The organism is Pseudocitrobacter sp. 2023LY-00077 (genome assembly GCF_055796175.1).
The window spans coordinates 1-56091 of sequence record NZ_JBSPEI010000018.1 but is presented as its reverse complement, the minus strand read 5'-3'; the positions used below and the strand labels follow the sequence as shown (position 1 = coordinate 56091).

Annotated in this window: 55 protein-coding genes, 3 tRNA genes and 2 pseudogenes (1 of these 60 only partly in view); 36 read left to right on the top strand and 24 right to left on the bottom strand. The window is 54.7% G+C overall.

Annotated features, from left to right (window positions below; genetic code table 11):
* From prfC to ACWWFX_RS20370, 4 genes are all read right to left on the bottom strand, one after another.
* Nucleotides 1-86, bottom strand: the start of a protein-coding gene (gene prfC / locus ACWWFX_RS20385) for a peptide chain release factor 3 (RefSeq protein ID WP_276221847.1). It extends 1504 nt beyond the left edge of the window; 86 of the gene's 1590 nt are visible here — the first part of the coding sequence; the start codon lies at nt 84-86; its stop codon lies off the left edge, out of view.
* Nucleotides 87-177: 91 nt separating this feature from the next.
* Entirely contained in the window at nt 178-855 is a 678-nt protein-coding gene (gene yjjG / locus ACWWFX_RS20380; RefSeq protein WP_231825464.1) for a pyrimidine 5'-nucleotidase, read from the bottom strand.
* Between the two features lie 18 nt (nt 856-873).
* Nucleotides 874-1320 carry a ribosomal protein S18-alanine N-acetyltransferase gene (rimI, locus tag ACWWFX_RS20375; protein WP_456147081.1) on the bottom strand — a complete coding sequence of 149 codons (447 nt, stop codon included), beginning with the start codon at nt 1318-1320 and terminating at the stop codon, nt 874-876.
* Entirely contained in the window at nt 1289-1702 is a 414-nt protein-coding gene (locus ACWWFX_RS20370; protein ID WP_456147080.1) for a DNA polymerase III subunit psi, read from the bottom strand. The genes rimI and ACWWFX_RS20370 overlap by 32 nt, the downstream gene beginning before the upstream one ends.
* Nucleotides 1703-1823: 121 nt before the next feature.
* Between ACWWFX_RS20370 and rsmC the strand changes: the two genes are divergently transcribed.
* The 4 genes from rsmC to ACWWFX_RS20350 all read left to right on the top strand — a co-directional run bounded on the left by rsmC (nt 1824) and on the right by ACWWFX_RS20350 (nt 3390).
* Nucleotides 1824-2855: a 16S rRNA (guanine(1207)-N(2))-methyltransferase RsmC gene (gene rsmC, locus ACWWFX_RS20365; protein WP_276221841.1), complete on the top strand. Its 1032-nt coding sequence runs from the start codon at nt 1824-1826 to the stop codon at nt 2853-2855.
* Between the two features lie 214 nt (nt 2856-3069).
* Nucleotides 3070-3156, top strand: a tRNA-Leu gene (locus ACWWFX_RS20360).
* 30 nt (nt 3157-3186) lie between these two features.
* Nucleotides 3187-3273, top strand: a tRNA-Leu gene (locus ACWWFX_RS20355).
* A 30-nt stretch (nt 3274-3303) separates the two neighbouring features.
* Nucleotides 3304-3390, top strand: a tRNA-Leu gene (locus ACWWFX_RS20350).
* 41 nt (nt 3391-3431) lie between these two features.
* Here ACWWFX_RS20350 and ACWWFX_RS20345 read toward each other — a convergent pair.
* On the bottom strand, nt 3432-3662 hold the full coding sequence (locus ACWWFX_RS20345) for a DUF1435 domain-containing protein (RefSeq protein ID WP_276221839.1): 231 nt from the start codon (nt 3660-3662) through the stop codon (nt 3432-3434).
* A gap of 248 nt (nt 3663-3910) precedes the next feature.
* Here ACWWFX_RS20345 and ACWWFX_RS20340 point away from each other — a divergent pair, with 248 nt between their 5' ends.
* A complete protein-coding gene (locus ACWWFX_RS20340; RefSeq protein ID WP_276221836.1) occupies nt 3911-4975 on the top strand; it encodes a GGDEF domain-containing protein in 1065 nt (354 codons plus the stop codon).
* Between the two features lie 102 nt (nt 4976-5077).
* Complete coding sequence (gene fhuF / locus ACWWFX_RS20335) at nt 5078-5866, top strand: siderophore-iron reductase FhuF (protein WP_473224637.1); 789 nt, start codon at nt 5078-5080, stop codon at nt 5864-5866.
* Between the two features lie 110 nt (nt 5867-5976).
* On the opposite strand, the gene ACWWFX_RS20330 is transcribed toward fhuF, so the two are convergent.
* Nucleotides 5977-7320 carry a PTS sugar transporter subunit IIC gene (locus tag ACWWFX_RS20330; RefSeq protein ID WP_231825470.1) on the bottom strand — a complete coding sequence of 448 codons (1344 nt, stop codon included), beginning with the start codon at nt 7318-7320 and terminating at the stop codon, nt 5977-5979.
* A 291-nt stretch (nt 7321-7611) separates the two neighbouring features.
* On the opposite strand from ACWWFX_RS20330, the gene ACWWFX_RS20325 reads away from it, so the two are divergent.
* A complete protein-coding gene (locus ACWWFX_RS20325) occupies nt 7612-8070 on the top strand; it encodes a YbaK/EbsC family protein (RefSeq protein ID WP_276221830.1) in 459 nt (152 codons plus the stop codon).
* A gap of 41 nt (nt 8071-8111) precedes the next feature.
* Here the strand turns inward: ACWWFX_RS20325 and bglJ are convergent, their stop codons facing one another.
* The 3 genes from bglJ to pobA form a co-directional block, all read right to left on the bottom strand.
* Entirely contained in the window at nt 8112-8792 is a 681-nt protein-coding gene (gene bglJ, locus ACWWFX_RS20320) for a DNA-binding transcriptional activator BglJ (protein WP_473224636.1), read from the bottom strand.
* On the bottom strand, nt 8756-9475 hold the full coding sequence (locus tag ACWWFX_RS20315; RefSeq protein ID WP_276221826.1) for a helix-turn-helix transcriptional regulator: 720 nt from the start codon (nt 9473-9475) through the stop codon (nt 8756-8758). The genes bglJ and ACWWFX_RS20315 overlap by 37 nt, the downstream gene beginning before the upstream one ends.
* 354 nt (nt 9476-9829) lie before the next feature.
* Nucleotides 9830-11020 carry a 4-hydroxybenzoate 3-monooxygenase gene (gene pobA, locus ACWWFX_RS20310; RefSeq protein WP_456147074.1) on the bottom strand — a complete coding sequence of 397 codons (1191 nt, stop codon included), beginning with the start codon at nt 11018-11020 and terminating at the stop codon, nt 9830-9832.
* Between the two features lie 277 nt (nt 11021-11297).
* Here pobA and ACWWFX_RS20305 point away from each other — a divergent pair, with 277 nt between their 5' ends.
* From ACWWFX_RS20305 to opgB, 6 genes are all read left to right on the top strand, one after another.
* Nucleotides 11298-12080, top strand: coding sequence for a threonine/serine exporter family protein (locus tag ACWWFX_RS20305; protein ID WP_456147073.1), 783 nt, complete (start codon nt 11298-11300; stop codon nt 12078-12080).
* Nucleotides 12071-12544 (top strand): threonine/serine exporter, encoded by a 474-nt coding sequence (locus ACWWFX_RS20300; RefSeq protein ID WP_276221821.1) that lies wholly within the window; start codon nt 12071-12073, stop codon nt 12542-12544. Before ACWWFX_RS20305 ends, ACWWFX_RS20300 begins: the two co-directional genes overlap by 10 nt.
* A gap of 124 nt (nt 12545-12668) precedes the next feature.
* Entirely contained in the window at nt 12669-13208 is a 540-nt protein-coding gene (gene dnaT, locus ACWWFX_RS20295) for a primosomal protein DnaT (RefSeq protein WP_015966045.1), read from the top strand.
* A gap of 2 nt (nt 13209-13210) precedes the next feature.
* On the top strand, nt 13211-13948 hold the full coding sequence (gene dnaC, locus ACWWFX_RS20290; protein ID WP_276221818.1) for a DNA replication protein DnaC: 738 nt from the start codon (nt 13211-13213) through the stop codon (nt 13946-13948).
* 71 nt (nt 13949-14019) lie between these two features.
* Nucleotides 14020-14511, top strand: coding sequence for a YjjA family protein (locus tag ACWWFX_RS20285; protein WP_276221817.1), 492 nt, complete (start codon nt 14020-14022; stop codon nt 14509-14511).
* A 233-nt stretch (nt 14512-14744) separates the two neighbouring features.
* Complete coding sequence (gene opgB / locus ACWWFX_RS20280; RefSeq protein ID WP_473224635.1) at nt 14745-17036, top strand: phosphatidylglycerol--membrane-oligosaccharide glycerophosphotransferase; 2292 nt, start codon at nt 14745-14747, stop codon at nt 17034-17036.
* 15 nt (nt 17037-17051) lie between these two features.
* Here opgB and tsr read toward each other — a convergent pair whose 3' ends face one another.
* Both tsr and ACWWFX_RS20270 read right to left on the bottom strand, forming a co-directional pair.
* The gene (tsr, locus tag ACWWFX_RS20275; RefSeq protein ID WP_473224634.1) at nt 17052-18713 is read right to left on the bottom strand and encodes a methyl-accepting chemotaxis protein; all 1662 of its coding nucleotides are present in this window, start codon (nt 18711-18713) and stop codon (nt 17052-17054) included.
* Nucleotides 18714-18870: 157 nt separating this feature from the next.
* Entirely contained in the window at nt 18871-19881 is a 1011-nt protein-coding gene (locus ACWWFX_RS20270; protein WP_473224633.1) for an Ldh family oxidoreductase, read from the bottom strand.
* 272 nt (nt 19882-20153) lie between these two features.
* Between ACWWFX_RS20270 and ACWWFX_RS20265 the strand changes: the two genes are divergently transcribed.
* The 3 genes from ACWWFX_RS20265 to ACWWFX_RS20255 all read left to right on the top strand — a co-directional run bounded on the left by ACWWFX_RS20265 (nt 20154) and on the right by ACWWFX_RS20255 (nt 22057).
* A complete protein-coding gene (locus ACWWFX_RS20265; protein ID WP_473224632.1) occupies nt 20154-20708 on the top strand; it encodes a helix-turn-helix transcriptional regulator in 555 nt (184 codons plus the stop codon).
* Between the two features lie 119 nt (nt 20709-20827).
* The gene (locus ACWWFX_RS20260) at nt 20828-21574 is read left to right on the top strand and encodes a winged helix-turn-helix domain-containing protein (protein ID WP_276221805.1); all 747 of its coding nucleotides are present in this window, start codon (nt 20828-20830) and stop codon (nt 21572-21574) included.
* A gap of 3 nt (nt 21575-21577) precedes the next feature.
* Nucleotides 21578-22057, top strand: a complete 480-nt coding sequence (locus ACWWFX_RS20255; protein ID WP_276221803.1) for a FidL-like protein — start codon at nt 21578-21580, stop codon at nt 22055-22057.
* Here the strand turns inward: ACWWFX_RS20255 and hpaR are convergent.
* A complete protein-coding gene (hpaR, locus tag ACWWFX_RS20250) occupies nt 22054-22500 on the bottom strand; it encodes a homoprotocatechuate degradation operon regulator HpaR (RefSeq protein WP_231825482.1) in 447 nt (148 codons plus the stop codon). The genes ACWWFX_RS20255 and hpaR overlap by 4 nt on opposite strands.
* Before the next feature lie 282 nt (nt 22501-22782).
* Between hpaR and hpaG the strand changes: the two genes are divergently transcribed.
* From hpaG to yjiA, 13 genes are all read left to right on the top strand, one after another.
* A complete protein-coding gene (hpaG, locus tag ACWWFX_RS20245) occupies nt 22783-24072 on the top strand; it encodes a 4-hydroxyphenylacetate degradation bifunctional isomerase/decarboxylase (RefSeq protein ID WP_473224631.1) in 1290 nt (429 codons plus the stop codon).
* Nucleotides 24069-25535, top strand: coding sequence for a 5-carboxymethyl-2-hydroxymuconate semialdehyde dehydrogenase (hpaE, locus tag ACWWFX_RS20240; protein WP_473224630.1), 1467 nt, complete (start codon nt 24069-24071; stop codon nt 25533-25535). The genes hpaG and hpaE overlap by 4 nt, the downstream gene beginning before the upstream one ends.
* A gap of 1 nt (nt 25536) precedes the next feature.
* A complete protein-coding gene (gene hpaD / locus ACWWFX_RS20235; RefSeq protein ID WP_276221796.1) occupies nt 25537-26388 on the top strand; it encodes a 3,4-dihydroxyphenylacetate 2,3-dioxygenase in 852 nt (283 codons plus the stop codon).
* A 9-nt stretch (nt 26389-26397) separates the two neighbouring features.
* Nucleotides 26398-26778 carry a 5-carboxymethyl-2-hydroxymuconate Delta-isomerase gene (locus tag ACWWFX_RS20230; protein ID WP_001119861.1) on the top strand — a complete coding sequence of 127 codons (381 nt, stop codon included), beginning with the start codon at nt 26398-26400 and terminating at the stop codon, nt 26776-26778.
* 107 nt (nt 26779-26885) lie between these two features.
* Nucleotides 26886-27689 carry a 2-oxo-hept-4-ene-1,7-dioate hydratase gene (hpaH, locus tag ACWWFX_RS20225; protein ID WP_276221792.1) on the top strand — a complete coding sequence of 268 codons (804 nt, stop codon included), beginning with the start codon at nt 26886-26888 and terminating at the stop codon, nt 27687-27689.
* Nucleotides 27690-27699: 10 nt separating this feature from the next.
* Nucleotides 27700-28488, top strand: a complete 789-nt coding sequence (hpaI, locus tag ACWWFX_RS20220; RefSeq protein WP_473224629.1) for a 4-hydroxy-2-oxoheptanedioate aldolase — start codon at nt 27700-27702, stop codon at nt 28486-28488.
* A 124-nt stretch (nt 28489-28612) separates the two neighbouring features.
* On the top strand, nt 28613-29980 hold the full coding sequence (gene hpaX, locus ACWWFX_RS20215) for a 4-hydroxyphenylacetate permease (RefSeq protein ID WP_276221788.1): 1368 nt from the start codon (nt 28613-28615) through the stop codon (nt 29978-29980).
* 9 nt (nt 29981-29989) lie between these two features.
* A complete protein-coding gene (gene hpaA / locus ACWWFX_RS20210) occupies nt 29990-30880 on the top strand; it encodes a 4-hydroxyphenylacetate catabolism regulatory protein HpaA (RefSeq protein ID WP_108475421.1) in 891 nt (296 codons plus the stop codon).
* A 292-nt stretch (nt 30881-31172) separates the two neighbouring features.
* Nucleotides 31173-32735, top strand: a complete 1563-nt coding sequence (gene hpaB, locus ACWWFX_RS20205; protein ID WP_473224628.1) for a 4-hydroxyphenylacetate 3-monooxygenase, oxygenase component — start codon at nt 31173-31175, stop codon at nt 32733-32735.
* A 17-nt stretch (nt 32736-32752) separates the two neighbouring features.
* A complete protein-coding gene (locus tag ACWWFX_RS20200) occupies nt 32753-33265 on the top strand; it encodes a 4-hydroxyphenylacetate 3-monooxygenase reductase subunit (RefSeq protein ID WP_473224627.1) in 513 nt (170 codons plus the stop codon).
* 336 nt (nt 33266-33601) lie between these two features.
* Nucleotides 33602-35752 (top strand): carbon starvation CstA family protein, encoded by a 2151-nt coding sequence (locus ACWWFX_RS20195; protein ID WP_015966065.1) that lies wholly within the window; start codon nt 33602-33604, stop codon nt 35750-35752.
* A gap of 108 nt (nt 35753-35860) precedes the next feature.
* Nucleotides 35861-36064, top strand: coding sequence for a YbdD/YjiX family protein (locus ACWWFX_RS20190; RefSeq protein WP_015966066.1), 204 nt, complete (start codon nt 35861-35863; stop codon nt 36062-36064).
* 11 nt (nt 36065-36075) lie between these two features.
* Nucleotides 36076-37032 (top strand): GTPase, encoded by a 957-nt coding sequence (gene yjiA / locus ACWWFX_RS20185; protein WP_276220540.1) that lies wholly within the window; start codon nt 36076-36078, stop codon nt 37030-37032.
* Between the two features lie 57 nt (nt 37033-37089).
* Here yjiA and ACWWFX_RS20180 read toward each other — a convergent pair whose 3' ends face one another.
* Complete coding sequence (locus ACWWFX_RS20180) at nt 37090-38460, bottom strand: NAD-dependent succinate-semialdehyde dehydrogenase (RefSeq protein WP_473224626.1); 1371 nt, start codon at nt 38458-38460, stop codon at nt 37090-37092.
* A 169-nt stretch (nt 38461-38629) separates the two neighbouring features.
* Nucleotides 38630-39223 (bottom strand): annotated as a pseudogene (locus tag ACWWFX_RS20175) (Rpn family recombination-promoting nuclease/putative transposase); the annotation flags it as partial.
* A gap of 117 nt (nt 39224-39340) precedes the next feature.
* Between ACWWFX_RS20175 and ACWWFX_RS20170 the strand changes: the two are divergent.
* Entirely contained in the window at nt 39341-40618 is a 1278-nt protein-coding gene (locus ACWWFX_RS20170) for a DUF445 domain-containing protein (protein ID WP_473224659.1), read from the top strand.
* Between the two features lie 129 nt (nt 40619-40747).
* On the opposite strand, the gene bglB is transcribed toward ACWWFX_RS20170, so the two are convergent.
* From bglB to ACWWFX_RS20135, 7 genes are all read right to left on the bottom strand, one after another.
* Entirely contained in the window at nt 40748-41821 is a 1074-nt protein-coding gene (gene bglB / locus ACWWFX_RS20165) for a beta-galactosidase BglB (RefSeq protein ID WP_276220765.1), read from the bottom strand.
* The gene (locus ACWWFX_RS20160) at nt 41821-42981 is read right to left on the bottom strand and encodes a hypothetical protein (RefSeq protein WP_473224625.1); all 1161 of its coding nucleotides are present in this window, start codon (nt 42979-42981) and stop codon (nt 41821-41823) included. The genes bglB and ACWWFX_RS20160 overlap by 1 nt, the downstream gene beginning before the upstream one ends.
* A 231-nt stretch (nt 42982-43212) precedes the next feature.
* A complete protein-coding gene (locus ACWWFX_RS20155) occupies nt 43213-44883 on the bottom strand; it encodes a hypothetical protein (RefSeq protein ID WP_473224624.1) in 1671 nt (556 codons plus the stop codon).
* Nucleotides 44884-44957: 74 nt separating this feature from the next.
* Nucleotides 44958-46019 (bottom strand): DUF2955 domain-containing protein, encoded by a 1062-nt coding sequence (locus ACWWFX_RS20150; RefSeq protein WP_015966082.1) that lies wholly within the window; start codon nt 46017-46019, stop codon nt 44958-44960.
* Nucleotides 46009-47076 (bottom strand): HlyD family secretion protein, encoded by a 1068-nt coding sequence (locus ACWWFX_RS20145; protein WP_149462945.1) that lies wholly within the window; start codon nt 47074-47076, stop codon nt 46009-46011. The genes ACWWFX_RS20150 and ACWWFX_RS20145 overlap by 11 nt, the downstream gene beginning before the upstream one ends.
* A gap of 4 nt (nt 47077-47080) precedes the next feature.
* A complete protein-coding gene (locus ACWWFX_RS20140) occupies nt 47081-47548 on the bottom strand; it encodes a MarR family winged helix-turn-helix transcriptional regulator (protein ID WP_015966084.1) in 468 nt (155 codons plus the stop codon).
* A 246-nt stretch (nt 47549-47794) separates the two neighbouring features.
* Nucleotides 47795-47959: a DUF1127 domain-containing protein gene (locus tag ACWWFX_RS20135; RefSeq protein ID WP_113858164.1), complete on the bottom strand. Its 165-nt coding sequence runs from the start codon at nt 47957-47959 to the stop codon at nt 47795-47797.
* A 177-nt stretch (nt 47960-48136) separates the two neighbouring features.
* On the opposite strand from ACWWFX_RS20135, the gene ACWWFX_RS20130 reads away from it, so the two are divergent.
* Nucleotides 48137-49564 (top strand): aminotransferase-like domain-containing protein, encoded by a 1428-nt coding sequence (locus tag ACWWFX_RS20130; protein WP_276220554.1) that lies wholly within the window; start codon nt 48137-48139, stop codon nt 49562-49564.
* On the opposite strand, the gene ACWWFX_RS20125 is transcribed toward ACWWFX_RS20130, so the two are convergent.
* Entirely contained in the window at nt 49546-49905 is a 360-nt protein-coding gene (locus ACWWFX_RS20125; RefSeq protein WP_113858162.1) for a YebF family protein, read from the bottom strand. The genes ACWWFX_RS20130 and ACWWFX_RS20125 overlap by 19 nt on opposite strands.
* Nucleotides 49906-50262: 357 nt before the next feature.
* Here ACWWFX_RS20125 and trpS point away from each other — a divergent pair, with 357 nt between their 5' ends.
* Nucleotides 50263-51267, top strand: coding sequence for a tryptophan--tRNA ligase (gene trpS / locus ACWWFX_RS20120; RefSeq protein ID WP_473224623.1), 1005 nt, complete (start codon nt 50263-50265; stop codon nt 51265-51267).
* Nucleotides 51268-51324: 57 nt separating this feature from the next.
* Nucleotides 51325-52263: an HNH endonuclease gene (locus ACWWFX_RS20115; protein ID WP_473224622.1), complete on the top strand. Its 939-nt coding sequence runs from the start codon at nt 51325-51327 to the stop codon at nt 52261-52263.
* 59 nt (nt 52264-52322) lie between these two features.
* Here the strand turns inward: ACWWFX_RS20115 and ACWWFX_RS20110 are convergent, their stop codons facing one another.
* Complete coding sequence (locus tag ACWWFX_RS20110; RefSeq protein WP_473224621.1) at nt 52323-53318, bottom strand: hypothetical protein; 996 nt, start codon at nt 53316-53318, stop codon at nt 52323-52325.
* A 420-nt stretch (nt 53319-53738) separates the two neighbouring features.
* Between ACWWFX_RS20110 and ACWWFX_RS20105 the strand changes: the two genes are divergently transcribed.
* Entirely contained in the window at nt 53739-54050 is a 312-nt protein-coding gene (locus tag ACWWFX_RS20105) for a YagK/YfjJ domain-containing protein (RefSeq protein ID WP_473224620.1), read from the top strand.
* Here ACWWFX_RS20105 and ACWWFX_RS20100 read toward each other — a convergent pair.
* Nucleotides 54043-55163 (bottom strand): IS3 family transposase gene (locus tag ACWWFX_RS20100; protein WP_473224619.1). Its coding sequence is split into 2 segments (ribosomal slippage): nt 54043-54905 and nt 54905-55163, totalling 1122 coding nucleotides; the frame shifts between segments, so codons are not numbered across the junction. The genes ACWWFX_RS20105 and ACWWFX_RS20100 overlap by 8 nt on opposite strands.
* Nucleotides 55164-55244: 81 nt before the next feature.
* On the opposite strand from ACWWFX_RS20100, the pseudogene ACWWFX_RS20095 reads away from it, so the two are divergent.
* Nucleotides 55245-55445 (top strand): annotated as a pseudogene (locus ACWWFX_RS20095) (integrase); the annotation flags it as partial.
* 260 nt (nt 55446-55705) lie between these two features.
* Entirely contained in the window at nt 55706-56002 is a 297-nt protein-coding gene (locus tag ACWWFX_RS20090) for a hypothetical protein (RefSeq protein ID WP_473224618.1), read from the top strand.
* The last annotated feature ends 89 nt before the right edge of the window (nt 56003-56091 follow it).

Genomic DNA, 56091 nt, shown 5'->3' with positions numbered 1-56091 from the left:
ATCGTCGTTTTACCGGCATCCGGGTGGGAAATAATGGCAAAAGTGCGGCGCTTCGCCACCTCTTGCAAATAAGGGGACAACGTCATAATGGGATCTTCTTTCCAGGCGCAGCAAAGCGCTGCGCACGTTAAATACGAAAAATTGCGGCTATTTTACCCATCAAAGGGGGACAGGCAATCACTGTTTACACAGGAGTAACTCCAGTTCGCTTAATGACGAAACGGTATAGTCGGGTTTGATGCCTTCCGGCAGCGGCTGCTGGTGCGCATTCAGCCAGCAGGTAGACCATCCCGCGTTCATGCCACCGAGGATATCCGACGCCGCGGTATCACCGACCATTAAGATGCGCGAAGGGTCCGGGTTACCGGCTAATTCCCGCGCGTGGTCGAAAATACGGCGGTCAGGTTTAGCGACGCCGACTTCTTCTGAAATAATCAGTAAATCAAAGTGATCGCGAAAACCGGTGCGCTCAAGGCGGATCTGCTGCAACGACGTGAAACCGTTGGTGATGATCCCCATTTTCACTTTGCCTTTCAGCGCGTTGATAAGCGAGGCCGCACCCGGCAGCGGCGCGCAAATTTCCGCCATCGCATTCATAAACGCGTCGTTCAGCTCTTCCGGCGGTACGCTAAGCTGCTCACCCCAGCCAACAAAACGCTGGCGCTGAAGCTGCAACGAGGTGATTGCCCCGTTCTGGTAATCCACCCACAACGGTTTGTTTACGGCCTGGTAGTCCTGAAAATCTTCGGCGGTAAAGGTCACGCTATAGTCGAGAAACATCCGCTGTAAGCCGCTGAAAGAATCAAACGTAAACAACGTTTCGTCGGCGTCAAAGAAAATCCAGTCCCACTTCATCGTATCACCTTGTTTTACTTACATACTGAGCGGCAAAGCCATTACAATCGCATCTTCATGCCCGTCAACTGTCGGGTAGTAATTGCGGCGGATTGTCGCTTCGTTAAAACCTAAACTCTCGTAGAGCGCAATGGCGGGCGCGTTCGAGGCGCGCACTTCCAGCCATAGCGTGGCAACGCCCCGCTTCTCGACGTCGTCAATCACGTGTTCCAGTAACTCACGCCCCAGCCCGCGACGTTGATAAGCGGGATCGACCGCAATATTGAAGAGCGTCGCTTCGTCCAGCACCACCTGCGTGATGGCGAAGGCAGCCAGTTCATCGCCAACGGTTAACTTCAGATTCAGGTAACGTTCGCCCTGGTTGCTGGCGAAGGTTTTTTCGCTCCACGGAAAGGCGTGGGCGCGTTTTTCAATCTGCCAGGCTGCGGGTAAATCAGTCGTGCTGAGGGTAGAAATCGTGTTCATGTGCGCAAATTTGTTGCCAAAGCGCGGCGCGTGCTGGCGCGCTGGCTTTTAATTCATTAAAGGCAGGCGTTGAGACCTGAGCCCCTTCCAGCGAGACGGGCTCATCGTTGCCAAGACGCCAGCAGTTGCAGCGTTTTCCCTGCGGCAGCATCGCCACTTTTTCAGGCGTGAGTTGCAGGACGCGGTCTGGCGTAAGCTGCAACGCGCGCAGTACATCCATAATCAGCGGTTCCGTCAGCAACGGCAGATCATCGGCGACCATCACCAGTTGGATATGCTCCGGTAGCGAAATCGCAATCTCCCCCTGCAACGCCGCCGGGCGCCTAAGTGACCACTGGGTGATGCCCAACTGTTGTAATTGCCAGTCTCGCCGGGATGTCATGTGAAACGCTCCTGTCTATCAAGGGCGCAAATATAGCAAACTCAGCGAAAGTGCGCCAATTACGCGCTCGTGCGCAAACAACAGTGTATAATCGCCGCCACGTTTAACGAAGGAGCTTTTCATGTCTGCTTTTACCCCGGCAAGTGAAGTCTTGCTGCGCCACAGTGATGATTTCGAACAAAGCCGTATTCTGTTTGCCGGAGATTTGCAGGATGACCTGCCTGCCCGCCTCGACACGGCATTCAGCCGCGCCCATACCCAGCAGTTCCACCACTGGCAGGTATTGAGCCAGCAAATGGGCGAAAATGTGCGCTACAGTCTGGTGGCTGAAGCGGCAGACGTCGCCGACTGCGACACGTTTATTTATTACTGGCCGAAGAACAAGCCAGAAGCCCAGTTCCAGCTGATGAATATTCTGTCACTGCTGCCGCTCGGCACCGATATTTTTGTGGTCGGTGAAAACCGCAGCGGCGTGCGCAGCGCCGAACAAATGCTGGCGGATTACGCGCCGCTGAACAAAGTCGACAGCGCCCGTCGCTGCGGCCTGTATCATGGTCGACTGGAAAAACAGACCACATTTGATGTGGAAAAACAGTGGGGCGAGTATCAGCTCGACGGCCTGACCATCAAAACGCTGCCGGGCGTATTTAGCCGCGATGGGCTGGACGTGGGCAGCCAGCTGTTGCTCTCCACCCTGACGCCGCACACCAAAGGTAAAGTGCTGGATGTCGGTTGCGGCGCGGGCGTGTTAGCCGCGATGCTTGCCAGCCATTCGCCAAAAGTGCGTTTAACCCTGTGCGACGTAAGCGCACCCGCGGTCGAAGCCAGCCGCGCCACGCTTGCGGCAAACGGCTTTGAAGGCGAAGTCTTTGCCAGCAACGTCTTCTCCGAAGTGAAAGGTCGCTTCGATATGATTATCTCCAACCCGCCGTTCCACGATGGTCTGCAAACCAGCCTCGATGCCGCGCAAACGCTGATTCGTAGCGCCGTGCGTCATCTGAACAGCGGTGGCGAGCTGCGCATTGTGGCGAACGCCTTCCTGCCGTACCCGGCGATCCTCGACGAAACCTTTGGTTTCCACGAAGTTATAGCACAGACAGGTCGCTTCAAGGTGTACCGCGCCATCATGACCCGTCAGGCGAAGAAAGCCTAATCAGGCGCAGTTCTGCACCCTTGCCGGATGCGGCGTACCGCCTTATCCGGCCTACCGATCCCGTAGGCCTGATAAGCGAAGCGCATCAGGCGCAGCATAATCGCCGTTTTTTGCAGCAATCGCGCGACATCCAATAATTAACTATTGACGTCAAGCTGAAAATCTCTAGAATGCGCCTCCGTGGTAACGATACTTTTTAGGGTATCGATGGTATGCGAAGGTGGCGGAATTGGTAGACGCGCTAGCTTCAGGTGTTAGTGTCCTTTCGGACGTGGGGGTTCAAGTCCCCCCCCTCGCACCATAAAAAACCACGTTATATCGCTCGCACTGTGCGAAGGTGGCGGAATTGGTAGACGCGCTAGCTTCAGGTGTTAGTGTTCTTACGGACGTGGGGGTTCAAGTCCCCCCCCTCGCACCACGAGGGCGATATAAACAACGAGATATCTGTGCGAAGGTGGCGGAATTGGTAGACGCGCTAGCTTCAGGTGTTAGTGTCCTTACGGACGTGGGGGTTCAAGTCCCCCCCCTCGCACCAGTCCTCGTTCTCTCCCTGTAGTCCTTTCCTGTTTTACTCCATCATTTTACGTTCATCACAATCAGCATCAATCCGCTTATCAGCGCAACGCATGACGGCAGCAATACGTAATGTCGCCATTGTCGATGCCAGATCATCACGCAGCTCAGCAGCATGCCAACGGCAATAATCCCGCGCCAGGCGTCCATCGATAGGCCAATCAGGCCAAGAGCAAAAATCGCCATTCCCGAGATCAGCACGCCCCAGCCACTGCCCAACGTTCTCATCAACATGGTTTTATCTCTCAAATCGATAATGATAACCAATATCATATGATAATTTTTATCATTTGAGAACTCCATGAATTGATAACTTTCGCTTACGAATAATGACACGACGGTTGTAAGGTGATAAATTGTGCGACCGTAAACTTCCCCCTCTTAATTCCTGGGGTTTGCGTGCACTTCTTGCATGTTCTATTTTGTCTTGTTCACAGCTGGCGACCTTTCATTAATAACCAGAAGATTAATAACGATCTCTTATGACAGTACAATCCTGGCGGTCTTTGCACAGCAAAAAGTATCAGCTCACGCTGAGGCTCTTCCTTTTTCTCAATCTGGTGTCGTCGCTATTTTCGTTATTGAACCCTATCTATAAAGTTCATGCGTTTACGATTCCCCTGGCGTTTATTTTGGGCATAAGTAGCGTACTGTTACTCTGGCACTGGCTGAATGCAGAGCGAAAAATCTATCTTCCTATAATTTCAGTTATTTTCGGCTGTTTATGGGCCTGGCACATCGTGATAAAAATGCCGGGCACGCATCCGGATGAAGTTAATTTCTTAATCGTCGTCCTGCTCAACGTATTGTTCATTGGCACCATCGCCTTTTCGAATAATATCGTGGCGTTCCTGCTGCACTCACTGCCGGTTTTTATCATCTGTCTGCTGTTCAGTGACAGTGAACAATGGGCAAGGATGGCATTCTGCCTTGCGCTGCCCATTGTCGGCATTAGCATTCAGCATCTGATTGAAAAGCGTAACGACGCCTTTGCCCAGAGCCTGATGCACAAGCTGCTGGCAGAGCGGGAAACGCTGAATGATTTAAGTATGCTCGACCCCTTAACCGGGCTTTATAACCGCCGTGGCTTCCAGCACCGTTTCGCCACGCTAATGTCGCTGGCGCCGGAAAGTCATTATGTCCTGTTACTGGATATCGACCATTTCAAAGCCTATAACGACCACTATGGTCATATGATGGGCGATCAGGCGCTGATTCAGGTTTCCGCAGCGGTACGCGATGCCGTGCGCTCACGCGATATTGTGACTCGCTTCGGCGGCGAAGAGTTCGTTGTCCTGCTGGCAAACAGCAATGCAGATAGCGCCCAACGTGCCGCAGAGCGTATCCGCCAGAAAGTGTATGATCTGAAAATTCCGCACATTCTGAACGCCAGCGTGGCAACCAACGTGACCATCAGTATTGGCATCGCCCCACTGGAAGGCGAAGAGATTGATAAAGCGCTGGAAAATGCTGATAAAGCCCTCTATGAGGCCAAGCGCCTGGGCCGCAACCATATACTGACCAGCGACGCCCTCCTCCAGTACTAACCTCACAACCCGAGCGTAAGGCACACAAATTCCTTGCGCTCGGTTTTATCTATAGCTAGGATTGGCAATCATTATCATTTAGATTTGTATCCAGCGAATTCTATGGCCTACCGTTCCGCACCGATTGCAGAGGATATTATCTGGCGCGCGCCGCTTCCAACACGTGAGCGACCGCTGGCTGAGTCTGTGCGCGACAAAATCGCCGAACAGCGCCCGCATATGCTGGAGTGCTTCAAACTTGATGAGCCTCATCCTGCGCAAGCCAAAACCCTGGCGGAGTGGATGCGGCCCTCAGAGCTCAGTTCGTTGCTGGCGCTCTATTCCGATCACATCTACCGTAACCAGCCAACCATGACGCGGGAGAATAAACCGCTGATCTCGTTGTGGGCGCAATGGTATATCGGCCTGATGGTGCCGCCGCTGATGCTGGCGCTGCTGACAGAAGACGCCGCGCTTGACCTCTCACCGGAGCATTTTCACGTTGAATTTCATGAAACGGGCCGTGCCGCCTGCTTCTGGGTCGATGTGCAGGAAGATGCGTGTGCCAGCCAGGTTTCGGCGTCATATCGCATGGAAATGCTGATAAAACAGGCGTTGATCCCGGTTGTTGAGGCCCTGGAAGCCACGGGTGACATTAACGGGAAGCTTATCTGGAGCAACACCGGTTATCTGATTAACTGGTATCTGGGTGAGATGAAAACCGTGCTGGGCGAAGAGCAGGTTAATAGCCTGCGCCAACAATTCTTCTTTGCGAAAACCCTTTCCTACGGCCAGGACAACCCGCTGTGGCGCACCGTTGTGCCGCGCGAGGGGGTGCTGGTTCGCCGTACCTGTTGTCAGCGTTACCGCCTGCCGGATGTGCAGCAATGCGGTGACTGCACGCTCAAATAGTTAGATCGAGCAATGCCCGATGCGCAAGCTTATCGGGCCTACAAAATATAGAATATCATCGGTAGGCCGGGTAAGCGCAGCGCCACCCGGCAACAATCCCGACTCAACCGTTACGCAACCTGCTGGCTCTCTTCAGCCGCACGCTGCGCTTCTTCTTCTTCCTGCGCCAGCAGCTGCTTCTCATACACCTTGAAGAACGGGTAGTAGATGATGGCGGATACGCAGGCCAGCAGCACCACCAGAATCGCCGCGCGGAAATCCCAGCCTAACGCCCATGCCCCGCCAATCGGTGCCGGAGCCGTCCACGGAACAACCGAGATCACGCGGCCAATGAGGTCCAGTTTCATTGCCGCCCAGGCCAGTACAGCGTTAACCATTGGCGCTAACAGGAACGGAATAAAGAACACCGGGTTCATCACGATTGGCGTACCGAAAATCACCGGTTCGTTGATGTTAAACAGGCTCGGCACCACGCTCAGACGGCCAATAGAACGCAGGTGCGCTGAACGGCTACGCAGGTAGCAGAACACCAGCCCCATGGTCGCCCCCGAGCCACCGATGACAATGAAGAAGGTCCAGAACGCTTCCATAAAGATATGTGGTAGCGGCGCACTCTGCGCCAGCGCAGTTTGGTTCAGGCCAAGGTTGGTCAGCCAGAACATTTGCAGCATCCCGGAGACAATCGCCGCCCCGTGAATGCCCGCAAACCACAGCAGGTGACCAATCAGCACGGCGAGCAGAATCGCCGGCAGGGAATCCGCCGCCGATACCAGCGGTTTAAACAGCGACATAATCGCCTGCGGGATCAGCATACCAAACTGGCTCTGAATCAGCAGGCTTAGCGGATAGAGCGTCAGCACCACCACCAGCACCGGAATCAGCAGGTCAAATGAGTTTTTGATCATCGGCGGCACCTGATCCGGCAGGCGGATACCGATGTTGTGCGCTTTCAAAAAGCGCATCAGCTCAACGCAGTAAATGGCCACCAGAATGGCGGTGAAAATCCCGGTTCCGCCGAGGCTATCAACCGGTAGCGTGCCGTTGCTTTTCGGCGCAGCCACCAGCAGGAACGCCATAATAGACAACATGGCGCACATAAATGGATCAAGCTGGTGGGATTTTTCGTAATGTTTGCCAAGGTTATAAGAAATCGCCGCACAGATGTAGATGGACATAATGCCCATGGTCATATCAAACGGTGTCAGAATACGACCTTCAAACTCTTTCGCTAAATCTAACCACGCGCGGGCAAAGCCCCAGGTGGTGTCCGGCGAAAATGGCGGATAGGCGAAGACCAGTAAGAACGAGCCGACAATCATAAACGGCATCGCAGAGATAAAGCCGTCACGGATTGCCATCACGTGACGTTGCGAGGAAATACGCCCGGCAACGGGGCTGACGTAGTTTTCCACGAACCGGAAAATTAAATTAAACGCAGTGTGACCAGCAGACATAGCAGCCCTCCTGACAGGCTTGAGACGTAAGCACAGCAACAACGATTTTGCCGCTATACAAACGCGTGTTACGCGACACGTCGTACAGGGCTTTTATTATTGGGTACAGCGTAAATGACACTCACAGTTTTAATCTCCTCTCAACGGAACTGCAACCGGTTACTGTAACCGGTTGCAGTGATTGTGAAGGAGATCCAGAAAACGCGGTTTTATCCGATTCCCTTAAGGCAAATATTTACAGGATTCGAGGCTTGTGACAGATTGAACGCCACAATTTTTCAGGAGAGTCCAATGAGCCTGCAATCTGTGCGGCAATTCTTCGCCGAACACGCCCCCGATATTGAGATTATCGAATCAGGGCAAAGTACCGCTACCGTCGCCCTTGCCGCCGAGGCCCACCAGGTTGAACCCGGCCAGATAGCTAAAACGCTGTCACTGAAAGTTAAAGAGCAGGTCATTCTGATCGTGGCAAAAGGCGACGCCCGCCTGGATAACAAAAAGCTGAAAACAACCTTTGGCGCGAAAGCTCGCATGTTGAGTAGCGATGAAGTGGTGACGTTGACCGGCCACCCGGTTGGCGGCGTCTGCCCGTTTGGCCTGGAAAACCCACTTGCCGTCTATTGTGATGTCTCTTTACAGCAGTATGCGGAAGTACTGCCCGCCGCCGGGGCTACGCACAGCGCAGTGCGGATATCCCCCGAACGCATGGCGCAGCTGACCAACGCGACCTGGGTTGATGTGTGTTTGTAAGCCTCACAGGCCGGAGCTGATGTATCCGCTCCGGTTTTCAGCTACAAAAAATAGGGCAGGTCGCCGGATAAGCCTTCCCGATCGGGCAATGACATCAGTAAATCCGCCGCGCTCAGCAACCCGATATCAGAATTGACGCCCAGTTTCGCCATGGCGTTAAATTTATGTGCGCGAATGGTTTTAATATTCCGCTCAAGCCGCGCGGCGATATCCGTTAAGGAATAACCGCAGGTCATGTAACGTAAAATGGCCCGCTCGGTCGGGCTTAAAAAACGGTGATGTACGGTGATATCACTTTCATCTTGCGCGGGCTGCTGCGTACCGCCGCTGCGCAAAAGTTCGAGGATCGTGTTCTTCAGCCGGGTGAGCGATTCCGCTTTGCTCACCACGCCGTTCAACAGCGTTGGTGAAAGTTGCTTAATCAGTTCCACTTCTTGCCGATCGCCAGCCAGGATGATGCGAATAATGTCTGACCTGCTGTTCGCAATTTCATCCTGAATCAGCAGGCTCTCGAGACGTAGTTCACGCGTACCTGACAAACAGCAAATCACCGCAAAATAGTCGTCGCTCAGCATCGATTCTCTTAACGCATCGGCGGAACGGAAAAAATGAAATACATAGGGGCTTCTGGAAGACGCGGCTAACAAATGACGCAGGCCGACTTCCGCCATCACGCAGGGTTCGACTATAGCGACATGCTGCTTTCCGTGATGTTTTTCCATTCTGCCGGTTCTCCATATGCTGAGTAGAGATTGAGTTCCTTCATTCCCTGAGTGCTGTTGATCCACGCGTACATTTCAGCGTTGCTGCGCAATGACAAACGACGCATCGCGCTGTTCTTCTGCGCACTGATCGTTTTATTGCTCTTTTTCAACAGCGTGGCGATTTGATTAATGCCCCATCCCTTCGCCAGCAGACGTAAAACCTTACGTTCCGACAGCGTCAGCATCACCATTTTTTCATTTTCAGCATGAAAATCGTTGTAGTCCGGCGCCAATAACTTTTGACTAATGCGTTCCGCAGAAACACCGCCCTGACGAATCGCCATCACCACACGTTCAACAGGCTCGGAGTCAGACAGCAGAGTGCTTTCCGGACGCATCAAAAATTCAATGGCAAGGGAATAGTGAGGGCGACTAACGAGGAAAACCCAATGAATATCACGGTATTGCGACAGTAAAGCGTAAAATTGCTGGCACACATTGCGCGGCTGGTGAATATCGCCAGAGAGATCGACCAGCACCAGGTCAGCCCGACGCAGTTGGAGCAGCGTAAGCTCTTCCAGAGAGTGACAAACGTTCAGCTCATAATCGGGGAAATGCGCGGTCATGAGCGCATTCAACCCGGATTGCATCACCGGTATTTTACTGATAATGACGCCGAACTTGCAGTATCCTTGTAACATAAAACCTCCGCATCCAATCGACGATCCTTTTTTATGCTCACCCATGCGGATGATTTGTTAAAAAATGGACCTGTTCTTCCTTGTTCCAGAAATACCTTTTCTTGCCCTAATAAATTAAATCAAATTGCTATAATTAAATATGAGGCGTCACGGCAAAAGGTTAACCGATATAATATGTCACATTGTTTATAAAATGGTAATCTAAATGCAATTAGAAAAAATGAATAAACGCGTAAGCTATAATTAAAACATTAATTAATTGTATGGTTTATTTGAGTGTTATTTAATTTTTGAATTTATTAAATATGCAGGCGCGCCCCTCACCCTTAATGGATAAAAGTGAGAGGCAACCATTTACAACGACTCGACCGCCTCATACGGCAGCCCAACGTAGTTCTCCGCAATCGTCGTCAGGCCAGCGCGTGAGCCCAGATAATACTGACGATCCGCTTCCTGCATCTTTTTATCGAATTCACTCTTATCCTGGAAATCGTGCAGCAGGTGAGTCATAAACCAGCTAAACCGTTCCCCTTTCCAGACACGATTAAGCGCCAGCTGCGAGTAACGATCCAGCAGGTCAGCCCGTCCGTGTTGATAATACTGGCACAGGATACGCCACAGATAATTGACGTCCGACGCCGCCAGATTTAACCCTTTCGCGCCCGTTGGCGGCACGATGTGCGCCGCATCGCCCACCAGGAACAGGCGGCCATACTGCATCGGTTCCACCACGTAGCTGCGCAGTGGGGCGATGCTCTTTTCAAGTGAGTGACCAGTCACTAACTTCTGGCTCAGATCTTCTGGCAGGCGACGCTTCAACTCTTGCCAGAAGCGTTCGTCAGACCACTGCTCAACTTTTTCCGTTAGCGGTACCTGTAAATAGTAGCGACTACGAGTTAGTGAGCGCTGACTACAAAGAACGAACCCGCGTTCGTGATGGGCGTAAATCAGCTCCGGATTCACCGGCGGCGTATCGGCCAGCATCCCTAACCAGCCGAACGGCCAGACACTTTCGTATTCCCGCAAAATTTCGCGCGGAATGGTTTGCCGCGAAACGCCGTGAAAGCCATCGCATCCGGCGACAAAATCGCAGGTAACGCGGCAGGTTTCACCGCCTTTGGTAAAGGTGACTGTTGGGCTGTCACTTTTGATGTCATCGATACGCACATCGCTCACACCATAAATAGCAGGCGCGCCGCTGGACTGCCGGGCCTCCATCAGGTCACGCGTCACTTCAGTTTGCCCGTAAACCATCACGCTCTTGCCGCCAGTCAGTTCACTCAGTGGCACCGGAATGCGTTTGCCGTTAAACAAAAACTCCACGCCATGATGCACCAGCCCTTCCGCATCCATCCGCTTCGCCACGCCCGCTTCACGCAGCAGACCAACCGTGCCGCTTTCCAGAATCCCGGCCCGGATACGCCCTAACACGTAGTCCGGCGTCTGACGCTCCAGAATCAAAGTCTGAATGCCCGCGTTATGCAGCAACTGCCCCAATAGCAGCCCTGAAGGTCCCGCGCCGATAATCACCACTTGTGTCTTCATAGGGTCGCCTCACGTTGAATAGGTTAATTATTTGTTTATTTTATGTTTGCATAAAGTTTATTCATGCATTTTTGATAAGGGGGCGTGGGAAAAGAAGAGCAAAACCTGTTCAAAAGCTGCACTTTTCGACAATTTTCAGAAAGTGTGGCGGGCATCAAATTATGAGCAACCACAAAACACTGACACCTTTTTGCACATTATTTGATCCGACACGGACTCTCATCACTGGCGCTTCGGGTAAAAGTAAGCCATCAGGCAGTTGTACCGAGGATGCAGGATGACCACGGAAATAGATCACGATACCCAGCGAGGCATAACGCGGCTCTGTATTCAGTGCGGCCTTTTTCTGCTTCAGCACGGCGCGGAAAGCGCGCTGGTTGATGAGCTGGCCTCACGCTTGGGGCGCGCGCTGGGAATGGACAGCGTCGAAATAGCCATTTCACCGAATGCCATTGTTTTATCAACAATTAAAGACGGAAAATGCATTACCTCGACGCGTAAAAATGCCGATCGCGGCATCAACATGCACGTCGTCACGGAGATCCAGCACATCGTCATCATGGCAGAGCACAAACTGCTGGATGCGCGCGATGTCGCCAAACGCTTCACGCAAATCAAGCCGCTGCGCTATCCGCGCTGGCTCGTGGTGATGATGGTCGGCCTCTCGTGCGCCTGTTTCTGCAAACTCAACAACGGCGGCTGGGATGGCGCATTCGTCACGCTCTGCGCCAGTACTATCGCGATGTATATTCGCCAGATCCTCACTCACCGCGCGATGCACCCGCAAATCAATTTCTGTATCACCGCCTTCGCCGCGACGACCGTCTCTGGCCTGCTGTTGCGCGCGCCTGCGTTCAGCCAAACCTCCACCGTGGCGATGGCGGCCAGCGTGCTGCTACTGGTACCGGGTTTCCCACTCATTAACGCCGTGGCCGACATGTTTAAAGGCCACATCAATACCGGGCTGGCGCGCTGGGCCATTGCCAGCCTGCTGACGCTCGCCACCTGCGTAGGCGTGGTGATGGCCATGACCGTTTGGGGGCTGCGCGGATGGGTATAATCGATTTTTTGCTGGCACTGGTTCAGGACATTATTCTCTCGTCCATTCCGGCGGTGGGTTTTGCGATGGTGTTCAACGTACCGCACCGGGCGCTGCCGTGGTGCGCACTATTGGGCGCGATCGGCCACGGCTCGCGTTTTGTGATGATGACTGCCGGGTTTAACATTGAGTGGGCGACGTTCCTCGCCGCGATTCTGGTCGGCAGCATCGGCATTCGCTGGTCGCGCTGGTACCTGGCGCACCCGAAGATCTTTACCGTCGCCGCCGTCATCCCCATGTTCCCTGGTATATCAGCCTATACCGCCATGATTTCGGCGGTAAAAATCAGCCACTTAGGCTACACCGAAGAGATGATGATTGCGCTCATCAGCAACTTTCTTAAGGCCTCATCGATTGTCGGCGCGCTCTCTATCGGTTTGTCGATTCCAGGCCTGTGGCTGTATCGTAAACGCCCGCGTGTCTAATCCTCTACGCGACGGCAGCCGGGATTAAGGCTGCCGTCCCTTTCATGCTCTGTGCTACTATATGCACATTAACCTGCGGGGTCCCCGCAGCCTTCCTGTTGTTTTTCTGTATTGAGATAGTGTTATGTCTTCTCGTATTTTGACGCCGAACGTGATTGGTATTGACGCTTTTGTCGCCGATCCTGCTGCCATTCTTGCTAAAACAGAAGGTGGCGCACTGGCCGTATTTGCTAACAATGCGCCCGCGTTCTACGCCATCACGCCGGAACGGCTGGCACAATTGTTAGCGCTGGAAGAAAAACTCGCCCGTCCGGGCAGCGATGTGGCGCTGGATACGCAGTTCTTTGAAGAGCCTGCGCCCATGCCTGTCGCCGTGCCGATGGGCAAATTTGCCATGTATGCAGGCTGGCAACCGGATGCCGAATTTTTGCGGCTTTCCGCGTTGTGGGGTATTGCCCTCAGCGAGCCGGTCACCCCAGAGGAACTGGCTTCATTTGTCGCTTACTGGCAGGCAGAAGGGAAAGTGTTCCATCACGTGCAGTGGCAGCAAAAACTGGCGCGTAGCGTGCAAATGGGCCGCGCGAGCAATAACGGCCAGCCGAAGCGCGACCTGAACAGCGTATCCGAACCCGATAATCATATTCCCCCTGGTTTCAGAGGATGAGCATGAAAAACGTTGGCGATTTAATGAAACGCCTGCAAAAGATGATGCCGGCGAACGTCAAGCCCGCCTTCACCACCGGTGAAGAGCTGCTGGCCTGGCAAAAAGAGCAGGGAAAAATCCGCGCCGCTGCGCTGGAGCGGGAAAACCGCGCCATGAAAATGCAGCGCACATTTAACCGCTCGGGCATTCGCCCGCTGCACCAGAACTGCTCGTTCGACAATTATCGTGTGGAAAACGAAGGCCAAATGAACGCGCTGTCAAAAGCGCGTCAGTACGTGGAAGAGTTCGATGGCAACATTGCCAGTTTTATCTTCTCCGGCAAGCCTGGTACCGGGAAAAACCATCTGGCGGCGGCCATCTGCAATGAACTGCTCCTCCGCGGGAAATCGGTGCTGATCATCACCGTTGCCGACATTATGTCGGCTATGAAGGATACCTTCAGCAATCGCGAAACCAGCGAAGAGCAACTGCTGAACGATCTCAGCCAGGTCGACCTGCTGGTGATCGACGAAATCGGAGTGCAAACGGAGTCGCGCTACGAGAAAGTGATCATCAACCAGATTGTCGATCGTCGCTCTTCTTCCAAGCGCCCTACCGGTATGCTCACCAACAGTAATATGGATGAGATGAATAAATTGCTGGGAGAACGCGTGATGGACCGTATGCGCCTCGGCAACAGCCTGTGGGTCATCTTTAACTGGGACAGCTATCGCAGCCGGGTCACCGGCAAAGAGTATTGAGATAAATCTTAGTGCCTACCGGGAGTATACTGGCGGCCTAATACATTCATTGCATGAATAGAGTGCTTCTCATGAAAACGACCAAATCCCTGTTATGTGGCGCAATCCTTGCGGGCGCCTTCTTCGCAACGGCGGCCAACGCCAATTCTCTGACCGATACCCTGAGCAGTGCAGCCAGCCAGTTAGGCGGACAGAGCAGCAGCCAGCAGAGCGGCACATCGCTCTCTTCATTAACCAGCCTGCTGAATGGCGGTTCGCAGTCTCTGAGCTCGAGCACCATGAATAACGCGGCGGGCATTATGGGTTACTGCGCAAAAGAGAAAATCACCTCTGTTGCCAACGTCGATAACATCAAATCTCAGGTGCTGGATAAACTGGGTCTGGACACTGCCGCTGAGCAGAAAAAAGACACCAGCTATATGGACGGCATCCAGGGCCTGCTGAATGCAAAAGATGGCCAGCAGCTGAATCTTGAAAGCCTGGGCAATACCGATCTGGGTAAAAAAGTGAAAGCCAAAGCCTGCGATCTGGTGCTGAAACAGGGTGTGAACTTCCTCTCCTGATCCCGCTGAGCGTGCGGATGGGCGCCCATTCGTTTATCCGCACGCTGCAACATCCGTGTTACCCCTCATGCACAAAAGTTCCCTTCTTCGACGATAAAATCGGCTATTTATAAACCAATTCTGAACAACAGCACACTTTGATGACGCTAGAATTGCAGCTATACGACGGCATGATTACATTATGCTGTTCAATAAATGTCTGGCCAGAAAACTGGCGCTGTTGAGGATACGTAGTGTCAGAGTTGCTCTCCCTTGCTCTTTTTCTTGCCTCCGTGGCGATTTACGCCCTGAAGGCAGGCCGCAATACGTGGTGGTTCGCCGCTACGCTGATTGTTTTGGGATTTTTTGTCGTACTCAACATTACGCTCTATGCCAGCGACTATTTCACCGGCGACGGCATCAATGACGCTGTACTTTACACGCTCACCAACAGCCTGACCGGCGCAGGGGTTAGCAAGTACATCCTGCCAGGTATCGGCCTGGTGTTTGGGCTGGTTGCTGTATTCGGCACGCTCGGCTGGCTGTTGCGTCGCCGCCGTCATCATCCGCATCATTTTGGTTACAGCCTGCTGGCGCTGGTGCTGGCAGTGGGTTCCGTCGATGCCAGCCCGGCGTTTCGCCAGATTAGCGAACTGGTAAAATCCCAGTCGCGCGATGGCGATCCTGATTTTTCTATTTATTACAAAGAGCCGGCCAAAAGCATTCCACAGCCAAAGCTGAACCTCGTCTACATCTACGGTGAAAGCCTGGAGCGCACCTATTTTGATAACGAGGCGTTTCCGGATCTCGCACCGGAGCTTGGCGCGCTGAAAGATAACAGCATCGATTTCAGCCACACCATGCAGCTGCCGGGCACCGACTACACCATTGCCGGGATGGTCGCTTCACAATGCGGCATTCCGCTGTTCGCACCGTTTGAAGGCAACGCTTCCGCGTCACTCTCCAGCTTCTTTCCGCAGAATATCTGCCTTGGCGATATCCTGAAAAACTCCGGTTATGAAAACTATTTCGTGCAGGGCGCGAACCTGCGCTTCGCAGGGAAAGATGTCTTCCTGAAGTCGCACGGTTTCGACAACCTCTATGGCTCCGAAGAGCTGAAAGCCACCGTTGATGACCCAAACTACCGCAACGATTGGGGCTTCTACGATGACACGGTGCTGGACGAAGCGTGGAAAAAATTCGAAACGCTCTCTAAAGAGGGCAAGCGTTTCTCGCTGTTTACGCTGACCGTCGACACGCATCACCCGGATGGTTTTATCTCGCGCAGTTGCTCGCGTAAAAGCTATGAAATTGGCGGCAAAGCCAATCAATCCTTCAGCGCCGTAAGCTGTAGTCAGCAGAATATTGCGGAATTCATTAACAGAATCAAAGCCTCGCCGTACTTTAAAAACACGGTGATCGTGGTGTCCTCCGATCATCTGGCGATGAAAAATACCGCCTGGGATTCCCTCAATAAGCAGGATCGCAACAACCTGTTCTTCGTCCTGCGCGGCGACCAGCCTCAGCAGGAAGTGATGGCGCAAAAGCGTAACACCATGGATAACGGCGCAACGGTGCTCGATATTCTGGGCGGTGATAACTTCATCGGCCTGGGGCGCAGCAGCCTCTCGGGCGAATCGCTGTCGACCATTTTCCTCAATATGAAAGAGAAAGTGCTGGCGTGGAAACCCGACATCATCCGCCTGTGGAATTTCCCGAAAGAGATGAAAGATTTCACCATCGATTCGCAGAAAAACATGATTGCCTTCTCTGGCAGCCATTTCCGCCTGCCGCTGCTGCTGCGCGTGTCGGAAAAACGCGTCGAACCGCTGCCGGAAAGCGAATACTCCGCGCCACTGCGCTACCAGTTAGCTGATTTTGCCCCACGCGATAACTTCGTCTGGATTGACCGCTGCTACAAAATGGGCCAGCTTTGGGCGCCAGAATTCGCGCTCTCCACCGACTGGTGCGTCTCGCAGGGGCAGCTCGGCGGAGAACAAAAAGTACAGCACGTCGATAAAGCGCAGTGGAAAGGCAAAACGGCATTCAAAGACACGGTAATCGACATGACACGCTACAACGGTAACGTCGACACTCTGAAAGTGGTGGATAACGATATTCGCTACAAAGCCGACAGTTTCATTTTCAATGTCGCCGGTGCGCCGGAAGAGGTGAAGCAGTTTAGCGGCATTTCGCGTCCGGAAGGCTGGGGGCGCTGGTCCAACGCACAGTTGGGCAACGAAGTGAAAATTGAGTATCAGCATCCGCTGCCGAAGAAATTTGATTTGGTGATCACCGCGAAAGCGTTTGGTCAGAATGCCGATAAACCGATTCCCGTGCGCGTTGGCAATAGCGAGCAAACGCTGACGCTTGGGCACGATGTGACCACCACTACGCTGCACTTCGATAACCCGACGCAGGCCAGCACGCTGGTGATTGTCCCACCAGCGCCTGAGTCTACGAACGAAGGGAATATTCTCGGCCACTCCCCACGTCAGCTGGGGATTGGGATGGTGGAGATTAAGGTGGTTGAGGCGCAAGGGTAGCGCCTCAACCCGCCATTAAAACGTCTCCCAGTTCTCCCCGGCATCCGTCGCCGCAGCTTTGCGTTGCACTGGCTTCACCGCCACCACGCGCTCTTCCGCTTTCTCCTGAAGTGCTTTTTCCTGCTGGATATGGAACACCGCTACCGCCTGGGTCAGCCTGCTGGCCTGTTCTTCCAGCGCCGCAGCCGCAGCAGCGGACTCTTCCACCAGCGAGGCGTTCTGCTGGGTTACACGATCCATTTCAGACACCGCCAGACCGACCTGGTCGATGCCACGGCTCTGCTCATCAGATGCAGACGCAATCTCACCCATAATGTCGGTTACGCGGGTCACCGCATTGACGATCTCATCCATGGTTTCCCCGGCGCTTTCCACCAGCGTCGAACCCAAATCAACACGGCTCACGGAGTCTTCAATCAGGCTCTTAATTTCGCGGGCCGCCTGCGCACTGCGCTGGGCCAGGTTACGCACTTCCCCCGCCACTACCGCAAAACCGCGCCCCTGCTCGCCTGCTCGCGCCGCTTCAACCGCCGCATTGAGCGCCAGAATGTTGGTCTGGAAGGCAATACCGTCGATTACGCTGATAATATCGGCAATCTTCTGCGAACTGGCAGTAATGTCACGCATGGTTTGCACCACGTTATCCACTACTTTACCGCCCTTCTGCGCCGTCTCCGACGCGCTCAGCGCGAGGTTGCTCGCCTGACGTGCGTTCTCGGCGTTCTGCTTCACCGTCGCGGTCAGTTCTTCCATGCTGGCAGCGGTCTCTTCCAGCGAAGCGGCCTGCTGCTCAGTACGTGAAGAGAGATCGTTGTTGCCCATCGCAATCTCGCTCGCGCCGCTATAAATCGCATCCGCGCCGTTGCGCACTTCACCGACGGTGCGCGCCAGCTCACCCTGCATATGACGCAAGGTACTGGCCAGTTGCCCCATTTCGTTGCGCCCTTCCACATCAATGCGGCGAATGAGATCGCCCCCGGCAATATGGCGAATGCTTTCAATCAGGCTTTGCAGGGGCAGGATCAGGGTTTTACGGATGCCAAACCAGACAATCGCAATCGCCAGCAGTACGGCAATCATGACGCCGGCCAAAATCCACATCGCCTGATCGTACGAACGGTTGTTATCGGCGACGGCCAAATCGTATAAACGATCGTTCTGTTGCAGATAATCGACATAGGCTTGCTCAAATCTGTCCTGATAGCCCTGGGTAGGCTGGTCGAAGAAGTCGTTGATTTTCCCCGCGCCCAGCAGCTGAATCAGCTCTGCCAGCGCACCGTGGTAGATGTCATAGTTGCGTTTGATTTCCAGCGCCGCCGACTCGCTCTGACGCGGGTCACGCGGCATCGCTTCGTACTCGGCCCAACGCTTTTCCGCATCGCTCAGCGATTTCTGTGCGACCTGCATCAGTTCCGCCACCGTCGCGCCGCTGCCGATATTGTTCTGATCCATCATGTAGCGGATCCCGGCGCGGTTTAAGGTATTACGGGTTTGCAGCAAAGCCACCCAGCTGCCGTTGAGGCCAGACTGCTGCTGGCGAACGGTTTGTAGAACGGTGAAGTTTTCCTTGTCGTTTTTGAGCGCGTTGAAGAACAGCCCGCCCGACGTGAGTTGTAATAGTCCAAATAACACCAAAACCAGCACTAAGCTGGTCACGATCTTGATACGTTTTAACATGCTTTCTCTTCCTCCTGGCGAATTACGGTTTTCGGCCTGGATAGAGAAAACTTTAAGAAAAGGTGCAACCCTGGATTGCCGGATGCGGCTACGCCTTATCCGGCCTACGGTTCGGCGCAACGCTTGGCCAGCGCGTAGGCCTGATAAGCGAAGCGCATCAGGCGCTTAGCGCACGGATATCATCGTAAAGCGACTGTGTTATCTCCACGCCCTGCTGTTCACTGTTTAGCCGCGACAAATATCGACGCTCGCCCGGCAACCGCGCGCCCTGCGCCTGCATACCGTTGAATAACGTTTCGGCCCGCGCCAGATGGGCGCTGGCGCCCTCGCCGAGGAAGCGCGTCGGGTCAAGCGCCAGAATCAATTCGCCACCGTACGGCAGGCCGCCTGCGCCGTTATCCCACGCCAGAGATTCCGCGCTGGTCATATCGCCAATCAGCGGCCCGGCCAGCAGTTCAACCATTGCCGCTAACGCAGAACCTTTATGCCCACCAAAGGTAAGCATCGCACCCTCCAGCACCGCCTGTGGATCGGTGGTGGCGTTGCCCTCGCTGTCGATTCCCCAGCCTTCAGGAATCGCTTTCCCGGCACGATGATGCAGTTGAATTTCGCCGCGCGCCGCCGCGCTGGTCGCCATATCAAAAATAAACGGATGCTTATCGCCACGCGGCCAGCCAAAGGCTATCGGGTTAGTACCAAAAAGCGGCTGCGTACCACCTGCTGGTGCAACCCAGGCGTGGCTCGGGGTGGTCGCCAGCGCCACCAGCCCGGCATCGGTCAGCGGTTCTACATCGGCAAACAAGGCGGAGAAGTGTACACAGCGGTTGATCGCCAGCGCCGCAATCCCGCACTGACGCGTTTTCTCAATCAACAGCGGCAGCGCTTGCTCAAAGGCCAGCAGCGAATACGCGCCATGCGCATCCGCTTTGACAATCGCCGGAGCCTGAGAAATCACCGTAGGCAGCGCATCTGCTGACACTTTTCCTTTGCGCAACGTGTCGACAATGCCCAACAATCGCCACAGGCCGTGCGATGCGCAGCCGTCACGTTCACCGGCAGTGACGTTTTGCGCAATCACCGCCGCATGTTGTTCACTGAATCCATTACTGCTGAGCGCGTGATACGCCAGCGCGTAAGCCTCATCCAGAGAGAGGTTTACTGTTTCCATGAAAAGCTCCTTTATGATTTTCATCTCCAATAACGTTGATCAGAGACGGCAGGGTTACTTAACCGTATATTAATTTTCACTTAACAACAATGGCACAACCATTTTCGCCAAACAGCTGAAAAATATATATACCGTTTATAAATTGGAATAAATCACCATATAAAAGCTAAATGTATTTATAAATATCTTTAAGCGCCCCCGGCGGGGTAGGCTTTTTCTCATTCTTCTCCGAGCCGGCGATAATGTCATCGCGGGCCAGAACGGGTGTGAAAATGATGATGACCGCATTAACTCTGGCAGAACCCCGCTATCAGGTCCGGGTTCTGAGTAACAATTATTTCTTTTGGCTGGGCGTGAAAAACCTGGTACGTCAGCAGGGAAAACCGACCGCTGATATTCAGTGGGTAAAAGAGAACAGCGATGGCCAGCAGCGTTTACTGTGCCAGGAAATTTATGCCACCCCGATTGCGCAAAAGTGGCTGGTCTTTACGGAAAGCGAGCAGATAGACAACCTGAGCGTGATGCTGCCGGATGACAGAGTCAATATTCTCTCCGATCGTCAGGCAATGGGTGAGCTGATAGAACAACTGAAAAACCCAACGTTCAGCCGTCGCCGTCGCGATAAACAGCTCACCCGCTCTGAAGCGCGTGTGTGCTCGTTGATCCGTCAGGGCTTTACGCTGGTGCGTATTGCGCAAATCCTCAATAAGTCGCCGAAAACGATTTATACCCACAAGCGCAACGCGATGGACAAATTCCACTGCGATACCCTGGTCGAGTTCAATCGCAAAATGAACCTGATGGAACGACAGGCCCTGTACAACTAATGCGCAGGCGGTAATCATCGCTGGGATCAATGTTATAGGTAACATAACAACCTATAATTTAAGCTAATATAAAGGCACTTTGCCTTTGGCTCTCTCGATTCCGGACGCGCTTACCGCACATGAAATATCTGCTCGCTGACGCGATCATCTATGACAACGAAGATGGCTCGCTCTCCCTGAAGGGAGAGGAGAGCGACGAGCGTCAGATGCTGACCAGCACCGCAAATCATATCTTCAGTTTATTAATTGCCCATCATGGCATGGTGGTGGATCGCGAGAAATTTTTGCAAGAGGTGTGGGATGAGCGTGGTTTAACAGGCTCCAATAACTCGCTTAATCAGTACATTAGCATCTTGCGCAAACTGCTGGATAACATGGTGCCCGGCACCACGTTTATCATTACCGTACCGAAAACAGGTTTTATGCTGAATGCCGAGATAAGTGTGCAACCGCTCAGCCGAGAAAGCGCGCCCGCGCTTCCCGCGCCGGAACGTGCGCCGCGTTCCCGCCCGACATTAGCCATTTGGTTGGCCATTGCCACGATGATCGTCGCGGCTATTTGCGGCAGTTATCTCTCGCAAAAACAGTCACCGTTAGTGACTGGTCGCTATTTACTGACCCAGATTGATGGTTGCCCGGTTTATACTTTCACGCCTATTGCTGACGTTTTTCAGAAGCAGGCCGTGGCGCTCACCCGTCAAATTAAAGAAAACAGCGGCTTATCTTGCCTGGAAAACTCCGTATTCTATGTGCATATTCAGAACACGCTGTTTTATGGGGATAAGGGCCGACTGGTGCTTTCGCAGTGCTCACGCTCAAGCCAAAACACCAGCACCTGTAGCACCAATTACTTTTATGAGTGGTGACAGATGAAGTCCCGTACCCTCCTGATCATTGCCTTTATTTTCGTTAACATCACGCTTATCGCCGCGACAATATGGTGGCTTAACAAGCCAGAACCGCTGGCGTTTAACTGCCAGGGGCAGCTCAACTTCAAGGAAAGCCGGGACAATAACCCGTTTAATTTTGACGGCCAGATTGTGATGCACTTTAATCCGGACGGCAGCGGCTATTTCATCATGACCGGAAGCCTGATGGCGAACGAGAAGACGCATACCGTCTCGCGGCAGGAGAATTTCAGCTGGCGCAACCTGCACGATAGTTTGTACGAAATTCACATTCAGAACATCGAACGTTTTAGCCACGATCGCGTACCGGATAAAATTTTCGAAGCCTACACCGCCGGTATTCTGCTGGGCCAGAAGCGCTTACTCAGCATCCAGCGCACGCCGGAACACGCCATTGTTATCGGTAATTTCTACTCGCCGCTTCTGTTGTGTGCTAACTAGTTTTTATCGTCCGTATTCTCGCTCTGGCGCAAACTGCCCAGCGCAATAAACTCGCCCAGCAGCGCGGTAAGCTGCTGCATTTTCTCCGGCGTAAACTCATTTTCAATCAGCCGATAGGCTTCTTCTACCTGCGTTTGCGCACGCGCGTAAAGCGCCTGCCCCTCTTTGGTAAGCGACACGAACAGCTTGCGCTGATCGTTGACCGGCTTTAAGCGCAACACCAAACCATCGCGTTCCATGCGCGTCAAAATACCGGTCAGGCTCGGGCGCAAAATGCAGGCGCGAAACGCCAAATCGTGAAAATCCATCGACGGGTTCTCGGCCAGAATGCGCACGATACGCCACTGCTGCTCGGTCAAATTATGCTGCTTAACGATGGGACGAAAGTAGCTCATCGCCGCTTCGCGCGCCTGCAACAGAGCGATTGTCAAAGATTCGTGCATCGTTCTTCCCCAGAGTACTCAAAAAAATCATTAATAACGAAACAATTAGCAAACACGGCGTTATTCGGCAACCGGTTTCTTTGTTTTGTCATCTAGCCAAAACAACAAACTTAATCTAATTGATTGATTTTAAGTGATTTAATAAATTTAACTGTAAATATATTGTTAATAGCATCACAAATATTTCACTTACTTTTGCCAAACGACGCGATCAGGAATAAAAAAGATCATTAACATATTAATGAAAATGAAACTCACCGAATCAGCCCTGAGGAGAGGTCAATGAAAGGCACCGTCTTCGCCGTCGCTCTAAACCACCGCAGCCAGATTGACGCCTGGCACAACGCGTTCCAGCAAGCGCCCTATAAAACCGCGCCCAAAACCGCCGTCTGGTTTATCAAACCGCGAAACACCGTAATTAGTGCGGGAGAGGCCATTCCTTTCCCACAGGGCGAAACGGTACAAAGCGGCGCAACCGTGGCGCTGATTGTCGGCAAAGCGGCAACCAAAGTGCGCGAAGAGAACGCCGCAGAGTACATCGCGGGATACGCGCTGGCGAACGACGTCAGCCTGCCGGAAGAGAGCTTTTACCGTCCGGCGATCAAAGCCAAATGCCGCGATGGCTTCTGCCCGTTAGGTGAAATGGTGGCGCTGAAAGATGTTGATAACCTGACAATTATTACCGAAATCAACGGTCGCGAAGCGGATCGCTGGAACACCACCGATTTGCAACGCAGCGCAGCGCAATTGCTGAGTGCCCTGAGCGAATTCGCCACCCTGAACCCCGGCGATGCCATACTGATTGGCACACCGCAAACCCGCGTAGCCATTCAACCCGGCGACCAGGTACGCATTCTGGCAGAAGGTTTCCCGCCGCTGGAAAACCCGGTGGTGGACGAGCGCGAAGTCACCACGCGCAAAACCTTCCCAACCCTGCCACACCCGCACGGCACGCTGTTTGCCCTCGGCCTGAACTACGCCGATCACGCCAGCGAGCTGGACTTTAAGCCGCCGGAAGAACCGCTGGTGTTCCTGAAAGCGCCGAATACCCTCACGGGCGATAACCAGACCTCCGTGCGCCCGAACAATATTGAATACATGCACTACGAAGCGGAACTGGTGGTGGTGATTGGCAAGCAGGCGCGTAACGTCAGCGAAGCCGATGCCATGGATTATGTCGCGGGCTACACCGTGTGTAACGACTACGCCATCCGCGACTACCTGGAAAACTACTACCGCCCCAACCTGCGGGTAAAAAGCCGCGACGGCCTGACGCCAATGCTTTCAACCATCGTGCCGAAAGACGCCATTCCCGATCCGCATAACCTGACTCTGCGCACCTTCGTTAACGGCGAGCTGCGCCAGCAGGGTACTACCGCCGATCTGATTTTCAGCGTGCCAACCCTTATCGCTTACTTAAGCGAATTTATGACTCTGAATCCGGGCGACATGATCGCCACCGGCACGCCGAAAGGCTTATCTGACGTGGTGCCCGGCGATGAAGTGGTGGTGGAAGTGGAAGGCGTGGGCCGCCTGGTGAACCGAATTGTCAGTGAGGAAACAGCGAAATGAAAAAGATAAATCATTGGATCAACGGTAAAAACGTTGCTGGTAACGACTACTTCCAGACCACCAACCCGGCAACCGGCGAGGTGCTGGCAGAGGTGGCCTCCGGCGGTGAAGCGGAGATCAATCAGGCGGTAGCGGCAGCGAAAGAGGCGTTCCCGAAATGGGCTGGCCTGCCGATGAAAGAGCGCGCGCGCCTGATGCGCCGTCTGGGCGATTTGATCGACCAGAACGTACCGGAGATCGCCGCGATGGAAACCGCGGACACCGGCCTGCCTATCCATCAAACCAAAAACGTGTTGATCCCGCGTGCGTCCCACAACTTTGAATTCTTCGCCGAAGTTTGCCAACAGATGAACGGCAAGACCTACCCGGTCGACGACAAGATGCTCAACTACACGCTGGTGCAGCCGGTGGGCGTTTGTGCGCTGGTGTCGCCGTGGAATGTGCCGTTTATGACCGCCACCTGGAAGGTTGCGCCGTGTCTGGCGCTGGGCAATACCGCGGTGCTGAAAATGTCAGAACTCTCTCCGCTGACCGCTGACCGCCTGGGTGAACTGGCGCTGGAAGCCGGGATTCCGGCGGGCGTGCTGAACGTGGTGCAGGGCTACGGCGCTACCGCCGGCGATGCGCTGGTCCGTCATCATGACGTGCGTGCCGTGTCGTTCACCGGCGGTACCGCCACCGGGCGCAACATCATGAAAAACGCCGGGCTGAAAAAATACTCCATGGAGCTGGGCGGTAAATCGCCGGTGCTGATTTTTGAAGATGCCGATATTGAACGCGCGCTGGACGCCGCCCTGTTCACCATCTTCTCGATCAACGGCGAGCGCTGTACCGCCGGTTCGCGCATCTTTATTCAGCAGAGTATCTACCCGGAATTCGTTAAACGCTTTGCCGAACGCGCGAATCGTCTGCGCGTGGGCGATCCAACCGATCCGAATACCCAGGTTGGGGCGCTGATCAGCCAGCAACACTGGGAAAAAGTCTCCGGCTATATCCGTCTGGGCATTGAAGAAGGCGCAACCCTGCTGGCGGGCGGCCCGGATAAACCGTCCGACCTGCCTGCGCACCTGAAAGGCGGCAACTTCCTGCGCCCGACCGTACTGGCAGACGTTGATAACCGTATGCGCGTCGCCCAGGAAGAAATTTTCGGGCCGGTCGCCTGCCTGCTGCCGTTTAAAGATGAAGCCGAAGGTCTGCGCCTGGCCAACGACGTGGAGTACGGTCTCGCGTCGTACATCTGGACCCAGGATGTCAGCAAAGTGCTGCGTCTGGCGCGCGGCATTGAAGCGGGCATGGTGTTCGTCAACACCCAGAACGTGCGCGATTTGCGCCAGCCGTTTGGCGGCGTGAAGGCCTCCGGCACCGGGCGTGAAGGCGGTGAGTACAGCTTTGAGGTGTTCGCGGAAATGAAGAACGTCTGCATTTCCATGGGCGATCATCCCATTCCGAAATGGGGAGTCTGATATGGGTAAGTTAGCATTAGCAGCAAAAATCACGCACGTGCCGTCGATGTATCTCTCTGAACTGCCGGGGAAAAACCACGGCTGCCGCCAGGGCGCAATCGACGGGCATAAAGAGATCAGCAAGCGTTGCCGGGAAATGGGTGTTGATACCATTATCGTTTTCGACACTCACTGGCTGGTCAACAGCGCCTACCACATCAACTGCGCAGACCATTTCGAAGGCGTCTACACCAGCAACGAGCTGCCGCACTTTATCCGCGACATGACCTACAACTACGAAGGCAACCCCGCGCTGGGGCAGCTTATTGCCGATGAAGCTGTGAAACTCGGCGTGCGGGCCAAAGCGCACAACATTCCCAGCCTGAAACTGGAGTACGGCACGCTGGTACCGATGCGCTACATGAATGAAGACAAGCGCTTCAAAGTGGTCTCCATTTCGGCGTTCTGCACGGTTCATGATTTTGCCGACAGCCGCAAGCTGGGCGAAGCAATTCTGAAAGCGATCGAACAGTACGACGGCACCGTAGCGGTGCTTGCCAGCGGTTCGTTATCGCACCGCTTTATTGACGACCAGCGCGCCGAAGAAGGGATGAACAGCTACACCCGCGAGTTCGACCGCCAGATGGACGAGCGCGTAGTGAAGCTGTGGCGCGAAGGTCAGTTCAAAGAGTTTTGCAGCATGCTGCCGGAGTACGCCGACTACTGCTACGGCGAAGGCAATATGCACGACACGGTGATGCTGCTGGGGATGCTCGGCTGGGATAAATACGACGGCAAGGTGGAGTTTATCACCGAGTTGTTCCCAAGCTCCGGTACTGGTCAGGTTAACGCTGTTTTCCCGCTTCCCGCGTAAGGAATTGCTATGCCGCACTTTATCGTTGAATGCAGTGACAACATCCGCGAAGAAGCCGACCTGCCGGGGCTGTTCGCCAAAGTGAATCCGGCGCTGGCCGCCACGGGGATTTTTCCGCTGGCGGGTATTCGCAGCCGCGTGCATTGGGTCGATACATGGCAGATGGCTGACGGTCAGCGCGATTATGCTTTCGTGCATATGACGCTGAAAATCGGCGCGGGTCGCAGCCTGGAAAGCCGTCAGCAGGCGGGTGAAATGCTGTTTGAGCTGATTAAAACGCACTTCGCCGCCCTGATGGAGAGCCGTTTGCTGGCGCTGTCGTTTGAAATTGAAGAGCTACACCCGACGCTGAATTTTAAACAAAACAACGTGCACGCGTTGTTTAAGTAAGGCGCAGGTTGCCCGGTGGCGCTGCGCTTACCGGGCCTACAGCAGGCACCCAACCCGTAGGCCGGATAAGGCGCAGCCGCCATCCGGCAATGCCACAGGATATCGCTATGTTCGATAAACAAACTCACGCCCTGATCGCCCAGCGTCTGGACCAGGCAGAAAAACAGCGCGAACAGATCCGCGCGATCTCTCTGGATTACCCGGAGATCACCATCGAAGACGCCTACGCCGTACAGCGCGAATGGGTACGCCTGAAAATTGCCGAAGGCCGCACGCTGAAAGGCCACAAAATCGGCCTGACGTCAAAAGCGATGCAGGCCAGCTCGCAGATCAGCGAACCGGATTACGGCGCGCTGCTCGACGACATGTTCTTCCACGATGGCAGCGATATCCCGACCGACCGCTTTATCGTGCCACGCATTGAAGTGGAGCTGGCGTTCGTGCTGGCAAAACCGCTGCGCGGGCCGAACTGCACGCTGTTCGACGTCTACAACGCCACGGACTATGTGATCCCGGCGCTGGAGTTGATCGACGCCCGCTGTCACAACATCGACCCGGAAACCCAGCGCCCGCGCAAAGTGTTCGACACCATTTCCGATAACGCCGCCAACGCCGGGGTGATCCTCGGCGGTCGCCCGATCAAACCTGACGAACTTGATTTGCGTTGGATCTCCGCTCTGCTTTACCGCAATGGCGTGATTGAAGAAACCGGCGTCGCCGCTGGCGTGCTCAATCATCCGGCAAACGGCGTGGCCTGGCTGGCGAACAAGCTCGCACCGTATGACGTGCAGCTGGAAGCCGGGCAAATCATTCTCGGCGGTTCGTTCACCCGCCCGGTTCCAGCGCGCAAGGGCGACACCTTCCACGTCGATTACGGCAACATGGGTTCCATTAGCTGCCGTTTTGTTTAAGGAGAGAACCATGGAAAACACCTTCAAAGCGGCGCTGAAAGCGGGTCGTCCACAAATCGGGTTATGGCTGGGGCTGAGCAGCAGCTACAGCGCCGAACTGCTGGCCGGGGCGGGATTCGACTGGCTATTGATCGATGGGGAGCACGCACCGAACAATGTGCAAACGGTGCTCACCCAGCTTCAGGCGATTGCGCCCTACCCCAGCCAGCCGGTGGTGCGTCCGTCGTGGAACGATCCCGTACAGATCAAGCAGTTGCTGGATGTCGGCACGCAAACCTTGTTGGTGCCGATGGTGCAAAACGCCGATGAAGCCCGTGAAGCGGTACGCGCTACACGTTATCCCCCCGCCGGTATTCGCGGCGTAGGAAGCGCGCTGGCGCGTGCCTCGCGCTGGAACCGCATTCCGGATTATCTGCAAAAAGCCAACGATCAAATGTGCGTACTGGTGCAGATCGAAACCCGTGAAGCAATGAAAAATCTGCCGCAGATCCTGGGTGTGGAAGGGGTGGATGGCGTATTCATCGGCCCGGCGGATCTGAGCGCCGATATGGGTTATGCCGGTAATCCCCAGCACCCGGAAGTGCAGGCCGCGATTGAGCAGGCGATCGTACAGATCCGTGAGGCGGGTAAGGCGCCGGGGATCTTGACAGCCAATGAGCCACTGGCGAAACGCTATCTGGAATTAGGCGCGCTGTTTGTCGCCGTCGGCGTCGATACCACCCTGCTCGCCCGCGCCGCCGAAGCGCTGGCAGCACGGTTTGGCGCGCAGACCACCGCCATTAAGCCCGGCGTGTATTAATGCCGGATGCGCTGCGCTTATCCGGCCTACAACCGCACCAAACCGTAGGCCGGATAAGGCGTTTACGCCGCATCCGGCAAGAACCGTTGTCGTACCCTACAAAAATCCCCTTAGAGGAATAGCCATGAGCGACACATCATCTGCACTGACAAACCCCGCTAATGCGCATAAATCGCTCACGGAAGGCCAGCAGGCAGTCATCAATAAACTCTTCCGTCGCCTGATCGTTTTTCTGTTCGTGCTGTTTATCTTTTCGTTTCTCGATCGCATCAACATCGGTTTTGCCGGGCTAACGATGGGGCGCGATCTCGGCCTGAGCGCCACCATGTTCGGCCTCGCCACGACCCTGTTTTACGCCGCCTACGTGATTTTCGGTATTCCGAGCAACATCATGCTGGGAATTGTCGGCGCGCGACGTTGGATCGCCACCATCATGGTGCTGTGGGGTATTGCCTCCACCGCGACGATGTTCGCCACCGGCCCTACCAGCCTGTATGTGTTGCGTATTCTGGTCGGCATCACCGAAGCCGGCTTTCTGCCGGGCATTCTGCTTTATCTCACTTACTGGTTCCCGGCCTATTTCCGCGCCCGCGCGAACGCCTTATTTATGGTGGCAATGCCGGTGACAACCGCCCTCGGTTCCATCGTCTCCGGTTATATTCTGGCTCTGGACGGTGTGATGGCGCTGAAAGGCTGGCAGTGGCTATTCCTGCTGGAAGGCTTCCCGTCACTGCTGTTGGGTATCATGGTGTGGTTCTATCTTGATGATTCCCCTGACAAAGCCAAATGGCTGACCGCTGAGGATAAAAAAAATCTTCAGCAGATGATGGATAACGATCGCCTGACGCTGGTTCAGCCGGAAGGCGCAATCAGCCACCACGCCGCTCAACAGCGCAGCCTGTGGCGCGAGATTTTCACGCCGATCGTGCTGATGTACACCCTCGCCTACTTCTGCCTGACCAACACCTTAAGCGCCATAAGCATCTGGACGCCGCAGATTTTGCAAAGCTTCAACCAGGCCAGCAGCAATATCACCATCGGCCTGCTCGCCGCCGTACCGCAGATTTGCACCATTCTGGGGATGATCTACTGGAGCCGCCATTCAGATAAACATCAGGAACGTAAACACCACACCGCCCTGCCGTTCCTTTTTGCCGCCGCAGGCTGGTTACTGGCTTCCGCCACCGATCATAACTTGATCCAGTTGCTGGGGATCGTGATGGCCTCTACCGGATCGTTCAGCGCGATGGCCATTTTCTGGACCACGCCGGATCAGTCGATCAGCCTGCGCGCCAGGGCTATCGGTATCGCGGTGATCAACGCCACCGGCAATATTGGATCGGCGCTGAGTCCGTTTATGATCGGCTGGCTGAAAGATATGACCGGCAGCTTTAACAGCGGCCTGTGGTTTGTGGCATCGCTGCTGGTGATTGGATCGGTGATTATCTGGGCGATCCCGATGAAATCGTCTCGCCCGCGCGCGACGCCGTAAGGAGCCTGCATGTGCGAGAACCCGATCTATAACATCGATATCAGCACCGAATACGATGAAAGCCTGGGTACGGATGATGTGCATTATCAGTCATTTGCGCGGATGGCGGCTTTCTTTGGCCGCGATATGCAGGCCCATCGCCACGAACACTATTTCCAGATGCATTTCCTGCTGACCGGGCAGATCGAGCTTCAGCTTGACGATCATCGCTACTCAGTAGAAGCGCCGCTGTTTGTGCTGACGCCACCGTCGGTACCGCACGCGTTTATCACCGAATCAGACGCTGACGGACATGTGCTGACGGTGCATGAGGATCTTATCTGGCCGCTGCTGGAGGTGCTTTATCCCGGCACGCGGGAAACCTTCGGTCTGCCGGGGATCTGCCTGTCGCTGGCCGATAAACCGGATGAACTGGCGGCGCTGGAACATTACTGGCGGCTGATCGAACGGGAGTCGGTTGAGCAACTGCCGGGGCGCGAACATACGCTCACGCTGCTGGCGCAGGCGGTGTTTACTCTGCTGCTGCGTAACGCCCGGCTCGACGACCACGCCGCCAGCGGTATGCGCGGTGAGCTAAAACTGTTCCAGCGCTTCAACCTGATGATCGACAGCCACTTCCACCAGCACTGGACCGTGCCGGATTACGCCAGTGAGCTGCACATCACCGAATCTAGGCTCACCGACATCTGTCGTCGCTTTGCAAACCGCCCGCCGAAACGGCTAATTTTCGACAGGCAACTGCGCGAGGCCAAGCGATTGCTGCTTTTCTCCGACAGTGCGGTGAATAACATCGCCTGGCAACTGGGGTTTAAAGATCCGGCCTATTTCGCACGGTTTTTCAATAGGTTGGTGGGGTGCTCGCCGAGCGTTTACCGGGCAAGGAAAGTGCCGGTGTCGTGAGGGTTTTTCCCTCACCCCGGCCCTCTCCCTCAGGGAGAGGGTGAAAAACGCACTCACATTCACATTAGGCACAATCGGTCCCCTCTCCCTGCGGGAGAGGGCTAGGGTGAGGGCCCGATCACAAAACCCTCACCTCCCCGAAAAGTACCCGCCATTGACCCAAAAGTCTCTTCACGAATACCGGTCTAACCGCTTCAATTAAACAACAAAAACAAAACACAAATTTAACATTAAAGCCAGTAGCGCCCATTGGCGCTGGCTTTCCATCCGATTACAAAAAGAGAGTCTGATTATGAAACCTGAAGATTTCCGCGCCAGTACCCAGCGTCCGTTTACCGGTGAAGAGTACCTGAATAGTTTGCAGGATGGCCGTGAAATATACATCTACGGCGAGCGCGTGAAGGATGTCACCACCCATCCGGCATTCCGTAACGCGGCGGCGTCCGTCGCGCAACTCTACGACGCGCTGCACAAACCAGAGATGCAGGATTCCCTGTGCTGGAACACCGACACCGGCAGCGGCGGCTACACCCACAAGTTTTTCCGCGTGGCGAAAAGCCCGGACGATCTGCGCCAGCAGCGTGACGCCATCGCAGAGTGGTCACGCCTGAGCTACGGTTGGATGGGCCGCACGCCGGATTACAAAGCCGCTTTCGGCTGCGCGCTGGGCGCAAACCCGGGCTTCTACGGCCAGTTCGAGCAGAACGCCCGCAACTGGTACTCGCGCATTCAGGAAACCGGCCTGTACTTCAACCACGCTATCGTTAACCCACCGATCGATCGCCATTTACCGACCGATCAAGTGAAAGATGTTTACATCAAGCTGGAAAAAGAGACCGATGCCGGGATCGTAGTCAGCGGCGCAAAAGTCGTCGCCACCAACTCAGCGCTGACCCACTACAACATGATCGGCTTCGGCTCGGCACAGGTGATGGGCGAAAACCCGGACTTCGCGCTGATGTTCGTCGCGCCGATGGACGCCGACGGCGTGAAGCTTATCTCCCGCGCGTCCTATGAAATGGTCGCGGGCGCAACCGGCTCCCCGTACGACTACCCGCTCTCCAGCCGCTTCGATGAGAATGATGCGATCCTGGTGATGGATAACGTGCTGATCCCGTGGGAAAACGTGCTGATCTACCGCGATTTCGATCGCTGCCGTCGCTGGACCATGGAAGGCGGCTTCGCCCGTATGTATCCGTTGCAGGCCTGTGTGCGCCTGGCGGTGAAGCTCGACTTTATTACCGCGCTGCTGAAAAAATCCCTCGAATGTACCGGCACGCTGGAATTCCGCGGCGTGCAGGCGGATCTCGGTGAAGTGGTCGCCTGGCGTAACACCTTCTGGGCGCTGAGCGATTCCATGTGTTCAGAAGCGACACCGTGGGTGAACGGCGCGTATCTGCCGGATCACGCCGCACTGCAAACCTACCGCGTGATGGCTCCGATGGCCTACGCGAAGATCAAAAACATCATCGAGCGCAACGTCACCAGCGGGTTGATCTACCTGCCGTCGAGCGCGCGCGATCTGAATAACCCGCAGATCGACCAGTACCTGGCGAAATACGTGCGCGGATCGAACGGTATGGATCACGTCCAGCGCATCAAGATCCTCAAACTGATGTGGGATGCGATCGGCAGCGAGTTCGGCGGGCGTCATGAGCTTTACGAGATCAACTATTCCGGCAGTCAGGATGAGATTCGCCTGCAATGTCTGCGTCAGGCGCAGACCTCCGGCAACATGGACAAAATGATGGCAATGGTTGATCGCTGCCTTTCCGAGTACGACCAACATGGCTGGACCGTGCCGCACCTGCACAACAACACTGATATCAATATGTTAGACAAGCTGCTGAAGTAACGCAGCGGGAGATCACCATGCAAGTAGATGAACAACGTTTACGCTTTCGCGATGCTATGTCCAGCCTGTCGGCGGCGGTGAATATCGTTACCACCGAAGGCGAGGCGGGTCGCTGCGGGATCACCGCTACCGCGGTGTGCTCGGTTACCGATACGCCGCCATCGGTGATGGTGTGTATCAACACCAACAGCGCCATGAACCCTGTATTCCAGGGTAACGGTAAGCTGTGCGTCAACGTCCTCAACCACGAACAGGAGCTGATGGCGCGCCACTTCGCCGGGATGACGGGAATGGAGATGGAAGAGCGCTTTACCCTCTCCTGCTGGCAAAAAGGACCGCTGGCGCAACCGGTACTGAAGGGCGCGCTGGCAAGCCTGGAAGGTGAGATAAGCCAGGTGCAGACCATCGGTACGCATCTGGTGTATCTGGTCGAGATTAAGAACATCATTCTCAGCGAGGAAGGACACGGGCTGATTTACTTTAAGCGCCGTTTCCATCCGGTGATGATGGAGATGGACGTGGCGGTGTAAGCCCGGCACTGTTGTCGGATGCGCTACGCTTATCCGTCCTACGCGATAGGTAGGCCGGATAAGGCGCAGCCGCCCTCCGGCAATTGCCTGTATACCCGCAGTAAAATCTTGTGATCTCAATCACATATTCCTCAGCCGCTCACTTCTTACCCAACCGCTCGCCCTGACACACAACCGCTTAACTCCCCATACAACCACTCACGACTTTACCCAACTTTACGCGCGTGAATCTCTGGCAAGATGCTCATCAGCATAGCAGTCATACCTCCTCACTCATTTAACACAAAACCCATACAGCTTCGGCTCATTATTAATCTTAAAAAACCAGGTTTTACTATGGATACCAAAAAGTTATTCAAGCACATACCCTGGGTGATTCTTGGAATCATCGGCGCGTTTTGCCTGTCAGTTGTGGCATTACGTCGGGGAGAACACGTTAGCGCCCTGTGGATCGTGGTTGCGGCGGTTTCTGTTTATCTGGTGGCGTACCGCTACTACAGCCTCTACATCGCCCAGAAGGTGATGAAACTCGACCCAACGCGTGCGACGCCGGCGGTCATTAACAACGATGGCCTGAACTACGTGCCGACCAACCGCTACGTGCTGTTCGGCCACCACTTCGCCGCTATCGCAGGCGCGGGCCCGCTGGTTGGGCCGGTGCTGGCCGCCCAGATGGGTTACCTGCCCGGTACCCTGTGGCTGCTGGCGGGCGTCGTGCTTGCCGGTGCGGTGCAGGACTTTATGGTGCTGTTTATCTCCACGCGCCGTAACGGTTCTTCGCTGGGTGAGATGGTCAAAGAAGAGATGGGCCGCGTGCCGGGCTCTATCGCCCTGTTCGGCTGCTTCCTGATTATGATCATCATCCTGGCGGTGCTGGCGCTGATCGTGGTGAAAGCCCTGGCCGAAAGCCCGTGGGGTGTGTTCACCGTTTGCTCGACCGTGCCGATTGCGCTGTTTATGGGTATCTACATGCGCTTTATTCGTCCGGGCCGCGTGGGGGAAGTCTCCGTTATCGGTATCGTGCTGCTGGTCGCCTCTATCTGGTTCGGTGGCGTCATCGCTCACGACCCGTACTGGGGCCCGGCGCTGACCTTTAAAGACACCACCATCACCTTCACGCTGATCGGTTATGCCTTTATCTCCGCTCTGCTGCCGGTTTGGCTGATTCTGGCACCGCGCGACTACCTCGCCACCTTCCTGAAAATCGGCGTTATCGTTGGCCTGGCAATCGGCATCGTGATCCTCAACCCGGATCTGAAAATGCCAGCCGTCACCCAGTACATCGACGGTACTGGCCCGCTGTGGAAAGGTGCTCTGTTCCCGTTCCTGTTTATCACCATCGCTTGTGGTGCGGTGTCTGGCTTCCATGCGCTGATCTCCTCCGGCACCACGCCGAAGCTGCTGGCCTGTGAAACCGACGCGCGTTTCATCGGTTATGGCGCAATGCTGATGGAGTCCTTCGTGGCGATTATGGCGCTGGTTGCAGCCTCCATCATCGAACCGGGCCTCTACTTCGCGATGAACACCCCGCCTGCTGGCCTTGGCATCACCATGCCGAACCTGCACGAAATGGGCGGTGAAAATGCGGCCATGATTGCGGCGCAGCTGAAAGAAGTGACCATTCATGCGGCGGCAACGGTCAGTTCCTGGGGCTTCGTAATTTCGCCGGAAGAGATCCTGCAAACCGCGAAAGACATCGGTGAACCGTCTGTTCTGAACCGTGCCGGTGGCGCGCCAACCCTGGCGGTCGGTATCGCACACGTGTTCCACAAAGTGCTGCCGTGGGCGGACATGGGCTTCTGGTACCACTTCGGTATTCTGTTTGAAGCGCTGTTCATCCTCACCGCGCTGGACGCCGGTACCCGTGCGGGCCGCTTCATGTTGCAGGACTTGCTGGGCAACTTCATTCCGTTCCTGAAGAAAACCGATTCTCTGGTAGCAGGCGTTGTGGCGACCGCAGGTTGCGTAGGCCTGTGGGGCTACCTGCTGTATCAGGGCGTTGTCGACCCGCTGGGCGGCGTTAAGAGCCTGTGGCCGCTGTTCGGTATCTCTAACCAGATGCTGGCCGCTGTGGCGCTGGTCCTCGGCACCGTTATCCTCGTGAAGATGAAACGCAGCAAATATGTCTGGGTTACCATCATCCCGGCATTCTGGCTGCTGGTCTGCACCACCTGGGCGCTGGGTCTGAAACTGTTCAGCACCAACCCGCAGATGGAAGGCTTCTTCTACATGGCGAGCCAGTACAAAGCGAAAATTGCGGCAGGTGGTGAACTGACGGCGCAGCAAATCGCCAACATGAACCACATCGTTATCAACAACTACACCAACGCAGGCCTGAGTATTCTGTTCCTGGTGGTGGTGTACAGCATCATCTTCTACGGTTTCAAAACCTGGATGCAGGTGCGCAATAACGAAGAACGCTCCGACAAAGAAACGCCTTACGTTCCTGTGCCGGAAGGCGGCGTGAAGACCTCTTCACACCATTAATTTGCCAAACCCTCCCTCTCCCTTTGGGAGAGGGCCGGGTGAGGGAAAACGCGCACCCCGGCCCGTCAGAGTTGACTCGCCGGGCTTTATTCATATCTGGATAGCACAATGTTTGGTAACTTAGGTCAGGCGAAAAAATACCTCGGTCAGGCGGCGAAGATGCTGATTGGCATCCCGGACTACGACAACTACGTCGAACACATGAAAGCCACGCATCCGGACAAGCCGTACATGACCTACGAAGAGTTCTTCCGCGAGCGGCAACAGGCGCGCTACGGCGGAGACGGAAAAGGCGGCATGCGCTGCTGTTAGAAGGAGAAAACATGACCCCGATTGCAGTTACCCTACTTACCGGTTTTCTTGGCGCAGGCAAAACCACCCTGCTGCGCCATATCCTCAACGAACAGCACGGCTTCAAAATCGCCGTCATTGAGAACGAGTTCGGCGAAGTTTCTGTTGATACCCAGCTAATTGGCGACCGCGCCACGCAAATCAAAACCCTCACCAACGGCTGCATCTGCTGCTCCCGCGCTAACGAACTGGAAGATGCCCTGCTCGACCTGCTCGACAGCCGCGATCGCGGCGAAATTGAGTTCGACCGCCTGGTGATTGAGTGCACCGGCATGGCCGATCCCGGCCCGATTATTCAGACCTTTTTCTCTCATGACGTCCTGTGCGAACGCTACCTGCTGGACGGCGTGATTGCGCTGGTTGATGCGGTTCACGCCAACGAGCAGATGAACCAGTTCACTATCTCCCAGTCGCAGGTGGGCTACGCCGACCGCATCCTGCTGACCAAAACCGACGTCGCAGGCGATACCGAGAAACTGCGCGAACGCCTGGCGCGCATTAACGCCCGCGCGCCGATTTACACCGTGGTGCATGGCGATATCGACCTGGCGCAGTTGTTCAACACCAGCGGCTTTATGCTGGAAGAGAATGTGCTGGCGGGTAAACCGCGCTTCCACTTTATGGCGGATAAGCAGAATGATGTGTCGTCGATTGTGGTGGAACTGGATTACCCGGTAGATATCAGCGACGTATCGCGCGTGATGGAAAACCTGCTGCTACAGTTCGCAGACAAACTGCTGCGCTACAAAGGCATGCTGTGGATTGACGGCGAGCCAAACCGCCTGCTATTCCAGGGCGTACAACGCCTCTACAGCGCCGACTGGGACCGACCGTGGGGCGATGAAGCGCCACGCAGCCAACTTGTGTTTATTGGGATACAGTTGCCGGAGGAAGAGATCAGGGCGGCGTTTGCGGGGTTGAGGAAGTAAGATTTTGTAGGCCGGATAAGGCGCAGCCGCATCCGGCGCTGCGCCACTCTCAACAACTTATTTCTTCACCACCACCAGCTTCTGGTTCACAAACTCTTTAATCCCCAGGTCCGACAGCTCGCGCCCGAACCCGGAGCGCTTCACGCCGCCAAACGGCAATTCTGCGGCGGTGTCGGTGAGCCAGTTGATATAGACCATCCCGGTTTCAATCCGCGAGGCCATGCGTTTGGCCCGTTCGATATCCTCACTGAACACCGCGCCACCGAGGCCGTAATGGGAGTCGTTGGCGAGTTTCACCGCCGCGTCGTCATCCTTCACCACATAAATCTGCGCCACCGGGCCGAAGAACTCTTCGAAATAGGCCGGGTTGTCGCGGGTGATGTTGGTCAGAATCGTCGGCTCGAAGAAGTTGCCTTTACTCTCCAGCGGCTTGCCGCCAAAGTGCAGCTTCGCGCCGTTTTTCACCGCGTTATCAACCTGTTTGGCCAACGTTTCCAGTGCGTCTTTCGACGACAGCGGGCCAAGCTGGGTTGAGGCATCCATCTGATCGCCTACCTTCACTTTGCTGAAGGCGTCAGTGAATGCGCTGAGGAATTTATCGGCGATTTTCTCATGCAGAATAAAGCGTTTTGCCGCCGTACAAACCTGCCCGGCGTTGTTCAGCCGCGCCTGTACGCCAATTTTCACCGCTTTGTTGAGGTCGGCGTCATCCAGCACCACGAACACGTCGTTACCGCCCAGTTCGAGGGTCGATTTTTTAACGTGTTTCGCGGCCTGCGCGGCGACCACGCTGCCCGCTTTTTCAGAACCGGTTAGCGCGGCACCCTGAACGCGCGGGTCGGCGATGATGTTCGCCACCTGATCGGAAGAAATAAACAGGTTAGTCCATGCCCCGTCCGGCGCGCCGGCTTCACGCACCAGATGTGCAAAGGTCTCGGCACAATGTGGGACGATACTCGCATGTTTCGCCAGTACCGGGTTACCGGCGGCCAGGTTCGGGGCCAGTACACGCATCAGCTGGTAGTAAGGGAAGTTCCATGGCTCAACCGCCATAATCACGCCAACCGGATGATGCTCGACCCATGCGTCGCCAAACTCGGTTTTATACGGTACGGGTGCAAGAAACTGCTTCGCGTTGTCCGCGTAATAGCGGGCGATCTGCGCACAAAGCTTCACCTCACCACGGCTCTGTTCGATAAGCTTGCCCATCTCCTGGCTGGCGATTTTCGCCAGTTCCTCGACGCGGCTGTCGATAAGATCGGCCAGCTTATGCAAAACGGGCAGGCGCTGGCTGATATCGCCTTTTGCCCACTCTGAGTGATAAAGCGCATCGGCTTTTTGCAGCGCGGCCTCAATGTCCTTGTCGCTGTGTGGGGTGTACTCTTTAATCAGTTGGTTATTAGCAGGATTTACTGTCTGATAGGCCATATCTCGCTCCTGGTTCAGTGATGAAATCAGTCAAAAATGCCATTCAAAGTATTAAGGGTAGTTGAGATATCTGGCTTAGGGAGAGAAACGGAGTGTTCTGATGAGACACGGCGGACTTTTAAGAAAAGGGAAGGATGCCGAATGGAGAGCCCGCATTCGGCACGTTAAATTAGTGCGTAAGGGTCTGTAAGTCTTCGACTGATAAGCCGGTAATCGTTGTAACCGCTTCACTATCAAGCCCATTTTCTAGCATGGAACGGGCTATTCTCAGTGCTTCAGCGCGGCGGCCTTCCTGCAACCCCTCAACCTTTCCCTCTTCGTGTAACTTCTCAGCAAGCGTCATCAGCTCCTCCTTATGCTTTGGCGAGCGTTCCGCCATTTTGCGAAAAAATGCGCTGGCGCGAGCCGCTCCGCCGTACTGGAAAATATAGTTAAACAGCGTTTTCACCTGAGTGTCGCTAGTGTATCCCAATGCCAGAAGTGCAACCAGTTGCTCCACCAGCACAGTGAGATCCCGCTGGCGAATATGCTTCTGGATAAGCTCCAGTAGCGCAATACGCCGGTGCTGCATAATCTTGTCATCGTCGGTAACGGTGATATCAACCAATGGATAATCAGTGGTATAGAGTGCCTTAGCCACATCCGGCTGCGGGAAGAGATCCAGCCAGCACATTGGGTACGGATACGGACTTTTTTCGCCATGATAAAAGAGCATCGGCACCACCAGCGGTAGCGTTTTATGTCCGGCTTCGACATGGCACTGCGTAACGCCTCGCAAAAGGTTTTTCATCGCCTGCAACGGCGACATTTTCCCGGAAGGTTTCTCGTAAATTCACAAGCAACTTCAGCAGCTAACATGACGTTCTCGCCGCCAGGTTATATGCTTACCTCTATGGAAAAACTCACTTCGCTTAAACGCGCCAAGCTGTTGGCGCTGTCGCTGCTGCTGATTGCCGCAGCCATTTTTGTGACCACGTTGATGCTGCCGCCTTCCCGGTGGGTCAGCGCGCTGAAGGCTATCTCCGAAGCGGCGATGGTCGGCGCGCTGGCGGACTGGTTCGCGGTAGTGGCGCTGTTTCGTCGTGTGCCGCTGCCGTTTATCTCGCAACATACAGCGATTATCCCGCGCAATAAGGACCGAATCGGCGACAATCTCGGCCAGTTTGTGCAGGAGAAATTCCTCGATACGCCATCGCTGGTTGCGCTGATTCGCCGTCACGAACCGGCGCTGCTCATTGGCAACTGGTTCAGCCAGCCGGAGAACGCCGCGCGCGTGGGGCAAAACCTGGTGAAAGTGATGAGCGGCTTTATTGAGCTCACCGATGATTCACGAGTGCAGGGGCTGCTGAAACGCGCGGTGCATAAGGCTATCGATAAGGTCGATCTCACCCAGACCAGCGCGGTGATCCTTGAGAGCATGACCAAAGATAATCGCCATCAGAAGCTGCTCGATTCCCTGGTGGCGCAGTTGATTGCGCTGCTGCGTAAGGAGAGCACGCGCGATGTGATCGCGCAGATGATCGTGCACTGGATGGAGCAGGAGCATCCGATCAAAGCACGGCTGCTGCCGACAGAGTGGCTGGGCGATCAGGGGGCGGATCTGGTTGCCGATGCGGTGGACTCGGTGCTCGACGATATTACCGAGAATCGCCATCATCAGATTCGCCAGGCGTTTGATCGGGTGATTTTCCGCTTTATTGAGAATCTGAAAACGTCGCCGGAGATGGAAGCCAAAGCCGAGAATATCAAAAGCTATCTGAAAAATGATGAAGCGTTTAACCGCTATCTGGGGCAGATTTGGGCCGATTATCGCCAGTGGATTAAGGACGATATGGCCTCTGACGATTCGCGGGTGAAGACGCGGATCGCCGAAGCCGGGCAGTGGTTTGGTGAGACGCTGATTCACGACGCCGCACTGCGTGAGTCGCTCAACAACCATCTGGAACAGGCCGCGATGCGCGTGGCGCCGGAGTTTTCCGCCTTCCTTACCCGCCATATTAGCGACACGGTGAAGAGCTGGGATGCGCGCGATATGTCGCGTCAGATCGAGCTCAATATCGGGAAGGATTTGCAGTTTATTCGCATCAACGGCACGCTGGTCGGCGGGACGATCGGGCTGGTATTGTGGCTGTTGTCGCAAATACCTGCGCTGATTTAGGGGGCGGAGAACGCGGCGATGTCGGATGGCGGCGATGCCTTATCCGACCTACAGATCGCCGCCCCGTAGGCCGGATAAGGCGCAGCCGCATCCGGCAAAAAACCGCACCGTAGCCGCCATCCGGTACAATTACGCCAGCCACTCCCCCTGCTGCAACTCCAGCAACAGCAGCATCATAAGCGCCTGTGCGTACGGTACCGGGGCCATTTCGATATCACAGTAATATTGCAGATCCGGCCCTACCATCGTTCCTTTTGACGCTTCCAGCACGATCCCGCGTTCATCAATGCGATCGCGCAACGCGTCCCATGCTCGTAGCGCCGAACCGGCAACGTCAGCGTCCAGAATTCCCATCCGCACGCCGCGTAACATGCCGTAGGCGATCCCCGCCGTGGCTGACGATTCTTGCGGCGAGAGCGGGTCGTCCAGCAGCGTGTGCCACATGCCGTTTTCAGCCTGCATCTGGCACAGGGTTTTCACCTGCCGCGCCACGACCTGCGAGAGATAGCGCTTCACGCTGGCGTCCAGGCTGTCGCCGAGCAGAGCGATGAATTCCGGGATCGCGACGGTGATCCACGCATTACCCCGCGCCCAGAACGCACCCGAGAAGTGATGCTGACCGACGAACGTCCACCCGTGATACCACAGGCCGCTGGCTGGTTCGCTGAGATAGCGGGTATGCAGCAAAAATTGATATGACGCTTCGTCAATCAAGTCTTTACGCTTAAGTACCACACCCGCCGAGCCGAGGAACAGACAGGTCATGAACAGCGTGTCATCCCACAAATGCCCGGTGTTCGGCTGCTCTTTAACGACGTGCTGAAAACCGCCCTCCTCCGTTTTGGGCAGCGTTTGCAGCAGAGAATCCGCCCAGTCGTTGACGACCTTCAGCAGATCTTCGCGGCCCGTGTGCCCGGCCACCAGCGAGAGCGCAATCATCGGCGCGGTGGTGTTGATTTGTACCGCAGGCAGGCCCTTCGCCAGCTGCCCTTCATACCAGGCCAGAATCGACTGCTGCAACCCGGCATCATTCTGCGATAACGCATACTGCCAGAAACCGTACAGGCCGACGCCCACTTCCCATTCCCACTCCTCGAAGTTGATGGCAAACCCTTCGCCGCTGCTCACTTCGCCGATATTTTTCAGGCGGCAGAATCCCTGCACAACCTGTTCCAGAGTTTGATGTAATTCAGCGTGGCGCATCATGCGGCTCCTGCTTGTGAGGACGTTAGAGAAAGATCGCTGGTCAGCAGACGCTGTGCGCGAGCGCGAAGCCCCGCGTCATCCGCCAGCTGCGACAACGCGAGCAGGCTGGGCGCTGCGTCGTCCTGCGGGGCAACGTTTACCGACCAGTACGCCAGGCGTTGCGCGGCGATTTCCTGCTGTTCGCGCCCATCGCGACCAGAGGCGGTGAAGCGTTCATCGCGGAACATCTGCCCGGCAAGATACTGCGCGGTGTGGAAGCTTAAGGCATTGCTTGCACTGGTAAACCACATGACGTCGTTGCCCAGTTCATCAAACCAGTAGCGATAACCTACTATCGCCGAACGCACGCGGCGCCACAGCACCGGCGCAAAAATTTCACCGTGATAGTCATGCCAGACCCACAGCAGCGAAATAAGCGCAGAGCTTGAGCCCTCTTCCCGGGCGCTGACACGCTGTAACAGGCGCACCAGCAGCGATTGCGCCTGCTCGTCTGCTTTCCCCAGCTTGAGCCGTGTAAGCAGCGCACGCCCTTCATCCTCGTGCCGTTCTGCGGTAGGGCGTTGATACAAAGGGAGTGCGTCGTCCTGTTCAGCCAGCCGTGCGTCGATCGGCTCCTTGCCCTGATAAATCATCCGCAGCACAAACTGCGTTTCACGTTCGCAAAGATCTTCAAGATGAATAAACAGCGAGTTCTTCCCCTGCTGGAGCGGCAGGTTAACCTGGCAAATTTGCAGCCTGTTGCGGCTAAAAGGCGTGAAGCGGGCGGCTTGTGTACCGTTAACCCAGATGCGCATGCCGCCGCAGGTCGCCAGTTGAAAAGCGTACTCACCCGATTTATCAGCATGAAGGTTAACGTACAGCCAGCGCTGGCTGTGGGTGGCGATCGGTTTAAATACCGATAAGTGAACCATCCCGCTTTCGTCCGCCTGGATGGTGTGGCTGGCAGGCAACGCGCGGGTAAGCGGCACGGCGCGTTGGGCGGTGCTATCGCAGAATACGCGGCGGCAGAACGAGGTCTGTTCCGGCCCGGCATCCTCCGTCACCACGTATCCATTTGACGCATCAAGGGTTTCACCCGTGTAAAACTCAGCAAACCGCTCATTGTGCGGCGCTGAAACTGCAAAACGCATTACTGCGTCACCCGCTGCCAGCCTCATGTTGTCTCCTCACTCACTACGCTTGTGTTAGCGCCGTATCATCAGGATTCAGGGGCGTTGGGGCTATGTGAGTGAACGCGGGGTTTTATGGATCTGCCCGGAGATTCACAATCCACCGATGAGCAGGAAAAGAAATGAGACTTTCATCACGTTTTGCCGTTTACCGTAGAGGGTGAAAACGGTGCGGATCGCATTTATCCCGCGATCCGTGGTTTTTCGATGTGACCTTAATCACGCTTTTAGCTGAGTCAGCTGGTGATGCAAGCTGTCTGCCAGCGCCCGCACGCGCGATGCGTCAAAGATAACGTGCATGCCTGGCGATGCTTCGGGATGCTTCGCGCAAAATGTGTCCATTTCAACGGCGCAGCGGTAGAGCTCCTGAATATTCACCTGGCAAATCTCGCGCATGCTCCAGTTATTCTCCACCACCGTGGCGTAGTGCAGCGTGAAAAAGGCCTTTTGCGCATGCATAAACAGCTGACAGTAAAGGGCAAACCCCTGCCACTCTTCCTGCCAGCGGCAAGCCAGCGCATGGGGGAATGCCGCGCGCTGCGCGAAGCCAAGCGCTTCGGCCTGGAGCGTTTGCGCCTCCTGCCAGGCTTCATCTTTCTCTTTAGCAATCAACGACAAATTACGCCCGGCGGTGGCGACATCATTCGGGCTAAAGGCGATATCACGCTCAGAGCCCGGCAGCCAGTGGTTACGGTTAAGCTGGCCGTAAAGGCTCCAGACACCCTGCCCGTAGCTTTCCGGCACCTGGCTGTGGCGATGGAAAACGTGGTCGCGTACATAAATGGCACGATAAAGTACCTGCCCGGCCTGCTCTAACAGCGTTTGAAATTCAGTGAACGTCTCGTCGTCCGGACGCCAGCCGTAACATTCATCCAGCCAATGCATCATCAGCGAGGTGCGGGTTACTGCTTTTTCAGGATGGGCCAGCAACTGACTACAGGCGACGAGGTTGCACTCACTCAACGTGCCCATAATCCAGTGGTTATCCACGCCTTCCCAGCTGGCTTTGCACACCGCGCCGCGAATTGCCGGATTCCCCCGGCACCACAACAAACGCCCCTGCAACTCGTCGATGCGCGGGAACGGGAAAATCCCCCACCCCACTTCTTCACCAACCAGATCGAGATCGACCCACACGTCGCGGTTTTGTACCGCTTGCAGCGCCGGGTTATTGGGAAAATTAGGCCAGAAACGCTCCGGGGTGATTTTAATCGAGACTGAGACGGCTTCCGGTAATGTGCTGATCGCTTCCAGAACGTTGCTGATATCGTGATTGCCCGCCGGAAACGCACGCAGCACCAGGTGCTTGCCTTCGCGCATCACCGCCCTCGCCATCGCGCTAAAGCACTGGCTGTAAAGCGATAAACTGCGCGGATCGATATGAGGGGAAGGATCGTCGTGCCCGGTAAGTTCCCAGTTAGGGCGCGAGATAGGCAGCAGACCGTCTGTATTTGAAAGCGCTACCAGCAGCCCACTCATCAGCGGAATACGCTGACACAGCAGGGTCATTTTATCCGCCAGATAGCGGCACCAGAACTCCGCGTCAAAATGCACGCCGCCTTTTTTATTCAGCAGTTCGGGGTGCGCCGCCAGCAGGTCAACGGGGAAGCTAAACTCTTTGGCCTGCAGGTAAAATTTCAGGCCGTGCTGCTGGCAAAAACCGGCCAGCCGGTTGAGGTAAACACAGCGAGCGCGCTGATGGCTGGAGAGACCATCATTGTATTGATGCGGCGTAAAGCCTTTTGGCGAGACCAGTTTGTCGAACAAATTAGCCTGGCCGACAATCACCGTATTGAAGTTGTGATTGATGGCCCACTTCACTAATTCACGGGCTTTATCCCAGTTCCAGAACTCCTGATTATTGAGTTCCAGCGCGCGCGTTTGCCACATCGTCCTTCTCCATCCATTGCGGGGGGAGCTATTCTAAGCACAAACGCGACCAGGCGTCTGGGACCGGAAGTGCGCTACTTCACAATAAAACGCGTTGCCTGGAAGCAGTTCAAAATTCGGTGCACCAGAAACACCATTGTGAGCGTTCCTAATAACGAAACGGTAACAGACGTAACACGGTACATGTCACTGAAGACCAGATCCTGGTCCGGCTGCAGGTTCTGGCCAAACATAATGCCGATGGTGGTAATGCTGGCAAAACCGACGCCTGCGCCCACTTTTTCCATCACGTGCATTCGCGCGCTGAATGCCAGGCCCAGCCCAATCAGCGGCATCATCAGAATCATGTGGCTGCTGTGATCGTACAAAATCAGCTGCACCACCAGAATATACAGACACGAAAGCACCACGCCGACCACGCGCCACAGGGAACTGACCACCGAACCGCGATAGTGCATCGGGAAGAGAATTAAGATCCCCGCCATCAGCGCCGACAATGAATCCTGTAAATCGCTTATCTGAAAGACGATAAACAGCATCGTTGCCACCGTGCCCGACAGCAGCGATTCATGGCGCACGCGCGCGGCGTCTTTTTCAATCAGCGGCGGCGGCTTACGCGGTTCAACATCGGGAATGAGATAGTGGAACAGGGCGCTCAGCGCCACCGCCATGACGCTGGCTTCCATATTGGAGAACAGCAGCGTATGCCAGTTGGTGGTTGGGTAGCTCATAAAATTGAGCATTACGCTCTGACACACCACGCCCATCGAGCCGAACAGGAACAGCGGTCCCTTACTCATAAAGCGAAAACGCATCACATACATACCGAAAACGACAATCGTCATGATCAGCGGCCATTCAATCAGATAGCCGACGATAATCACCATTTCGATGCAGTTCAGCACCGCACTGAGCAAAAACTGCCGTGCGATATGGCCGTTGAAGACCGGAACAAGCGACACCAGCAGAATGGGGAAGACGACAAAGAACACGCCATACTGAGTATCGAAGAACGTGGAGATGCTCAGCGCCGTCATACCGGTGAACACGGTGCGCAGCGTCTGGCGAAAATCATTCGCCGTGTAGACGATATTGCCGTGCGGCGTGAAGACCTGAGCGAGTGTTTTAATAGACATAGTGCAACAGGCTCACAAGATGGATTTGCGCCCCGGAGAAAAAGCGGGCGAACGGTCCATCGCTGTTATAGAGCTGAACGGTGGCGCGTGCGCCGGTTGGCAGTGTTTGCGCAAGCGGTTCATCCAGCGCCACGTGAATGCGCATACGCTGGGCATCACGTACCCAACGCGTGGAGGTATCCGGCTGAGAAAGCTGGCCGTTTACCGCTTCCTGCCCGGCTAAGATCCCGGCATCGCTGCTGGTCACTTTTGCACTAAAGACTTTGCCGGGTAGTGCATCAAATACCACGGCAGCATCGGTGCCGGTTTTGGTGTGACGCAGGCTTTTTTCGCGGAAATCGGCGACGATGTCCGTATGATCGTTCACGACCGCCATTACCGCCGTCCCGGCGCTGGCATACAGGCCAGGGCTTAATTGCAGGTTACTCACCGTGCCATCTTCTTCGGCGCGGATTTTCGTCCAGCCAAGATTAAGCTGCGCCTCTTCCAGCGCATTCTGGTATTTCTGAATGGTGACGTTGCGATGGTTATCGCGCTCACCACGCTGAATTTGCAGGTTATGGATGGACGCGTTAAGCGCGCTCACCGACTGTTCGCTGGTCTGCCAGGTAGTACGCACCTTATCGAGATCCGACTGCGATACGTTCTGCATCGTGCTTAAACGCTGATAACGCTCGTAGGTCACGCGATCGTTGCGGGCGGTGAACTGCGCGGTTTTCAGATTGGCCTGCGCGGCGACGATCTGCGCATCCAGCTGCTGGTTACTCAGTTTCGCCTGTTCGAGCGCAATCTGCGCGGCTTCCACCTTGTTCACAAACGGTGTCGGGTCGAGTTCATACAACAGGTCGCCTTTCTTCACCTGGCTGTTGTTGTGCACATACACCTGCGCAACATAGCCGGAGACGCGCGACGACGTCGGCGTCACCACGCGCATCACCGTAGAATCCGGCGTGAGCGGGATCCAGATATCGGCGATGATAAAATAGACAAACATAAGCAGGAAAGAGGCAATACTGACCCTTACCCAGCGGGCAAATTTCTGTTCTGGCGTCATCATGGTGTTATTCGGTTTTATTATTTTCTTCGCGGAGCATCCGCAAATTGCAGGCAATGTGATTCAGGGTTTCGCTGAACAGAGCGATCTGTTCCGGCGGGATGTTTTCGGAAACGCGGGTCTGGAAATCTTCGATAACCCGCGTCAGCCGTTGCAGCACCGCCTGACCTTCCGGCGTGAGCGTCAGCAGGCGAATGCGCTTGTCATACGGCGACACCGTGCGTAGCAGGTAACCTTGCTGTTCCAGCAGCGTCAGCGTGCGCATCAGCGGCGGCAGTTCAATGCCCTGCACTTCCGCCAGTTCGCTGACTGACACATTGTCGCCCAGTTGCTGAAGCTGCATCAGCACCGTCCAGCTCGATTGCGTTAACCCGGTGTCGGTGATCGCCCGATCGATGATGCCCCGCCACTGGCGAACAACCATCGCCATCCGCATCCCCATCGGCCTGCGGGCAAACAATTCATCTTCAGTCATGGCGAACTCCTCAGTGATTACCTTGAGGAAGATAATACTTATCATGGTAAGTATCAAGAAACGGCGGGATGGATAGCATTGAATGTGAAAAACAGTGGTGGGATGGTTGGCGGGATGGTGCGGGGTTTTCCCCCTCACCCTGACCCTCTCCCTCAAGGGAGAGGGGATGGATTGTGCGTGTCTTACAGAACTGAGCTGGTTTTCTCCCTCTCCCTGTGGGAGAGGGCCGGGGTGAGGGGCCTGTTATCACCGATAATCATCCCTGCTCAGCCCCACATCTTTCAGCTGCGCATCGGTCATTCTGTCGAGCACGCGGCGTGTACGCTCGCGGTCGTACCATTTTCGTAGCGCCTGCCACAGCCAAACCAGCCCGATAAACGGCCTTTTTGAACGGTTTTCGTAAAATTCCATATCGCACCTCCACGCGTTGCCAGAGGCTTTATCTTCGCCAAAAAGCACCACTGCAATACAGATTCACAAATAACTTTTCTTTAACATACAGATGGTCTAAAAAGGGATCTGCACGGCAGTTTTCACCTCCATCTGTACGGGTTCAGCGATCTGTATGGTGACACCGAGGAATACAGCATGACGCGTTATCAACATCTGGCCAATCTTCTGGCAGAACGTATTGAGCAGGGCCTGTATCGTGCGGGCGAAAAGCTGCCCTCGGTGCGCACATTAAGTCAGGAACACGGCGTCAGCATCAGCACCGTTCAGCAGGCGTACCAGACGCTGGAAACGCTACGGCTGATCACGCCACAGCCGCGCTCGGGCTATTTCGTGGCGTCGCGTAAAGCGCAGCCACCGGTGCCGGCGATGAGCCGCCCGGTGCAGCGCCCGGTGGAGGTTACCCAGTGGGATCAGGTGCTTGAGATGCTGGAAGCGCGTCGCGATAAAGAGGTTATTCTCTTTGGCGGCGGCTCGCCGGATGTCACCCAGCCCAGCCTGAAACCGCTGTGGCGCGAGATGAGCCGCGTGGTGCAGCACCATCCGACGGAAATTCTGAGCTACGATGAGCTGGCCGGGCGACGCGAGCTACGCGAACAGGTGGCTCGCCTGATGCTGGATGGCGGGTCAATCGTGACCGCCGACGATGTGGTCATCACCAGCGGGTGTCATAGCGGGCTGTCGATTGCCCTGCTGGCGGTGTGTAAACCTGGCGATATCGTCGCCGTGGAATCGCCGACTTTTTACGGCACCATGCAGTTGCTACGCGGCTTTGGCATTAAAGCGATTGAAATCCCGACCGATCCCGAAAGTGGTATCAGCATCGAAGCGCTGGAACTGGCGCTGGAACAGTGGCCGATCAAGGGCGTGATTCTGGTACCCAACTGCAATAACCCGCTCGGATTTATCATGCCGGAAGCGCGTAAACGCGCGGTGCTGGCGCTGGCGCAGCGCCACGATATTGTGATTTTTGAAGATGATATTTACGGCGAACTGGCGATGGAGTACCCGCGCCCACGCACCATTCATTCGTTTGATATTGATGGCCGCGTACTGCTGTGCAGCTCGTTTACCAAAACCGTGGCGCCGGGCCTGCGGGTTGGCTGGATTGTACCGGGTCGCTATCGTGACCGGGTGATGCACATGAAATACGCATCGAGCGGCACCACGCCACCCGCCACGCAGCTTGCGGTAGCGACCTTTGTGCGCGAGGGACACTATCACCGCCACGTCCGGCGCATGCGGCAGATTTATCAGAACAATATGGAAACCTACACCTGCTGGCTGCGTCAGTATTTTCCCTGCGGGATTTGCGTTACCCGCCCGCTCGGCGGCTACATGCTGTGGGTAGAGCTACCGGAAGTGGTGGATATGGTGTGCGTCGCCAAACAGCTGTGCCGCCTGAAGATTCAGGTGGCACCGGGTTCGCTGTTTTCCGCTTCAGGAAAATACCGCAACTGCCTGCGCATCAACTGCGCGCTGCCCACCACGGAGAAGCATCGGCAGGTGATGGAACAACTCGGCGAGGCCGTGCATCGGGCGATGGATCAGGACGCGAACGCGTAATCAATCTCCTGAAGTTCACAATCGATAATCCCGACGCGCACAAGCGTGGCGTCGGGCCCCACGGCGGTGAACGGCACGTGGTAAGCGTCGTCTTCAATCGTCACTTTGCCAAAGCTTAAGTTGGGCGTCAGCGTGCCCAGCATTTTCTTTTCAATCTGCCAGTAGGGAAAACGGCTCTTCAGATAATCCTCCTGAACCAGATTTTTCGCCTGCCGGGTCAGGCTACGACGGCACTCCGTCGCCGATTCGCTCTCCTGAATGGGAAGCAGGAGGAATAAAACGCCCACCGAGAGGGCCAGCAGAATCGGAACCCGGAGAGTATTACGCAGTGCTTTTCTCATCAGCTTGTTCCTGAAACGCGGTAAATAACCATCCAATCATGCTGGTTATGATAAGGCGCTTTTTCTCAAGTTCATCGCCGCTTATGTATTGTTGAGTAAGGTTACCCTTCAGGGCTCAGCAAGATGATGCAGCGGCTACGAATGGCATCGGAGAGATACAACATATTGACCTTCATGATGGATAGTGACAGGATGAAGTCATGAACCGTACCGTCGTCTCCACCTCACGTCACACTCGTTGGTGGCTGCCTTTCTAAAGGCGGCACGGATACTCTCATCCCATTTTTTATAGCCGCCGAAAGGCGGCTATATCATTTCAGGGGCGCCTTTCGGCTGATTAAGCTAAAGGAGCTTCACATGAACCAACCTACGATTCTCACCGGTGACCGTCCAACCGGCCCGCTGCATTTGGGCCATTACGTCGGTTCGCTGCGCCAGCGCGTGGCATTGCAGCACGACCATCAACAGTTCGTGCTAATTGCCGACCTTCAGGGGCTAACGGATAACGGCAGTAACCCGCAGAAAATCCACGATAATATTCCTGAAGTACTGGCAGACTATCTGGCCGCTGGTATCGATCCTCGCCTCACCACGATTTGCCTGCAATCCGCCCTGCCCGCGCTGGCTGAACTTACCGTGCTGTATATGAACATCGTCACCGTCGCGCGCGTTGAGCGTAACCCAACGGTGAAAAATGAGATTGCCCAGAAAGGGTTTGCCCGTTCGTTGCCGGTCGGATTTATGGTCTACCCCATCAGCCAGGCGGCGGACATTACCGCCTTTAAGGCCGGGCTGGTGCCGGTGGGCGATGATCAGTTGCCAATGATTGAGCAGACCAATGAGATCGTCCACAAGATGAATAGTCTGCTGAGCACCCCGGTGCTGCGCCACTGCCAGGCGATGCTCAGCCAGACCAGCCGCCTGCCGGGCATCGACGGTAACGCCAAGATGTCGAAGTCGCTCGGCAACACGCTAACCCTTTCCGCCAGCGAGGAAACGATCCACAAGGCTGTTAGCGCGATGTATACCGACCCGAACCACCTCCGGGTAAGCGATCCGGGCTGTGTGGAGGGGAATGTGGTCTTTACTTATCTGGATGCGTTTCATCCAGACACGGCGAAAGTCGCGGCGATGAAAGCGCACTATCAACAAGGCGGGCTCGGCGATCGCATTTGCAAGAACGAACTAGAAACCTGTTTACAGGAGTTGATTGCACCGATGCGCGAACGGCGGAACACGTTTATTCAGGATAAAGGCGCGCTGATGGCGATATTGCGTGAAGGGAGTGAGCGAGCGCGGGAAGTGACGCAGGCGACGCTGGAGGAGGTAAAACGGGGGCTGGGGCTGCCGATGCTGGGTTGAATATGGCACGTTTTGCGAGCATCATCGCCAATAATGACGTAAATAGGTAACCCGAGCATGCCTGGAGCACAGTTCCTCAGCCAAAAAGTTCTGGCAATGAAAACCGCGAAATACGGCGATGACATCACGTTAAACAAGCCGCTGCTGGTGCTTTATGCCCTCTCGCAGTACAAAAAAGGGCATGGCTGCTTGTTTGATTATGCCAGTGAGGTGAAGCCGAACCTTCGTGAGCTGTTGAAGCGCTATGGGCCGGAACGTAGCGGCTATGCTACCGATATGCCGTTCTGGCGTTTGCGTCATGATGGTTTTTGGCAGCTCAAAAATGCAGAGCTTTGCTCTTCACAGGGTATCCGTGAACCAAAAGACACGGAGCTTAAGACGTTTCAGGTGGCTGGCGGGTTTGATGATGCCAGCTTTGCATTTCTGAGGCAGCATTCCTCGTTTATCGATACGTTAGCCTTTGATGTCGCCCGTGCATTTATTCCTGCCCAGCATCAGCAAGCGTTAATGAAAGAGCTGGGGTTTAGCGCGCATAAGATGCCTGAACCCTCCAGTAAGATTACGATTATTCAGCGCGATATCGCGCTTTTAGAAAAAGATGCCTCTCTGGATGCGACAACGCGTCAACGTTTGATCAACGCCCGCCTGGGCCAGGGCCAGTTCCGCTCTGGCTGCCTGAATCTCTACCCCGCTTGCCCGGTCACTCATTTCGCCTTTCAGCCTTTGCTGCGCGCCAGCCATATCAAACCGTGGACTGACTGTGCGACATCTACGGAGAGACTGGATCCGTTTAATGGGATCATGTTGGCTGCGCATATTGATGTGTTGTTTGATGGGGGGTGGATCTCCTTTGCTGACCAAGGTGACGTTATTGTCAGCAATCGGCTGGATTATGAAACGTATAAGGCGCTGAATTTGCCGGGGAGGATTAGTCCGTTTCCGGAGAGATCGCTGGAGTATCTGGAGTGGCATAGGTGTGTGGTGTTTGAGGATTAGGGGGGCAATTTTCAGCCCCCAGTGTTTTTAACGATGTCGCCGGGCGACGTGGTCAAAAGTCACTCGACTTTTTCAACGATAAATCCGTCCTGACGAACAAAATCAATCAGATCCAGAATATTTCCTAATCCCCATTGATTAGATATTGCTATAAGCTCCCCTGATGGCAACTGAATGAGTGCGTCTTCATTCATATGAAACCGGTGTTTCCTGACCTCAGGAATGCCGTCCACTAGGGCAATGGTACGGCTTCGTAAAACGTCGCTAAGCTTGCTCTTCAGTTCATTGAAGTCGCGAGGATTGTGCTTAGCAATCCAATCGGTAAACAGTTCGAGAGCAAGTTTTCGCTTATTAAAAATTATCCCTTTATATCTATACTCAGAGTAATCTCTTTCAGAACGTTGGCTACTGGTTATCTGCTCATCGCGCTTTTCTTTGAACTTTACCTGATATTCTTCGAGTTCTGGAACAGGAATAATTTGCTCGGCATTGATTAATATCTCACCTTTGAAATTATATGGTGTCAGGCGGACGCAGCGAATATCAACGCCTTTATCACGTAGCCATATTGCTGTTGTGGTTAGTTCTTTTCCAAAATCAGCAGATGCGAGGATGATTCGAATATCTTTACCAAAATCAACAAGATCTGTTTCATCAAGATCAACAAACTGAAGCAACTTCTCTTTTGCGTTGCCTTCTTGCTCGTGCTTGAGCAAATAAGACTGATAATATTCACACGCCTTTGCAAAGCTCATTGTGGAAATCATCGCAGCATACCGCAGGGCCTGAAGCTCCATATGCGCGCCGATTTCATCACGTTTCAATTCAATAACAACAAGATTTGCTTGCTTATCAATAGCCAGTAAATCAATCCTGCGGCGGCTGTCTTCCCAGTCAGAAAACTCTTCGGAGATAACGAGACAATCAGGCGCGACAATATCGATATTATGTTTGATGGCTTCCTGCAGATCGTAACGTTCCTGCAGCCCCTCCAGGGAGTAGGTCGTTTTATCCAGCTTAGTAAGACTCTTATCAGCAATAGCGTACAGCGGCACGTTTACATCCTTTTTTATGTTTTTGCTCAGGCACCAATTGTAATCCATCAACCGTATGAATGTTCACCCAGAATTGGTAGCGGTTTAGCATACATGCTGCCTTAATTTAGATGTCAGTTGGAATGAAGGCGTAGCAAGTGATTTTACCAACACACAATTTGCCTTTTCTCATGGCATCTGGCCCGGTCCCTGACCGGCGTGGGGTAGATTCCCCTGAAGCGCGAGCGCTGGAAAGTAGTGCCTGGTAGTCCGATTCAGGTAATCAGCTGTATCCTGTGAACACGAAGCACTAGTTCTACCAGAACTTCCTCTGTGCTGAGGTGTAACTACTCATACCCTTTAAACCTTGGCGGATATGTATCAACGGGGATCCCCGTATCGGCCTCTGCCCGCCATTCTTGCTCTTTTCAGGATAACAGAATGGATTTAACCACTTCGCAACGAACACTTCAGGCTGCTATTGACCAATACCCCAAGCTTATTGCGCTGAGCTTCGCGCTTAATTTTGAGACCAGAGATTCCGAAATGCTGCAGCCACAATTCCAGGCTGCATTCGCACCACTTTTTGAAGCTCTCATAAACGAAAGAGTTGAGGCAGGAGAAACGATACCACCAACACAACTACGTTTTATATGGTTTCCCGTGAAATCAGTACTTCATTGCGTGTTGTTATTGAATCAGAATACCATCTGGCATGACCTGCCCCCTGGATTAGATACAACCTTCAGTTAGTAATGTCGGTTGGTTTTTCTTCATATTTCCCGTTTCGCCAGCCCGCGGCAAATTCAGCCGGAGTCAGGTAGTTTAGAGATGAATGTGGACGGCACTCGTTATAATCCTGCCGCCAGTCATTAATCGTTTTCCTTGCGTAGACTATATCGCTGAACCAGTGCTCATTGAGGCACTCATCTCTGAATCGTCCGTTAAAACTTTCAATAAATCCGTTCTGAGTCGGCTTGCCTGGCTGGATAAGACGCAGTTCCACGCCATGCTCAAAGGCCCATTGGTCCAGTGCGCGGCAGGTAAATTCCGGTCCCTGATCGGTTCTTATCGTAGTCGGATAGCCGCGAAACAGCGCGATGCTGTTGAGAATACGCGTGACCTGCACGCCTGAAATCCCGAATGCAGCGGTAATCGTCAGGCATTCCTTCGTGAAATCATCCACGCAGGTCAGGCACTTGATCCTGCGACCGTTGGCCAGTGCGTCCATAACGAAATCCATCGACCATGTAAGGTTCGGCGCATCCGGGCGAAGAAGCGGAAACCGTTCGGTCGCCAGCCCTTTACGGCGTCGTCTGCGTTTTACGCTCAGTCCATTAAGGTGGTAAATACGGTATACCCGCTTGTGATTGACGTGAAGGCCCCCCCTACGCAGCAACTGCCAGATGCGCCGATAACCAAAACGTCTGCGTTCAAGTGCCAGCTCAGTAATACGCCCTGATAAATGTGCATCAGCAGCCGGACGCTGAGCATCATAACGGCAGGTCGACAGGGACAAACCTGTAAGCCTGCAAGCACGACGTTGCGACAGACCGGTCGCATCACACATCAACACCACGGCTTCCCGCTTCTGGTCTGTCGTCAGTACTTTCGCCCCAGAGCCACCTGAAGCGCCTCCTTATCCAGCATGGCTTCGGCAAGCAGCTTCTTGAGCCTGGCGTTCTCTTCCTCAAGCGACTTCAGGCGCTTAACCTCGGGCACCTCCATACCGCCATACTTCTTACGCCAGGTGTAAAAGGTGGCGTCGGAAATGGCGTGCTTACGGCAGAGCTCACGGGCAGAAATCCCGGCTTCAGCCTCGCGGAGGATACTGATGATCTGTTCGTCGGTAAAACGCTTCTTCATGGGTTGTCCTCATGTGGCTTATGAAGACATTACTAACACCGCGGTGTATTAATCAACGGGGAGCAGGTCATTCATGGATAGGTAGAAAAACTTGGTCTAGAAGCTTCTCTTTACAGCTCACACTCCATGAGAAGAACAAAACCTTACCTGATATACAAGAAAACCAAGAATCTCCGGGTGATCCAACTTCTGTTGGGCCATAAGAAACTGGAAAGCACAGTCCGTTATCTGGGCATTGAAGTCGATGATGCATTAGAGATCTCTGAATCGATCGAAGTCTAAGGTTGTCAGGGCTGCAACAGCAGCCCTGTGCCAAGAACAGACGTTGCTAGTAACGCTATTTATTTAAGGGGAAGCCGGGTCTCTGTCATTGTTTGTGATTTTTCAAAATAGCTTAATGGATACAACACCATCTGAAATAGATTTTATCAAATCCAACCTGCTTATCTCCCTAGGTGAAAGGTGTATTACTTTCTCTTGCTTAACGTACTGAAATGCATGTAAAATAATCACTTCCCCGCCCCATTTTATGGTCATTGCAAATGGAAAAATTGATTTGCACCTCATGCATCAAAAACGCAGGCTTGAGGTTTTTAGCTGAAAAATTAAGAGACCCAAGTGACAAACGTTTCTTCGACACCTGCGGCCATACTGGTGGATTTCTTAATGAGGATAATGTAGAACAACTTGCTCATGATTTTTTTGTGAATGGTTCAATTCCACCGAGTTCAGGAGGAAATGCACCTGTGTATAATATAAAAACTATAGGAGTAAATGAACTCACTTTCGAGTCAGAGCTAGGGAAGGTGCGAATAAGCGGGGAAATTCTTCTCGGCTGACTCAGTCATTTCATTTCTTCATGTTTGAGCCGATTTTTTCTCCCGTAAATGCCTTGAATCAGCCTATTTAGACCGTTTCTTCGCCATTT

What these genes read in the sequence shown, in the direction of transcription:
- yjjG (WP_231825464.1), bottom strand. Translation starts at nt 855, where the DNA reads ATGAAGTGGGACTGGATTTTCTTTGACGCCGACGAAACGTTGTTTACG.
- rimI (WP_456147081.1), bottom strand. Translation starts at nt 1,320, where the DNA reads ATGAACACGATTTCTACCCTCAGCACGACTGATTTACCCGCAGCCTGG.
- ACWWFX_RS20370 (WP_456147080.1), bottom strand. Translation starts at nt 1,702, where the DNA reads ATGACATCCCGGCGAGACTGGCAATTACAACAGTTGGGCATCACCCAG.
- rsmC (WP_276221841.1), top strand. Translation starts at nt 1,824, where the DNA reads ATGTCTGCTTTTACCCCGGCAAGTGAAGTCTTGCTGCGCCACAGTGAT.
- ACWWFX_RS20345 (WP_276221839.1), bottom strand. Translation starts at nt 3,662, where the DNA reads ATGTTGATGAGAACGTTGGGCAGTGGCTGGGGCGTGCTGATCTCGGGA.
- ACWWFX_RS20340 (WP_276221836.1), top strand. Translation starts at nt 3,911, where the DNA reads ATGACAGTACAATCCTGGCGGTCTTTGCACAGCAAAAAGTATCAGCTC.
- fhuF (WP_473224637.1), top strand. Translation starts at nt 5,078, where the DNA reads ATGGCCTACCGTTCCGCACCGATTGCAGAGGATATTATCTGGCGCGCG.
- ACWWFX_RS20330 (WP_231825470.1), bottom strand. Translation starts at nt 7,320, where the DNA reads ATGTCTGCTGGTCACACTGCGTTTAATTTAATTTTCCGGTTCGTGGAA.
- ACWWFX_RS20325 (WP_276221830.1), top strand. Translation starts at nt 7,612, where the DNA reads ATGAGCCTGCAATCTGTGCGGCAATTCTTCGCCGAACACGCCCCCGAT.
- bglJ (WP_473224636.1), bottom strand. Translation starts at nt 8,792, where the DNA reads ATGGAAAAACATCACGGAAAGCAGCATGTCGCTATAGTCGAACCCTGC.
- ACWWFX_RS20315 (WP_276221826.1), bottom strand. Translation starts at nt 9,475, where the DNA reads ATGTTACAAGGATACTGCAAGTTCGGCGTCATTATCAGTAAAATACCG.
- pobA (WP_456147074.1), bottom strand. Translation starts at nt 11,020, where the DNA reads ATGAAGACACAAGTGGTGATTATCGGCGCGGGACCTTCAGGGCTGCTA.
- ACWWFX_RS20305 (WP_456147073.1), top strand. Translation starts at nt 11,298, where the DNA reads ATGACCACGGAAATAGATCACGATACCCAGCGAGGCATAACGCGGCTC.
- ACWWFX_RS20300 (WP_276221821.1), top strand. Translation starts at nt 12,071, where the DNA reads ATGGGTATAATCGATTTTTTGCTGGCACTGGTTCAGGACATTATTCTC.
- dnaT (WP_015966045.1), top strand. Translation starts at nt 12,669, where the DNA reads ATGTCTTCTCGTATTTTGACGCCGAACGTGATTGGTATTGACGCTTTT.
- dnaC (WP_276221818.1), top strand. Translation starts at nt 13,211, where the DNA reads ATGAAAAACGTTGGCGATTTAATGAAACGCCTGCAAAAGATGATGCCG.
- ACWWFX_RS20285 (WP_276221817.1), top strand. Translation starts at nt 14,020, where the DNA reads ATGAAAACGACCAAATCCCTGTTATGTGGCGCAATCCTTGCGGGCGCC.
- tsr (WP_473224634.1), bottom strand. Translation starts at nt 18,713, where the DNA reads ATGTTAAAACGTATCAAGATCGTGACCAGCTTAGTGCTGGTTTTGGTG.
- ACWWFX_RS20270 (WP_473224633.1), bottom strand. Translation starts at nt 19,881, where the DNA reads ATGGAAACAGTAAACCTCTCTCTGGATGAGGCTTACGCGCTGGCGTAT.
- ACWWFX_RS20265 (WP_473224632.1), top strand. Translation starts at nt 20,154, where the DNA reads ATGATGATGACCGCATTAACTCTGGCAGAACCCCGCTATCAGGTCCGG.
- ACWWFX_RS20260 (WP_276221805.1), top strand. Translation starts at nt 20,828, where the DNA reads ATGAAATATCTGCTCGCTGACGCGATCATCTATGACAACGAAGATGGC.
- ACWWFX_RS20255 (WP_276221803.1), top strand. Translation starts at nt 21,578, where the DNA reads ATGAAGTCCCGTACCCTCCTGATCATTGCCTTTATTTTCGTTAACATC.
- hpaR (WP_231825482.1), bottom strand. Translation starts at nt 22,500, where the DNA reads ATGCACGAATCTTTGACAATCGCTCTGTTGCAGGCGCGCGAAGCGGCG.
- hpaG (WP_473224631.1), top strand. Translation starts at nt 22,783, where the DNA reads ATGAAAGGCACCGTCTTCGCCGTCGCTCTAAACCACCGCAGCCAGATT.
- hpaE (WP_473224630.1), top strand. Translation starts at nt 24,069, where the DNA reads ATGAAAAAGATAAATCATTGGATCAACGGTAAAAACGTTGCTGGTAAC.
- hpaD (WP_276221796.1), top strand. Translation starts at nt 25,537, where the DNA reads ATGGGTAAGTTAGCATTAGCAGCAAAAATCACGCACGTGCCGTCGATG.
- ACWWFX_RS20230 (WP_001119861.1), top strand. Translation starts at nt 26,398, where the DNA reads ATGCCGCACTTTATCGTTGAATGCAGTGACAACATCCGCGAAGAAGCC.
- hpaH (WP_276221792.1), top strand. Translation starts at nt 26,886, where the DNA reads ATGTTCGATAAACAAACTCACGCCCTGATCGCCCAGCGTCTGGACCAG.
- hpaI (WP_473224629.1), top strand. Translation starts at nt 27,700, where the DNA reads ATGGAAAACACCTTCAAAGCGGCGCTGAAAGCGGGTCGTCCACAAATC.
- hpaX (WP_276221788.1), top strand. Translation starts at nt 28,613, where the DNA reads ATGAGCGACACATCATCTGCACTGACAAACCCCGCTAATGCGCATAAA.
- hpaA (WP_108475421.1), top strand. Translation starts at nt 29,990, where the DNA reads ATGTGCGAGAACCCGATCTATAACATCGATATCAGCACCGAATACGAT.
- hpaB (WP_473224628.1), top strand. Translation starts at nt 31,173, where the DNA reads ATGAAACCTGAAGATTTCCGCGCCAGTACCCAGCGTCCGTTTACCGGT.
- ACWWFX_RS20200 (WP_473224627.1), top strand. Translation starts at nt 32,753, where the DNA reads ATGCAAGTAGATGAACAACGTTTACGCTTTCGCGATGCTATGTCCAGC.
- ACWWFX_RS20195 (WP_015966065.1), top strand. Translation starts at nt 33,602, where the DNA reads ATGGATACCAAAAAGTTATTCAAGCACATACCCTGGGTGATTCTTGGA.
- ACWWFX_RS20190 (WP_015966066.1), top strand. Translation starts at nt 35,861, where the DNA reads ATGTTTGGTAACTTAGGTCAGGCGAAAAAATACCTCGGTCAGGCGGCG.
- yjiA (WP_276220540.1), top strand. Translation starts at nt 36,076, where the DNA reads ATGACCCCGATTGCAGTTACCCTACTTACCGGTTTTCTTGGCGCAGGC.
- ACWWFX_RS20180 (WP_473224626.1), bottom strand. Translation starts at nt 38,460, where the DNA reads ATGGCCTATCAGACAGTAAATCCTGCTAATAACCAACTGATTAAAGAG.
- ACWWFX_RS20170 (WP_473224659.1), top strand. Translation starts at nt 39,341, where the DNA reads ATGCTTACCTCTATGGAAAAACTCACTTCGCTTAAACGCGCCAAGCTG.
- bglB (WP_276220765.1), bottom strand. Translation starts at nt 41,821, where the DNA reads ATGCGCCACGCTGAATTACATCAAACTCTGGAACAGGTTGTGCAGGGA.
- ACWWFX_RS20160 (WP_473224625.1), bottom strand. Translation starts at nt 42,981, where the DNA reads ATGAGGCTGGCAGCGGGTGACGCAGTAATGCGTTTTGCAGTTTCAGCG.
- ACWWFX_RS20155 (WP_473224624.1), bottom strand. Translation starts at nt 44,883, where the DNA reads ATGTGGCAAACGCGCGCGCTGGAACTCAATAATCAGGAGTTCTGGAAC.
- ACWWFX_RS20150 (WP_015966082.1), bottom strand. Translation starts at nt 46,019, where the DNA reads ATGTCTATTAAAACACTCGCTCAGGTCTTCACGCCGCACGGCAATATC.
- ACWWFX_RS20145 (WP_149462945.1), bottom strand. Translation starts at nt 47,076, where the DNA reads ATGATGACGCCAGAACAGAAATTTGCCCGCTGGGTAAGGGTCAGTATT.
- ACWWFX_RS20140 (WP_015966084.1), bottom strand. Translation starts at nt 47,548, where the DNA reads ATGACTGAAGATGAATTGTTTGCCCGCAGGCCGATGGGGATGCGGATG.
- ACWWFX_RS20135 (WP_113858164.1), bottom strand. Translation starts at nt 47,959, where the DNA reads ATGGAATTTTACGAAAACCGTTCAAAAAGGCCGTTTATCGGGCTGGTT.
- ACWWFX_RS20130 (WP_276220554.1), top strand. Translation starts at nt 48,137, where the DNA reads ATGACGCGTTATCAACATCTGGCCAATCTTCTGGCAGAACGTATTGAG.
- ACWWFX_RS20125 (WP_113858162.1), bottom strand. Translation starts at nt 49,905, where the DNA reads ATGAGAAAAGCACTGCGTAATACTCTCCGGGTTCCGATTCTGCTGGCC.
- trpS (WP_473224623.1), top strand. Translation starts at nt 50,263, where the DNA reads ATGAACCAACCTACGATTCTCACCGGTGACCGTCCAACCGGCCCGCTG.
- ACWWFX_RS20115 (WP_473224622.1), top strand. Translation starts at nt 51,325, where the DNA reads ATGCCTGGAGCACAGTTCCTCAGCCAAAAAGTTCTGGCAATGAAAACC.
- ACWWFX_RS20105 (WP_473224620.1), top strand. Translation starts at nt 53,739, where the DNA reads ATGGATTTAACCACTTCGCAACGAACACTTCAGGCTGCTATTGACCAA.
- ACWWFX_RS20090 (WP_473224618.1), top strand. Translation starts at nt 55,706, where the DNA reads ATGGAAAAATTGATTTGCACCTCATGCATCAAAAACGCAGGCTTGAGG.